General features: G+C 71.7%; 50 protein-coding genes, 1 tRNA gene and 1 pseudogene (2 of these 52 running past the window's edge). 24 read left to right on the forward strand and 28 right to left on the reverse strand.

Going from position 1 to position 55,912, the window contains the following annotated elements:
• The 6 genes from ACFVQ0_RS02995 to ACFVQ0_RS03020 all read left to right on the forward strand — a co-directional run.
• A protein-coding gene (locus tag ACFVQ0_RS02995; protein ID WP_390083957.1) for a substrate-binding domain-containing protein crosses the window boundary here: on the forward strand, positions 1-762 show its 3' portion. The gene continues 396 nt to the left of window position 1, outside the view; 762 of the gene's 1,158 nt are visible here — the last part of the coding sequence; the start codon falls outside the window, past its left edge; it ends in the stop codon at positions 760-762.
• A gap of 102 nt (positions 763-864) precedes the next feature.
• The gene (locus tag ACFVQ0_RS03000; protein WP_390083958.1) at positions 865-2,223 is read left to right on the forward strand and encodes an ABC transporter substrate-binding protein; all 1,359 of its coding nucleotides are present in this window, start codon (positions 865-867) and stop codon (positions 2,221-2,223) included.
• A 117-nt stretch (positions 2,224-2,340) separates the two neighbouring features.
• On the forward strand, positions 2,341-3,342 hold the full coding sequence (locus tag ACFVQ0_RS03005; protein WP_390083959.1) for a carbohydrate ABC transporter permease: 1,002 nt from the start codon (positions 2,341-2,343) through the stop codon (positions 3,340-3,342).
• Positions 3,339-4,214 carry a carbohydrate ABC transporter permease gene (locus ACFVQ0_RS03010; protein WP_390083961.1) on the forward strand — a complete coding sequence of 292 codons (876 nt, stop codon included), beginning with the start codon at positions 3,339-3,341 and terminating at the stop codon, positions 4,212-4,214. Before ACFVQ0_RS03005 ends, ACFVQ0_RS03010 begins: the two co-directional genes overlap by 4 nt.
• 39 nt (positions 4,215-4,253) lie before the next feature.
• Positions 4,254-5,294: a hydroxyacid dehydrogenase gene (locus tag ACFVQ0_RS03015; RefSeq protein ID WP_390083963.1), complete on the forward strand. Its 1,041-nt coding sequence runs from the start codon at positions 4,254-4,256 to the stop codon at positions 5,292-5,294.
• Complete coding sequence (locus ACFVQ0_RS03020) at positions 5,291-7,192, forward strand: DUF2264 domain-containing protein (RefSeq protein ID WP_390083965.1); 1,902 nt, start codon at positions 5,291-5,293, stop codon at positions 7,190-7,192. The genes ACFVQ0_RS03015 and ACFVQ0_RS03020 overlap by 4 nt, the downstream gene beginning before the upstream one ends.
• A gap of 47 nt (positions 7,193-7,239) precedes the next feature.
• Here the strand turns inward: ACFVQ0_RS03020 and ACFVQ0_RS03025 are convergent, their stop codons facing one another.
• The 7 genes from ACFVQ0_RS03025 to ACFVQ0_RS03055 all read right to left on the reverse strand — a co-directional run bounded on the left by ACFVQ0_RS03025 (position 7,240) and on the right by ACFVQ0_RS03055 (position 13,424).
• Positions 7,240-7,872 carry a lactate utilization protein C gene (locus tag ACFVQ0_RS03025; RefSeq protein WP_390083967.1) on the reverse strand — a complete coding sequence of 211 codons (633 nt, stop codon included), beginning with the start codon at positions 7,870-7,872 and terminating at the stop codon, positions 7,240-7,242.
• On the reverse strand, positions 7,869-9,410 hold the full coding sequence (locus ACFVQ0_RS03030) for a lactate utilization protein B (protein ID WP_390083969.1): 1,542 nt from the start codon (positions 9,408-9,410) through the stop codon (positions 7,869-7,871). Before ACFVQ0_RS03030 ends, ACFVQ0_RS03025 begins: the two co-directional genes overlap by 4 nt.
• The gene (locus ACFVQ0_RS03035; protein WP_390083971.1) at positions 9,407-10,174 is read right to left on the reverse strand and encodes a (Fe-S)-binding protein; all 768 of its coding nucleotides are present in this window, start codon (positions 10,172-10,174) and stop codon (positions 9,407-9,409) included. The genes ACFVQ0_RS03030 and ACFVQ0_RS03035 overlap by 4 nt, the downstream gene beginning before the upstream one ends.
• A 160-nt stretch (positions 10,175-10,334) precedes the next feature.
• Entirely contained in the window at positions 10,335-11,066 is a 732-nt protein-coding gene (locus ACFVQ0_RS03040) for an FCD domain-containing protein (RefSeq protein ID WP_311301924.1), read from the reverse strand.
• A gap of 109 nt (positions 11,067-11,175) precedes the next feature.
• Positions 11,176-12,219, reverse strand: a complete 1,044-nt coding sequence (locus tag ACFVQ0_RS03045; RefSeq protein ID WP_390083972.1) for a S66 peptidase family protein — start codon at positions 12,217-12,219, stop codon at positions 11,176-11,178.
• A 33-nt stretch (positions 12,220-12,252) separates the two neighbouring features.
• Positions 12,253-12,645 carry a DUF4440 domain-containing protein gene (locus tag ACFVQ0_RS03050; RefSeq protein WP_390083974.1) on the reverse strand — a complete coding sequence of 131 codons (393 nt, stop codon included), beginning with the start codon at positions 12,643-12,645 and terminating at the stop codon, positions 12,253-12,255.
• A 38-nt stretch (positions 12,646-12,683) separates the two neighbouring features.
• Positions 12,684-13,424 carry a class I SAM-dependent methyltransferase gene (locus tag ACFVQ0_RS03055; protein WP_390083976.1) on the reverse strand — a complete coding sequence of 247 codons (741 nt, stop codon included), beginning with the start codon at positions 13,422-13,424 and terminating at the stop codon, positions 12,684-12,686.
• A gap of 211 nt (positions 13,425-13,635) precedes the next feature.
• Here ACFVQ0_RS03055 and ACFVQ0_RS03060 point away from each other — a divergent pair, with 211 nt between their 5' ends.
• The 3 genes from ACFVQ0_RS03060 (at position 13,636) to fusA (ending at position 17,397) form a co-directional block, all read left to right on the forward strand.
• On the forward strand, positions 13,636-14,571 hold the full coding sequence (locus ACFVQ0_RS03060) for a DUF2510 domain-containing protein (protein ID WP_390083978.1): 936 nt from the start codon (positions 13,636-13,638) through the stop codon (positions 14,569-14,571).
• 104 nt (positions 14,572-14,675) lie between these two features.
• Positions 14,676-14,945: a hypothetical protein gene (locus tag ACFVQ0_RS03065; protein ID WP_390083980.1), complete on the forward strand. Its 270-nt coding sequence runs from the start codon at positions 14,676-14,678 to the stop codon at positions 14,943-14,945.
• A 364-nt stretch (positions 14,946-15,309) separates the two neighbouring features.
• Positions 15,310-17,397, forward strand: a complete 2,088-nt coding sequence (gene fusA / locus ACFVQ0_RS03070; protein ID WP_390083982.1) for an elongation factor G — start codon at positions 15,310-15,312, stop codon at positions 17,395-17,397.
• A 56-nt stretch (positions 17,398-17,453) separates the two neighbouring features.
• On the opposite strand, the gene ACFVQ0_RS03075 is transcribed toward fusA, so the two are convergent.
• The gene (locus ACFVQ0_RS03075) at positions 17,454-18,905 is read right to left on the reverse strand and encodes a glyceraldehyde-3-phosphate dehydrogenase (protein WP_390083984.1); all 1,452 of its coding nucleotides are present in this window, start codon (positions 18,903-18,905) and stop codon (positions 17,454-17,456) included.
• Between the two features lie 171 nt (positions 18,906-19,076).
• Here ACFVQ0_RS03075 and ACFVQ0_RS03080 point away from each other — a divergent pair, with 171 nt between their 5' ends.
• Positions 19,077-20,000, forward strand: coding sequence for an LLM class F420-dependent oxidoreductase (locus tag ACFVQ0_RS03080; RefSeq protein ID WP_390083986.1), 924 nt, complete (start codon positions 19,077-19,079; stop codon positions 19,998-20,000).
• Between the two features lie 139 nt (positions 20,001-20,139).
• Positions 20,140-20,883: a GntR family transcriptional regulator gene (locus ACFVQ0_RS03085; RefSeq protein WP_390085353.1), complete on the forward strand. Its 744-nt coding sequence runs from the start codon at positions 20,140-20,142 to the stop codon at positions 20,881-20,883.
• A 42-nt stretch (positions 20,884-20,925) separates the two neighbouring features.
• Here the strand turns inward: ACFVQ0_RS03085 and ACFVQ0_RS03090 are convergent, their stop codons facing one another.
• Entirely contained in the window at positions 20,926-22,071 is a 1,146-nt protein-coding gene (locus tag ACFVQ0_RS03090) for an RNA polymerase sigma factor (RefSeq protein WP_390085354.1), read from the reverse strand.
• A gap of 8 nt (positions 22,072-22,079) precedes the next feature.
• Positions 22,080-22,487 (reverse strand): YciI family protein, encoded by a 408-nt coding sequence (locus tag ACFVQ0_RS03095; RefSeq protein ID WP_390083988.1) that lies wholly within the window; start codon positions 22,485-22,487, stop codon positions 22,080-22,082.
• 333 nt (positions 22,488-22,820) lie between these two features.
• Between ACFVQ0_RS03095 and ACFVQ0_RS03100 the strand changes: the two genes are divergently transcribed.
• A complete protein-coding gene (locus ACFVQ0_RS03100; RefSeq protein ID WP_390083990.1) occupies positions 22,821-24,134 on the forward strand; it encodes a DEAD/DEAH box helicase in 1,314 nt (437 codons plus the stop codon).
• A gap of 129 nt (positions 24,135-24,263) precedes the next feature.
• Here ACFVQ0_RS03100 and ACFVQ0_RS03105 read toward each other — a convergent pair.
• A tRNA-Pro gene (locus ACFVQ0_RS03105) sits at positions 24,264-24,337 on the reverse strand.
• A 128-nt stretch (positions 24,338-24,465) separates the two neighbouring features.
• Here ACFVQ0_RS03105 and ACFVQ0_RS03110 point away from each other — a divergent pair.
• The gene (locus ACFVQ0_RS03110) at positions 24,466-25,167 is read left to right on the forward strand and encodes a transketolase (RefSeq protein ID WP_390083992.1); all 702 of its coding nucleotides are present in this window, start codon (positions 24,466-24,468) and stop codon (positions 25,165-25,167) included.
• A gap of 56 nt (positions 25,168-25,223) precedes the next feature.
• Positions 25,224-26,126: a transketolase family protein gene (locus tag ACFVQ0_RS03115; protein ID WP_390083994.1), complete on the forward strand. Its 903-nt coding sequence runs from the start codon at positions 25,224-25,226 to the stop codon at positions 26,124-26,126.
• A 24-nt stretch (positions 26,127-26,150) separates the two neighbouring features.
• Here ACFVQ0_RS03115 and ACFVQ0_RS03120 read toward each other — a convergent pair whose 3' ends face one another.
• Positions 26,151-27,098, reverse strand: a complete 948-nt coding sequence (locus ACFVQ0_RS03120; protein WP_390083995.1) for an NAD-dependent epimerase/dehydratase family protein — start codon at positions 27,096-27,098, stop codon at positions 26,151-26,153.
• 141 nt (positions 27,099-27,239) lie between these two features.
• Between ACFVQ0_RS03120 and ACFVQ0_RS03125 the strand changes: the two genes are divergently transcribed.
• Entirely contained in the window at positions 27,240-27,962 is a 723-nt protein-coding gene (locus ACFVQ0_RS03125; protein ID WP_390083997.1) for a TetR/AcrR family transcriptional regulator, read from the forward strand.
• A 96-nt stretch (positions 27,963-28,058) separates the two neighbouring features.
• On the opposite strand, the gene ACFVQ0_RS03130 is transcribed toward ACFVQ0_RS03125, so the two are convergent.
• The 5 genes from ACFVQ0_RS03130 to ACFVQ0_RS03150 form a co-directional block, all read right to left on the reverse strand.
• Entirely contained in the window at positions 28,059-30,257 is a 2,199-nt protein-coding gene (locus tag ACFVQ0_RS03130) for a right-handed parallel beta-helix repeat-containing protein (protein ID WP_390083999.1), read from the reverse strand.
• A complete protein-coding gene (locus tag ACFVQ0_RS03135) occupies positions 30,254-31,729 on the reverse strand; it encodes a M1 family metallopeptidase (protein ID WP_390084001.1) in 1,476 nt (491 codons plus the stop codon). Before ACFVQ0_RS03135 ends, ACFVQ0_RS03130 begins: the two co-directional genes overlap by 4 nt.
• On the reverse strand, positions 31,729-33,402 hold the full coding sequence (locus tag ACFVQ0_RS03140; RefSeq protein ID WP_390084003.1) for an extracellular solute-binding protein: 1,674 nt from the start codon (positions 33,400-33,402) through the stop codon (positions 31,729-31,731). The genes ACFVQ0_RS03135 and ACFVQ0_RS03140 overlap by 1 nt, the downstream gene beginning before the upstream one ends.
• Before the next feature lie 51 nt (positions 33,403-33,453).
• Positions 33,454-34,314, reverse strand: a complete 861-nt coding sequence (locus ACFVQ0_RS03145) for a carbohydrate ABC transporter permease (RefSeq protein WP_390085356.1) — start codon at positions 34,312-34,314, stop codon at positions 33,454-33,456.
• Positions 34,315-34,396: 82 nt separating this feature from the next.
• Positions 34,397-35,410, reverse strand: coding sequence for an ABC transporter permease subunit (locus ACFVQ0_RS03150; RefSeq protein ID WP_328864577.1), 1,014 nt, complete (start codon positions 35,408-35,410; stop codon positions 34,397-34,399).
• A gap of 339 nt (positions 35,411-35,749) precedes the next feature.
• Here ACFVQ0_RS03150 and ACFVQ0_RS03155 point away from each other — a divergent pair, with 339 nt between their 5' ends.
• The 5 genes from ACFVQ0_RS03155 (at position 35,750) to ACFVQ0_RS03175 (ending at position 43,858) form a co-directional block, all read left to right on the forward strand.
• The gene (locus ACFVQ0_RS03155) at positions 35,750-36,736 is read left to right on the forward strand and encodes a hydroxyacid dehydrogenase (protein WP_390084005.1); all 987 of its coding nucleotides are present in this window, start codon (positions 35,750-35,752) and stop codon (positions 36,734-36,736) included.
• 62 nt (positions 36,737-36,798) lie between these two features.
• Positions 36,799-37,893, forward strand: a complete 1,095-nt coding sequence (locus ACFVQ0_RS03160) for a LacI family DNA-binding transcriptional regulator (RefSeq protein WP_390084007.1) — start codon at positions 36,799-36,801, stop codon at positions 37,891-37,893.
• 158 nt (positions 37,894-38,051) lie between these two features.
• Positions 38,052-39,416 carry a M60 family metallopeptidase gene (locus tag ACFVQ0_RS03165; RefSeq protein WP_390084009.1) on the forward strand — a complete coding sequence of 455 codons (1,365 nt, stop codon included), beginning with the start codon at positions 38,052-38,054 and terminating at the stop codon, positions 39,414-39,416.
• 47 nt (positions 39,417-39,463) lie between these two features.
• Entirely contained in the window at positions 39,464-41,887 is a 2,424-nt protein-coding gene (locus ACFVQ0_RS03170) for a polysaccharide lyase 8 family protein (protein ID WP_390084011.1), read from the forward strand.
• Between the two features lie 39 nt (positions 41,888-41,926).
• On the forward strand, positions 41,927-43,858 hold the full coding sequence (locus ACFVQ0_RS03175) for a DUF2264 domain-containing protein (RefSeq protein WP_390084013.1): 1,932 nt from the start codon (positions 41,927-41,929) through the stop codon (positions 43,856-43,858).
• Between the two features lie 31 nt (positions 43,859-43,889).
• On the opposite strand, the gene ACFVQ0_RS03180 is transcribed toward ACFVQ0_RS03175, so the two are convergent.
• The 9 genes from ACFVQ0_RS03180 to ACFVQ0_RS03220 all read right to left on the reverse strand — a co-directional run bounded on the left by ACFVQ0_RS03180 (position 43,890) and on the right by ACFVQ0_RS03220 (position 52,064).
• Complete coding sequence (locus ACFVQ0_RS03180) at positions 43,890-44,477, reverse strand: GAF domain-containing protein (RefSeq protein WP_390084015.1); 588 nt, start codon at positions 44,475-44,477, stop codon at positions 43,890-43,892.
• The gene (locus ACFVQ0_RS03185; RefSeq protein WP_390084017.1) at positions 44,474-45,169 is read right to left on the reverse strand and encodes an ATP/GTP-binding protein; all 696 of its coding nucleotides are present in this window, start codon (positions 45,167-45,169) and stop codon (positions 44,474-44,476) included. The genes ACFVQ0_RS03180 and ACFVQ0_RS03185 overlap by 4 nt, the downstream gene beginning before the upstream one ends.
• On the reverse strand, positions 45,147-45,518 hold the full coding sequence (locus ACFVQ0_RS03190; protein WP_185092623.1) for a DUF742 domain-containing protein: 372 nt from the start codon (positions 45,516-45,518) through the stop codon (positions 45,147-45,149). The genes ACFVQ0_RS03185 and ACFVQ0_RS03190 overlap by 23 nt, the downstream gene beginning before the upstream one ends.
• Before the next feature lie 2 nt (positions 45,519-45,520).
• Positions 45,521-45,955, reverse strand: a complete 435-nt coding sequence (locus ACFVQ0_RS03195; RefSeq protein WP_389216903.1) for a roadblock/LC7 domain-containing protein — start codon at positions 45,953-45,955, stop codon at positions 45,521-45,523.
• 7 nt (positions 45,956-45,962) lie between these two features.
• Positions 45,963-47,870: an ATP-binding protein gene (locus ACFVQ0_RS03200; protein ID WP_390084019.1), complete on the reverse strand. Its 1,908-nt coding sequence runs from the start codon at positions 47,868-47,870 to the stop codon at positions 45,963-45,965.
• Between the two features lie 326 nt (positions 47,871-48,196).
• Entirely contained in the window at positions 48,197-49,186 is a 990-nt protein-coding gene (locus ACFVQ0_RS03205; protein WP_390084021.1) for an alpha/beta hydrolase, read from the reverse strand.
• Positions 49,187-49,214: 28 nt separating this feature from the next.
• Positions 49,215-49,928 carry a C39 family peptidase gene (locus ACFVQ0_RS03210; RefSeq protein ID WP_390084023.1) on the reverse strand — a complete coding sequence of 238 codons (714 nt, stop codon included), beginning with the start codon at positions 49,926-49,928 and terminating at the stop codon, positions 49,215-49,217.
• 186 nt (positions 49,929-50,114) lie between these two features.
• On the reverse strand, positions 50,115-51,107 hold the full coding sequence (locus tag ACFVQ0_RS03215) for an ArsR/SmtB family transcription factor (RefSeq protein ID WP_390084025.1): 993 nt from the start codon (positions 51,105-51,107) through the stop codon (positions 50,115-50,117).
• 111 nt (positions 51,108-51,218) lie between these two features.
• On the reverse strand, positions 51,219-52,064 hold the full coding sequence (locus tag ACFVQ0_RS03220) for a class I SAM-dependent methyltransferase (RefSeq protein ID WP_390084027.1): 846 nt from the start codon (positions 52,062-52,064) through the stop codon (positions 51,219-51,221).
• A 47-nt stretch (positions 52,065-52,111) separates the two neighbouring features.
• On the opposite strand from ACFVQ0_RS03220, the gene ACFVQ0_RS03225 reads away from it, so the two are divergent.
• Together ACFVQ0_RS03225 and ACFVQ0_RS03230 are read left to right on the forward strand one after the other, a co-directional pair.
• Positions 52,112-52,687 (forward strand): helix-turn-helix domain-containing protein, encoded by a 576-nt coding sequence (locus ACFVQ0_RS03225; protein ID WP_390084029.1) that lies wholly within the window; start codon positions 52,112-52,114, stop codon positions 52,685-52,687.
• Positions 52,688-52,974: 287 nt separating this feature from the next.
• Positions 52,975-53,352, forward strand: a pseudogene (locus tag ACFVQ0_RS03230) (Tn3 family transposase); the annotation flags it as partial.
• Between the two features lie 141 nt (positions 53,353-53,493).
• Here the strand turns inward: ACFVQ0_RS03230 and ACFVQ0_RS03235 are convergent.
• Entirely contained in the window at positions 53,494-54,252 is a 759-nt protein-coding gene (locus ACFVQ0_RS03235) for an SDR family NAD(P)-dependent oxidoreductase (protein ID WP_390084031.1), read from the reverse strand.
• Between the two features lie 147 nt (positions 54,253-54,399).
• Here ACFVQ0_RS03235 and ACFVQ0_RS03240 point away from each other — a divergent pair, with 147 nt between their 5' ends.
• Together ACFVQ0_RS03240 and ACFVQ0_RS03245 are read left to right on the forward strand one after the other, a co-directional pair.
• On the forward strand, positions 54,400-55,035 hold the full coding sequence (locus ACFVQ0_RS03240; RefSeq protein WP_390084032.1) for a TetR/AcrR family transcriptional regulator: 636 nt from the start codon (positions 54,400-54,402) through the stop codon (positions 55,033-55,035).
• A 127-nt stretch (positions 55,036-55,162) separates the two neighbouring features.
• On the forward strand, positions 55,163-55,285 hold the full coding sequence (locus tag ACFVQ0_RS03245; RefSeq protein WP_390084034.1) for a hypothetical protein: 123 nt from the start codon (positions 55,163-55,165) through the stop codon (positions 55,283-55,285).
• A 92-nt stretch (positions 55,286-55,377) separates the two neighbouring features.
• Here the strand turns inward: ACFVQ0_RS03245 and ACFVQ0_RS03250 are convergent, their stop codons facing one another.
• Positions 55,378-55,912: the 3' portion of an MBL fold metallo-hydrolase gene (locus tag ACFVQ0_RS03250; protein WP_390084036.1), read on the reverse strand. It continues 728 nt past the right edge of the window; only the last 535 of its 1,263 coding nucleotides appear in the window; its start codon lies off the right edge, out of view; its stop codon occupies positions 55,378-55,380.

A 55,912-nucleotide genomic window follows, 5' to 3' on the forward strand; every position in this document is an offset into this window, starting at 1 on the left:
GCGCTGGCGGACGGCGCGCGCGGGCTGCTGATCGCCCCGCGGTGGCGCCACACGCTCTCGGAGGAGCTGGACTACGGCTGGCTGGCGGATGTGGGGGTGCCGACCGTGCTGATGGAGCGGCGGCCCCGGCCGGGCAGCGCGCTGCACGCCCTGGACTCCGTCTGTTCCGACCACTGGTACGGGGTGCACCTGGCCGTGGAGCACCTGGTGGCGCTGGGCCACCGCCGGATCGTGCTGGCCGCCCGCGACGACAGCCCGACGGCCCGCACGGTGCGTGCCGCGTTCGCCGGGATCGCGGCGGAGCGCCCGGAGGTGGAGGACTGGACGGTCGTGCTGAGCTCACCGAACGCGGTGCCGGGGCCGGGTCCGGCCGAGGCGGGGCAGGCGCCGCCCGTCTCCCCCGGCAGCGCGGGGCACGCGCCCGACCTGGCCGCCCTGTTGCGCGAGCGCGGGGCCACGGCGGCGGTGCTGCACGGCGACGTGGACGCGCTGATGCTGGTGCAGCGCCTGGCCGAGAACGGTGTGCGGGTGCCCGGGGACTGCTCGGTGGTGGCGTACGACGACGTGGTCGCGGCCCTCGGCAGCACGCCGCTGACCGCGGTGTCGCCGCCCAAGGCGGAGATCGGCAGGGCGGCCGCCGAGCTGCTGCTCCACCGGCTCTCCGGCACGGCCGGGGCCGCCGGACCGGTGCGCCGGACGGAGCTGCTGCCGGAGTTGAAGGTCCGCGGATCGGCCCAGGCGGTCACTCTCACCACGGACTGATCGTTTGACCGCTTTAATTTTCTTCTGAGCGATCTATTGACCGTTACCGATCAGCCGAACAGGATTCCCCGTGTCCTCAATCAGGAGCCGCGGGAGGCGCCCATGCCCGGTCGACAGAGCCGTCGATCCATGCTCGCCACGATGGCCGCAGTACCGCTGGCGGGCGCCCTGAGCGCCTGCAGCGGTGGCACATCGGGGCCGAAGAGCACGAGCAGGACCAGCAAGGCCGGCGGGACCGGCCGCAACGCCACACGCATCACCTTCTGGTCCGCGCTGCGCGGCAGCAAGGAGGTGGTGGACGCGTTCAACCGGACGCACCGCACGATCCAGGTCGACTTCCAGCAGATCCCCTCGGGGCCCCAGGGCGGTTACGCGAAGCTCAGCAACGCCTCCCGGGCCGGCAACGCCCCGGACGTCGCGACGATCGAGTACCCCCAGGTCCCCGGCTTCGCCATCGACGGGGTCGCCGTGGACATCACTGACATGCTGAGCGAGGGCCTGCGCGCCAAGCTGCTGCCGCAGGCGCTGGGGCTCACCACGTTCGAGAAGCGGGTCTTCAGCCTGCCGCTCGACGTCGAACCGATGGTGATGCACTACCGCAGCGACCTGTTCGCGAAGTACGGCATCGAAGTCCCGCGCACCTGGGAGGCGTTCGAGGAGGCGTCCCGCACCGTGCGGGACAAGGCGCCCGGCCGCAGGCTGTCGGCGTTCGCCACCGACGGCGCCTTCCAGTTCGCCTCCTTCGCGTGGCAGGCCGGTGGGCAGTGGTTCGACACCCGCGGCGGCGCCTGGAACGTGTCGCTGGCCGACGCGCCGACCCGCCGTGTGGCGGCGTACTGGCAGCGGCTGATCGACGAGGACCTGGTCGTCATGAGTCCCGTGGACAGCAGGGCCTACGACGCCCAGGTCGGCTCCGGCGAGGTTCTGGTCCGGTTCACCGGCGCCTGGGACGCCGGGGCGCAGATGAACGCCAGGCCCGGCCAGAAGGGACAGTGGGCCATCGCCCCGCTCCCCCAGTGGGACGGGGCGGAGCCGGCGCTCGGCACCCACGGCGGATCGACCTTCGCGGTCACCAGCAGCAGTGACCACCCGGAAGCCGCGCTGGAGTTCATCGAGTGGCAGGTCGCGCACCCCGACGCGCTGCTGGCCCGGCTCTCCAGCGGAGCCAGCAGCCAGTACCCGGCCGCCCCCGGCCTCGTCGCCGTCGGCCGCAAGGCCTTCGACCGCGCCTACTACAGCGGCCAGGACATCTACACGCTCTTCGACCAGGAGGCCCACAAGATCCGGGACGGCTGGACGTGGGGACCCCGGATGACCGCCACCCAGAAGGTCATGCAGGACGGCTTCGCCCGGGTCGGCGGCGGCCAGGGCTCGGTGATCGAGTCCGTGCGCGCCGCTCAGCGGGGCACGATGCCCGACCTCAGGGCGCTGGGCCTGTCCACCACAGAACACAGCAGCTGAGCAGCGGATCCGCAGCCCGCGCCCGTACCCGGCAGCCGACCCGCAGCCCGTACCGGCACCCGGCAGCAGACCCGCAGCCCGTCCCCGATCCCAGCAGCAGAGAGGCAGGTGACACCGATGACCAGCCCGCTCACCACGCAGGCTTCCGCCCCCGTGGCCGCGACCGGTTCCGCCGCGTCGCCGGACCCCGCCACACCCCCGGGCAGCCCCCGCAAGTCCGCCCGGCGCCGTGAACTCGGCGCGGCCGGCGCCCTGATGACCCCCTTCTTCATCCTCCTGGTGACGGTCTTCCTGATCCCGGTCGCCACCGCCGTCTGGCTCAGTTTCTTCGCCGACGACCAGCCCGGACTCGGCTTCGGCCCCGAGCGCAGGGTCTTCGTCGGGCTGCGCAGCTACACCGCCGTGCTGACCGACCCGACGTTCCTCAGCGGCCTGGGCACCGTCGTCCTGTACTGCCTCATCTACATCCCGGTCATGGTGATCGGCGCGCTCGCGCTGGCACTTCTGCTGGACTCCGGAGTGGTGCGGCTGCGCTCCTGGGCGCAGCTCGGGCTCTTCCTCCCGCACGCCGTGCCCGGCATCATCGCCGCCGTCATCTGGCTCTACCTGTACACGCCCGGGCTGAGCCCGGTGGTCGATCTGCTCGGCAAGGCCGACATCACGATCGACTTCCTCGGCGTGCACACGGTCGTCCCGTCGATCGTGAACATCGCGCTGTGGAGCAACCTCGGCTACAACATGGTGGTCTTCTACGCCGCGTTGCAGGCCGTGCCGCGCGAGGTCATCGAGGCGTCCGTCGTCGACGGTGCCGGACCGGTGCGCACCGCGCTCCAGGTCAAGACGCCGCTGGTGCGCTCCTCGATCGTGATGGTCGCGATGTTCACCCTGATCTTCGCGCTCCAGCTCTTCACCGAGCCGATGCTGCTGAGCCAGTCGACGCCGATGATCAGCTCCCGGTTCTCGCCCAGCATGTACATCTACGACGCCGCGTTCACCCGTAACAACTACGGCCTGGCCGCCGCGGCTTCGGTCGTCCTGCTGGTCCTCACGATCGCGCTCTCCTACGGCGTGACCCGCTGGACCAACCGCTCCAACGCCCCAGAGGAGGACGTCCGATGAGCGCGACGAGTCCCGCCCGTACCTCCGCCGCCCTGCGCCCCCGGCTGCTCGGCCGCTCCGTCGTCAATCTGGTCGTCGGCATCTCCGTGCTGTACACGCTGCTGCCGGTGCTGTGGCTGGTGCTCGCTTCTTCGAAGGACCGCGACGCCCTGTTCGGCAGCGATGTGCTCTCGCTCGACCACTTCTCCTTCGCGCAGAACCTCAAGGACCTGTTCGCGATGGACGGCGGTGTGTACGGGCGCTGGTACGGCAACAGCCTGCTGTACGCGGTCCTGGGCGCGGCGCTCGGCGCGCTGATCAGCATCGCCTGCGGGTACGCCTTCGACAAGTACCGCTTCCGGCACAAGGAGAAGCTGTTCGGCCTGGTCCTCGCGGCGGTGATGGTGCCGCAGACCGTGCTGGCGCTGCCGCTGTACCTGATGGCGTCCGGCACCGGCCTGGTCAACACCTTCTGGTCGGTGTTCATCCCGGTGCTCTTCAACCCCTTCGGCGTGTACCTGGGACGGATATTCAGCCAGGGCTACGTGCCCAACGAGGTGCTCGAAGCGGCCCGGGTGGACGGGGCCGGGGAACTCACCACGTACTTCCGGGTCGCGCTGCGGATGCTCGGTCCCGGGCTGGTCACGGTGTTCCTCTTCCAGCTCACCGCGATCTGGAACAACTTCTTCCTGCCCATGGTGATGCTGTCCGACCAGGACCTGTATCCGGTCAGCCTCGGCCTCTACACCTGGAACAGCTCCGCCACCGTCTCACCCGAGTACTACCCCGTGGTCATCATGGGTTCGCTGCTCGCGGTCCTGCCGTTGATCCTCGCCTTCGCGCTGCTCCAGCGCTTCTGGAAGTCGGGGCTCACCGCGGGCGCCGTCAAGTAGCCGTTCCGGTCCGCACCTCATCCCCGTACCAGGAGAAAGATGCCAAGCACCACCGCACCCACCCCCGCCGCACGGCGCAGGCCGCGTGCCGCCGTCGCGATGAAGCCGGATGCCGCGGCCGCCCTGCTGGACGCCGCGTCGCTGGACGCGCTCTCACAGGTGTGCGATCTCGCGCCGCTGCCCGTGCTCGACGACTTCACCACGGAGCGGGCCCGCGCCGTACTCGCGGACACGGAGCTGCTGGTCACCGGCTGGGGCTGTCCGCCGCTCGACGAGGCGGCGCTGGCCGCCGCGCCCCGGCTGCGCGCCGTCGCGCACACGGCCGGAAGCGTGCGCGGGCACATCACGGAGGCCTGCTGGGACCGGGGCATCGAGGTGTCGTCGGCCGCCGCGGCGAACGCCCTGCCGGTCGCGGAGTACACCGTCGCGATGATCCTGCTCTCCGGGAAACAGGCGCTGGAACGGGCCCGCGACTACCGCGCCGAGCGGCACCGCGGCAACTGGCTGGCCACCTCCCCGCAGGTGGGCAACTACGGCCGGACCGTGGGCATCCTGTCCGCCTCGCTCATCGGCCGGCGGGTCATCGAACTGCTGCGCCCCTACGACCTGCGGGTGCTGCTGCACGATCCGTACGTCTCCGAGGAGGAGGCGGCCGAACTCGGGGTCCGGGCGGTGGATCTCGGTGAACTGTTCGCGCGCAGCGACGTGGTGAGCGTCCACACCCCGCTGCTGCCCGCCACCCGCAAGCTCGTCAGCCGTGAACTGCTCATGTCCATGCGGCCGGACGGAGTGCTGATCAACACCGCGCGCGGCGCCGTCGTCGATCAGGACGCGCTGACCGACGTACTCCTGCGGAACCGTATCCGGGCGGTCCTCGACGTCACGGACCCCGACACGCTGCCGGCCGAACACCCCCTGTGGGACTGCGAGAACGCCCTGATCACCCCGCACCTCGCGGGTTCCCAGGGCAACGAGTGGCGGCGGCTCGTCGATCTGGCCGTGAGCGAGAGCGAACGCTGGGCCGCGGGCGACGGATTCGCCCATCCCGTACGACGCGAAAGGCTGGCATTCCTCGCATGAACCGACCGCACCCCGACTCCCCGCTGGAGCTCCCCGCCGACGACCGGGCGAAGAGCCCGGTCACCGGATACACCCGCGCGCACTGGGAGGCCGCCGCGGACGGACTGCTCAAGGCCGCCTGGCGGTGGGCCACCCCCGGCAGCGCGCTGCTCGACCTGCCGGGACGCCCGTCCGCCTCCGGGGTCCGCTCGGACGGCCTGGAGGGATACGCGCGCACGTTCCTGGCCGCCGCCTTCCGGGTCGCGGGCGCGGGCGGCAAGGACCCGCACGGCTGGCTGGAGCGGTACGCGGACGGGCTCGCGGCCGGTACCCGTACGCCGGGCCGGGACGACGCCGAGTCCTGGCCGCTGATCCGCGACCACACCGTCTTCGGCCAGCCCATGGTGGAGTCCGCCTCTGTCGCCATCGGGCTGCGGCTCACCCGGCCCTGGCTCTGGGACCGGCTGGAACCGGCCGTCCAGGACCGCGCGGAGGAGTGGCTGCGCGGCGCACTGCGGCACACCCCCGCGGCGAACAACTGGTACCTGTTCCCGTACTCGGTGGCCGGGTTCCTGGAGTCGGTGGGCCGGGGCGACGCCGAGACCGCGCGGGCCCGGGAGCGGGCCCGCGACCTGATGGAGGTCTGGTACCGGGGCCAGGGCTGGTACGCGGACGGCGACGGCCGCGCCTTCGACCACTACAACGGCTGGGCGCTGCACCTCTACCCGGTGCTCGACGCCCACCTCTCCGGTGACGCGGAGTTCGCCGCGCACTACGGGGCGCGGCTGAGCGAACACCTGGAGAGCTTCGGGCTGCTGTTCGGCGGGGACGGGGCACCGATCCACTTCGGCCGCTCGCTGACCTACCGTTTCGCGGCCGGTGCGGCGGTCGGGCTCGGTGCGCTGACCGGGCACACCCCGCTCACGCCGGGTACGTCGCGGCGGGTGATCAGCGGGGCGCTGCGCTACTTCCTGGACCGGGGCGCGACCGGCACCGACGGGCTGCTGAGCCTGGGCTGGCACGGGCCGCACGAGGCGACGCTCCAGCCCTACTCCGGTCCTTCCTCCCCCTACTGGGCGTCCAAGGCCTTCGTGTCCCTGCTGGCCCCGGAGGACCATCCGCTGTGGACGGCGACCGAGGAGCCGGCGCCGAGCGAGGGGCCGGACCGGGTATTGGCGCTGCCCGCGCCCGGCCTGCTCGTCCAGTCGACCCGGGCGGACGGGATCGTCCGGCTGCACAACCACGGCAGCGACCATGTCAGGCCGCACGAGGGCGAGTCGGCGGCGCAGGACGATCCGCTGTACAGCCGTCAGGCGTACTCGACGGTCACCGGGCCCACGGCGCGGGCCAACGCCGCGGACAACCACCTGGCCGTGGTCGTCGGCGGAATCCGCAGCCGCCGCCGCGCCATCCGCCCGCTCGGCGCGGGCGGCGGCGACGGCTGGGGCTGGGCCGCCTCCTGGCACCGCCCGGTCTTCGCGAGCGGCGCCGCCACGGAGCCGGGGCTGCGAGTGGAGAGCGTGACGGTGGTCCGCGGCCGTTACGAGCTCCGGGTGCACCGGGTGCTCGGCGCGCCTCCCGGCGCCCGGGTCGAGGAGACGGGCTGGGCGACCGGTCCCGGGTCCCCGGTCACGTCCGCGCTGCGCGGTCTGCACGGCTGGGAGTCACGGGACGAGGTACGCGCCCCGCAGGGCACCGCGTACACGCCCTGGGCGGTGCTGCCCCGGCTGGGCGCCGACGCGGAGGGCACGGTGGTGCTGGTCGCGCTCGCCTCGCTCACCGCGGAGCCCGGCGCGGCCGCGCTCGACGCGGTGGTGAGCGGGGTGAACGTCGACGGGGACACGGTCGAGGTGTGCTGGGCCGAGGACGCGGCGACGACCCGGGTCACCTTCGGGCCGGTGACGGTCGAGCACGGCTGAGGTGGACGGAAGGGGGTGCGCGGCCGGTGGCCGCGCACCCCCTTCTCTCACGCGTCCGTACGGATGATGACGGCAAGGGTGCGCGGGCCGTGCACTCCCTCCACCCGTTCGAGTTCGATGTCGGAGGTGGCCGAGGGGCCGCTGATCAGGGTCGTCGGGCGTTCGGGCACCAGCCGGGCGACCGCCTCCGGTACGCCCACCTCCACGGCCGACAGGTCGACGACGCAGACGTGGAGGTCGGGCACCAGGGACAGCGCCCGCCGGCCCTGGTCGGGTGAACCGTCCAGGAAGATCGTGCCGGTCTCGGCGCAGCCGGCGGCCGATGCGGTGACGACGCCGTCGAGGGCGTCGAGCCGGGGCGCCGGGATGTCGGCGGAGTCCTGTTGGACCTCCCCCTCGTAGGCGGCCAGCCAGCCGGGATCGAGACCGGCGGGCACCCCGATCCGCGCGGCTCCCCGCTCCCGCAGCACCTCGGCGACGACCTCGGCCGTGCGCTCGGCGGTGCAGGGGTGGACCTGGGCCTTGTAGTCGACGAGCCGGTCGGTGAACAGGGCCAGGCGCTCCGCGTCGGGGAGGGTGCGCCCGGTGCGGTAGTCGCGTGGGATCGGGGTCTCCTGCGCGGGCGCCAGGGCCAGGGCGTCCCGGACGCGGCCGAGCACCGTTTCGCGAGCGGTCGTCACTTCTCCTCCTCCTGCTGCTGGTTGCGCGTGTGTTCGTCGGCGGCCGCCCGCATCGTCGCCGCGCCCTCGGCGGAGGCCAGCCAGGAGCGGAAGGTCTGACTGGGCGGGGCCGGGGTGTCGCGGCTGTCGCTCCAGCCGTTGAACGGCGGCGGCAGGTGGGAGATCTTCTTGTCCCGTCCGGCGATGACGCGGCCGAGCCCGGACGCCGTCTGCGCGGCGGTGAACAGTTTCGGCCTGCCCATCACCGCGGCCGCCGCCTTCATGGCGAGCTGTTCGGGGGTGGTGCCGGCCTGTTCGGTGTGCTGGTGGCGCAGCTCGACCAGCAGCGAGGGGATGTCGATCTTGACCGGGCAGGCGTCGAAGCAGGCCCCGCAGAGGCTGGAGGCGTACGGCAGCGAGCTGTTGGGGTCGTCCTTCGCGGCGTGCATGCCGGCGAGCTGCGGGGTGAGCACGGCCCCGATCGGTCCGGGGTAGGTCGATCCGTAGGCGTGTCCGCCGGCCCGTTCGTACACCGGGCAGACGTTGAGACAGGCCGAGCAGCGGATGCAGTTGAGCGCCTCGCGGCCGATGCTGTCCGCGAGCGCCGCGGTGCGTCCGTTGTCGAGGAGCACCAGGTGGAAGGTCTGCGGCCCGTCGCCGGGGGTGACTCCGGTCCACATCGAGGTGTACGGGTTCATCCGCTCGCCGGTGGAGGAGCGCGGCAGCAACTGGAGGAAGACTTCCAGGTCCTGGTAGCGCGGCAGCACCTTCTCGATGCCCATGACGGTGATCAGGGTGTCGGGCAGGGTCAGGCACATGCGGCCGTTGCCCTCCGACTCGACGACGGACAGGGTGCCGGTCTCGGCGATGCCGAAGTTGGCCCCGGAGACGGCGACCTTGGTCGTCATGAACTTCTCGCGCAGGTACGCGCGTGCCGCGGCGGCCAGGTGGGCCGGGACGTTGTCCAGCGAGGGGTCGACGCCCGGGATCTCCTTGAGGAAGATCTCCCGGATCTCGTCGCGGTTGCGGTGGATCGCGGGCACCAGGATGTGCGAGGGCTTGTCGTCGGCGAGCTGCACGATGAGCTCGGCGAGGTCGGTCTCGTACGGGGTGATGCCGATGGATTCGAGGTGCTCGTTGAGGCCGATCTCCTGGGTGGCCATCGACTTGACCTTGATGACCTCCTTGCTCCCGGTCTCCTTGACCAGTCGCGCGACGATCTCGTTGGCCTCGCCGCCGTCCCTGGCCCAGTGGACGGTGCCGCCGCGCTCCGTGACCTTGCGCTCCAGCTCCTCCAGCAGCTCGGGGAGGCGGTTCATGGTGTCGGTCTTGATGGCCGCGCCCGCGTCGCGCAGCGCCTCCCAGTCGGGCAGTTCGCCGGTGACGTTGAGGCGTTTGGCGCGGATGGTGTGGGTGGCCCTGCCGAGGTTGCGGCGCAGCTGTCCGTTGCCCAGGTCGTCGTGGGCCGCCGCGGGGAACTTCCGGTCGCCGCGCAGATTGCCCGTCCCGTACGGGGAGCGGGGCGGCGTCGCGGGCATGCCGAGAAAGGTGCTGCTCATCGGGCGGCCTCCGTCGGGACGTACGGCGAGGTGCGGGTGGCGGAGAGGATCTGGGCCAGGTGCAGGGTGCGGGTGCCGGAGCTGATCCGGGAGAGCCCGCCGCCGATGTGCATCAGACAGGACGAGTCGCCGGCGGTGCACACCTCGGCCCCGGTGGTGGCGATGTTGCGCATCTTGTCCTGGAGCATCGCGGTGGACGTGTCGGCGTTCTTCAGCGCGAAGGTGCCGCCGAACCCGCAGCAGGCGTCGGCCTCCGGCAGCTCGACGAGATCGATCGAGTCGACGGCCCGCAGCAGCCGCAGCGGCTTCTCACCGACCCGCAACATGCGCAGCGAGTGACAGGTGGGGTGGTACGTGACCCGGTGCGGGAAGTACGCGCCGACATCGGTGGCGTCCAGCACGTCGACGAGGAACTCCGAGAGCTCGTACGTCTTCGCCCTGACCGTGGCCACGCCCGCGCGCAGTGCCGCGTCGCCGTACCGTTCGGCGACGATCTCGTGCTGGTGGCGGACGGAGCCCGCGCATGATCCCGAGGGCATGACTACGGCCTCGATGGAGGCGTCACCGAACTGCTCGGCGAAATTGCGCACCAGCGGGACGGGCTCGCGCTGGTAGCCGGTGTTGACGTGCATCTGGCCGCAGCAGGTCTGCCCCGGCGGGAACACCACGTCGTGACCCAGGCGGGCCAGCAGCACCGCGGTGGATTTCACCGCCTCCGGGAAGAGCGTGTCTCCCAGACAGGTGGCGAAGAGTCCGATGCGCATGGGTCTCCCCGATCGTTTCTCTGCACGTGATCGTCATGATCCTTTTCATGATCCCCAACGGAATCATGAACCATTGTATGGTCGGACCATAGTACGCGCGCTCGGCCGAAGGAAGGGCGCGGGGCACGCCCGGATCAGTCCCCGGTGAGGGCATCCCCGGTCAGGACACCGGCTTCTCGTCGACGAGCGTTCCGTGCAGCCCCCGGATGTGCGCCTCCACCAGATCGGCGGCGCGCGCCCCCTCGCCCGCGCGCACCAGGCGCAGCAGTTCCGTGTGGTCGGCGTTGAGCGCGGCGGCGGTGGCCCGCCAGTCCGCCGCGGCCTCCAGGGCGCGCAGGATGAGCGGCCGGACGGACTCCCGGACGGCGGAGGTGAGCGTGGAGGTCAGTTCGTTGCCGGAACTGCGCGCGATCTGTACGTGGAACCTGGTGTCCAGGTCGTTGAACTCGGGCACCCCGACGTCCGGCGCCCCCATCCGTACGAGCAGTGCGCCGGCCTCGTCCAGATCCTCCGCGGAGGCATGGTGCGCGGCGGCCTCGAAGCTGGACCGCTCCAGCACGACCCGCGCCTCCAGCACGTCCTCCAGGCTGTAGCTGCCGAGGGCGAAGTGGAGCCGGAGCAGGCGCCCGAGCGCGTCGTCGGGGTGGCGCACGATCCGCGCCCCGGCGTCCGGTCCCCGGCCTGGCTGGGCGACCAGGACGCCGATGGTCTCCAGCACCCGCAGGGCCTCGCGCAGGGCGGACCGGCTGACGCCGAGGACCGGCGCGAGCTCACGTTCGGGCGGCAGCCGGTCCCCGGCCTTGAGCTCACCGGCGAACACCCGCTGCTCGATGCTCTGGAGCACCAGCTCGTGGGTGCGCGACTGCCGCACAGGCTGCCATTCGACGGGCATCCGCCACTCCCTGCCCCGGCCGGAGCCGTTCCGCTGCCGACCGGTCCGGTCCGGATCTCCCACTATGTCACACACCACATGTGGTCGGACCATAACGCAGCGGCCCGGCTCAGTACGTCACCACGATGCGCCGGGCGACTCCGTCCACCCGCACCCGGCCGCCGTACGGGATGATCACCTGCGGGTCCGTGTGGCCGAGGTCGACGTCGAAGACGGCCATGGTGTCCGGGGCGTACTCGCTCAGGGCCCGCAGCACCGCCTCGCGCTGCCGGTCGCGGTACCGCTGTCCGGCCTCGGGGTCGAGGGGCTGTTCGAAGGACCAGTGCTTGGCGCGTCCCATCAGCAGCGCGGGGAACCTGCGCAGCAGTCCGCGCTCCCCCATGTTCCGCAGGATCCGGTACACGTGGTCGGCGCCGGGCATCTCCTCTGACGTTTCGAGGAACAGGACCCGGCCCGCGTACTCGGCCACCGGCCGTATCTCCCGGTCCGCCATCAGCAGCCAGGACAGGATCTCCAGCTCGCCGCCCCAGCTCGGGCCCTCGACCACCCGGCCCGCGTTGTGCCAGGTCCAGCCGTCGACGGGCAGCATGTCGGGTTCGTCGTCGAAGGTTCGCGGGTCCTCCCAGCGGCCGTTCACGCGGCCGCTCTCCTTCGCCGGGACGAGCTCATGGGCGCCGTGGGTGAAGAGCGCCGCCCGCAACGATCCGGCGGTCAGCGGGTGCATCGCCCCCGGGCGTCCCAGCTCGACCATCACCGATCCGCCGTGGTATCCGACGATGCCCAGGTGTTCCAGGAAGACCAGGAGGTTGGTGTTGTCGCTGTAGCCGAAGAACGGCTTGGGGTTGGCCCGCAGCAGCTCCCGGTCCAGATGCGGCAGCACGGTGATCTGGTCGTCCCCGCCGATGCTGGCTATGACGGCCTTGACCGTGGGGTCGGAAAAGGCCGCGTGGAGGTCGGCGGCCCGCTCCTGGGGCGTGGAGCCCATCCTCCGGGTGCTCGGGTACTCGACGGGTTCCAGCCCGAACTCCTCACGGAGCCTGCGCAGCCCCAGTTCGTACGGGAGCGGGAGGATGCCGGGAAGCCCGGAGGAGGGGGACACCACGGCGACTCGGTCACCGGGACCGGGCTTGGCGGGACAGCTGGCGTTCGTCATTCCAGGACCCTAGGGCGTGTTTTGAAAGTCCCGTCAATTCTTTTCGGTCCAGGCGGCGTTGACCGGTGTGCCCTGGTGGAAGTACAGCCGCCAGCGCGACTCCGTGCGCCGCCAGACCGAATTGCGCCGCACCCTGCGCCCGTCCCGCTCCGTCATGAACGTCAGGTGGACGAGGCCCGGGGCCAGCAGTCTGCCGGACATGCCGGTGACGGTGGCCGCGACGGGCGTCCCCTCGGCGTCGGCGGAGGTGATGGCGAGGATCGACATCCTGTCGTACCGCCGCCCGGACGCGCCGAACTCGGTGAACTCCGGGTCCAGGAGTGCGGTCACCGCGTCGGGCAGCGCCCGGACGGCCGGATCCAGCAGCCGCAGCTCGCCCTCGACAGCGGCCCGCACGGACCGCTCCTCCTCACCGTTTCCGCTCATGCGTGCACCCTAAGGGCTGTCCCGTAGCCCCTGGTGGATCAGGCCAGGACCAGCAGATCCATCCAGCTGACGGCCGGCCGGTCCGGTTCCTGCGCCGCGGCCCGCCGCAACCGGCGCATTCCGCACGCGAACTCCTCGTCCGTGAGGGACCGGAGCTTCGCGTCGGTGTCCCGCCGGATCCGGTCCGCGAAGCCGGCCAGGCTCGGCGCGCTCTCCTGCGGTACGGCGTGCAGCGCGACCCGGGCGAAGCCGGCGGCGGCGAAGGCCGCGCAGGTCCGCTCGACGGTCGGGTACGTGTCGACGATGCGCGCGGTCCCGGGGAAGAACCGCACCCTCAGGTCCCGCGTGCAGCGGCCGGGAAAGGAGTTGCGGATCAGCACCGGCGCCCCCGGCTTCAGCGCCCTGCGGATCTCCCGTGCCGCGGCGGGCAGATCCTCGATGTGGTGGACGACCGAGCCGAGCCAGGCCGCGTCCGCGCATCCGTCCGGCACCGGCAGCGCCTCGGCCCGGCCGTCCAGCACCTCGATGTCCGCGGTCCGGGGGATCAGCTCGCGCATGGCGGCGGCCGGCTCCACCGCCAGCACCCGCGCCCCGAACCAGTCCGCGAACGCGGCCGCGAAGGCCCCGGTACCGGCGCCGACGTCCAGCACGACCGCACCCGGCGCCAACGGCACCTCGGCGGCGACGGCCGCGCGCCAGGCGGTGAGCCCGTCGCGCGGAATCTCCCGGGCGATCCGGTAGTCCTCCGCGAACCGGCGGTCCGGAGCGGTCGCTTCCATGTGCCTCTCCCCCTGCCGTGGCTGACGGACCGCACGAACCGCTGCCCGCCCGGCCGCCGCGCTCCGTCGCGGATGCTAGCGAGCGGGCTCATCAATTGTCTAGACCACAATCGGCTTCCGGACGGGCCGCGCGGGACCGGGACCGATCACCCAATTCATCCGGTTCAGCTGATTCATAGGATTCTCACGCAACCCGGCTACGGTGGCTGCCGTGACGCAGACGAGCCCGCCCGGCTGGCATCCAGACCCCGGGTACACAGGATTTGGCCCCATCCAGGAACGCTGGTGGGACGGCAGCCAGTGGACCGATCACCTCCGCGTGCCACCGGCGGCCGTCCGCAGCCGCCGGATACGCATCGGCGCCGGCATAACCGCCGGTGTGGTGGTGCTCGCCGCCATCGGCGGCGGCGTGTACCTGCTGACCGATGACTCCGGCAAGAAGTCGGAGAACACGGCCACCGCACCGTCCAGCCCGCCCTCCCACGCGCCCAGCCGCCAGCCCGGCGCGCCGGGCGGCAGCGGTGGCAGCGACGGCGGTGGCGGGAACAGCGAAGGCGGCAACGGCGGCGGGGACCAGAGCCCGGAGCAGCGGCTGCCGCAGACCGAGGACGGCTACGCGACGGACCTGGCGAGCGGAATCAGCATCCCGGTCCCGGACGGCTGGAAGGGCGAGTCGGGCATGGGCGCCGGGGTGACCACGGGCTCGTACGCCTGCCCCGGTGACACCAAGGAGAAGTGCGTGCGCGGCGGAGTGTTCTCCGTACCGGCGGAGGCGCTGAAGCTGAACACCAAGACCGCGAAGGCCACCGCCGAGAAGGACATCGCCGCCAACGCGAAGCAGTCGTACGGCGAGAAGATCTACGGCGGCATCACCTCGCACGAAGAACTGAAGTCCGAGGCGGTCACGGTGGCCGGCCAGCAGGGCTACCGGGTGCGCTGGAAGGTCGTGACGAAGAACGGCGACGACGGGTACGTCGAGTCGCTGGCCTTCCCCTCCCCCCGGGCCGAGGACATGCTGATCGTCGTCCGTTCGGGCTTCGACATCAACAGCAAGGCACCCGCCCTGTCCGTCCTTGAGGACATCACCAAGGGCATCAAGGCCGCCTCGGGCACCGGCTCGGGTTCCGGCCCCGGCACCACGGCGTAGCCACTGCCCCGAGTGGCGCCGGGCGGCCCGGGTGAGTACCCGGGCCGCCCGGACTGAGTACGCCACCCGATCCCGGACCGGTTTCGCGCTGCTCGAATGGGAGCATGGCTCCCGACGCACCGCGCCCCCGCATCAAGCACGTCACCAGTGCCGGCACCACGCTGGCCGTCACCCTGGCCCCGCTGGTGATCGGCGTACTGCTGGCCCGGACGATGCCCCTGGACCCGCACGGCCCGGTGAACGCGCTGATGACCCGGGGCGGCCGGGGAGCGGGCGTCTCCCCCGCCGAATGGCGCGGCTGCGGCCGCACGGCGCTGCGTCGGTGCCGCAGGGTGTGCCGGTCCCGCGCCCGGTTCGCGGTTCCCTTCCGGTGAAAACCGGTTTCCCCGCCGCGCCCAACTGCCTAGACTCACAACGAAATCGCGCGCCGCGCTCATCTCGGGGCGCGCACCGTGACCAGTGAGGGGAGAGCTGCCGTGCGCTACCGCACCGCTGTCGTCGTTCCCCTGTCGCGGTACGAGGTGATCCTGGTGTCTACCTCCGCCCGGCGCCGGCTGCGCGGCCGGCCCCGGACACCCGAGACGAACGCCTGAACACCGCACCCTCATTGACGGTCCGTCATAGCGGTCACGCCCTGCGCGACGCGCCGGGGCCAGGGGTTCCGCGGGCCTGATCACAGGTTTCTTCGTCCGGGCATCGCGCCGTCTTCTTCCGGATCACTCCGAAGGGCCACGGACCGTGCGTACCGAACTGAACCACCGACTCACCAGCACACTCGACGGCGTTCGCAATCTGGGCATCCTCGCCCACGTAGACGCCGGCAAGACCACCGTCACCGAACGGATCCTCTACGCCACCGGCACCACGCACAAACGCGGCGAGGTCCATGACGGGACGACCATCACCGACTTCGACCCGCAGGAACGCGACCGGGGCATCACCATCTTCGCCGCCGCGGTGAGCTGTACGTGGGCCGGCCACCGGATCAACCTGATCGACACGCCGGGGCACGTCGACTTCGCCGACGAGGTCGAGCGTTCGCTGCGGGTGCTCGACGGCGCGATCGCGGTGTTCGACGCGGTCGCGGGTGTGGAGCCGCAGAGCGAGTCGGTGTGGCGGCAGGCCGACCGGCACGGTGTGCCGCGCATCGCCTTCGTCAACAAGCTCGACCGGGTGGGCGCCCGCCTCGACGCCGCGGTCGCGTCGATCAGGGAGCGGCTGCACACGGTCCCCCTGGTGGTCCAGCTGCCGATCGGGGACGAGGAGCGGTTCACCGGAGTGGTGGATCTGCTGCGCATGCGCGCGCTGGTCTGGGCCGACGGCGCCGACACGTACCAGGAAGGGGAGGTCCCCGATGAGCTGCGGGAGGAGGCGTCACGGCGCCGACGGCTGCTGGAGGAGGCGGTGGCGGAGCTCCACCCGGTCGCACTGGAGGAGTTCTGCGCGCGGTCCACGCTCTCCGCGCGGACACTGGCCGAGGCGTTGCGCGATCTGACCCGTACCGGTGAGGGCGTCGTGGTGCTGTGCGGTTCGGCCTACCGCAACCGAGGTGTCGAGCCGCTCCTGGAGGCCGTGGTGGCCTATCTGCCCTCTCCGCTGGACGTGCCGCCCGTGCGCGGCACGCTCGGCGGCGAGGTGGCGGAACGGGCCGCGGACCCGGCGGCTCCGCTCGCCGCGCTGGCGTTCAAGGTGACCGCGACGCCGACGGGCCGGCTGACGTATCTGCGGCTGTACTCGGGCACGCTCAGGAAGGGGGACACGGTGCTGGACGCGGGTGCGCGGCGCAGCGAGCGGGTCGGCAGGATCCTGCGGGTCCGGGCGGACCGCCATGTCGATGTGGACGAGGCAGTGGCCGGGGACATCGTCGCGGTGATCGGCCTCAAGGCCGCCCGTGCCGGTGCCACCCTGTGCGCGCCGGGTGCGCCGCTGGTCCTCGAACCGCCCACCGTGGCCGATCCGGTCGTCTCCGTGGCGGTCGAGGCGGGCCGGAACACCGACACGGAGCGGCTGATGGCGGCGCTGGCGCGGCTGGCGGAGGAGGATCCGTCGCTGACGGTGCGGACGGACCCCGAGACGGGGCAGACGGTGCTCTCGGGCATGGGCGAACTCCATCTGGAGGTGGCGGCCGAGAAGATCCGCCGGGCCCATGGGCTTGAGGTCCGGGTCGGCCGGCCGCAGGTCGCCCTACGGGAGACGGTCGTGCGCGGTGTGGCGGGTCTGGTGTACCGGCACGTCAAGCAGGACGGCGGGGCCGGGCAGTTCGCCCATGTCGTGCTCACCGTCGAGCCGTTGGGGGACGCCGGCGGCCGGGACGGCGAGGGCGGGGCGGAGTTCGAGTTCCGCTCGTCCGTCGTCGGCGGCCGGGTGCCGCAGGAGTACGTCCGCGCGGTGGCGGCCGGCTGCCGGGACGCCCTGGCCGAGGGGCCGCTCGGCGGGCATCCGGTGACCGGGCTGCGGGTGACGCTGACCGACGGCGCCACGCATCCCAAGGACTCCTCGGAGATGGCGTTCCGCACGGCCGGGCGGTTCGCGCTCCGGGAGGCGCTGCGCGCCTGCGCGATGGTGCTGCTGGAGCCGGTGGCCGAGGTGACGGTCACCGTGCCCGACGACGCCGTCGGCGGGGTGCTCGGTGACCTGGCGGCACGGCGTGGCCAGGTGTCCGGCTCGACCGCGCGGCCCGGTACGGCGGTGATCACGGCGACCGTGCCGCTGGCCGAGCTGTTCGGCTACGCGACGCGGCTGCGCGGCCGGACCCAGGGCCGGGGGACGTTCACCACCCGGGCCACGGGCTACGCCCCGGCGCCGAGCGCGGTGCCGGGCCGGTAGGTGACCGGTCCCTCCCCGTGTGCGGGCTGTCCCGCACACGGGGAGGGAGCCTTGGGTCAGGGCACGGGGACGGGGACGGGGAAGGTCGGGTACTCCACCCCTGAGACGTGCTGGACGACCCGGACGACCTGGCAGGAGTAGCCGAACTCGTTGTCGTACCAGAGGTAGAGGATCGCGTTGTCGCCGTCGACCTGGGTGGGCCCCGCGTCCACGATGGAGGCGTGGCGCGAGCCGATGAAGTCGCTGGAGACCGCGTCCGGGGCGGTGGTGAAGTCGATCTGGCGCTTGAGCGGCGAGGTCAGCGACACCTCGCGGAGGTGGTCGAGGACCTCCGCGCGGGTGGTCTCACGGCCGAGCTTCAGGCTGAGGATCGCGATCGAGACGTCCGGCACCGGGACCCGGATCGAGCTTCCGGTGATCGTCGCGTCGAGGTCCGGCAGCGCCTTGGCCACGGCGGACGCCGCACCGGTCTCGGTGATGACCATGTTGAGCGGCGCCGAGCGGCCGCGCCGGTCGGAGCTGTGGTAGTTGTCCAGCAGGTTCTGGTCGTTGGTGAACGAGTGGATCGTCTCCACGTGGCCGCGCAGGACGCCGTACTCGTCCGCCATCGCCTTCAGCGGCGGGACGATCGCGTTGGTGGTGCAGGAGGCGCAGGAGATGATCTGCTCGTCCGGCTTGATCATGTCGTGGTTGACGCCGTGGACGACGTTGGGGACGTCGCCCTTGCCCGGTGCGGTGAGGACGACCTTGGCGATACCGGGGCGCAGGTGCTGGGACAGCCCCTCGCGGTCGCGCCACCTGCCGGTGTTGTCGATGAGGACGGCGTCCTTGATCCCGTACGCCGTGTAGTCCACCGTCGTCGGGTCGTCGGAGTAGATGACCCGGATCTCGTTGCCGTTGGCGATGATCTTGTTGTTCGCCTCGTCGACGGTGATCGTGCCCTGGAACTGGCCGTGGATCGAGTCGCGGCGCAGCAGCGAGGCGCGCTTGACGATGTCCTGGCCCGCGGCCTTGCGGACGACGATGGCACGCAGCCGGAGGCCGTTGCCGGAGCCCGCCTTCTCGATGAGCAGCCGGGCGAGGAGGCGGCCGATGCGGCCGAATCCGTAGAGGACGACATCGCGCGGCTCGCGGCGCTCGATCTTGTCGATCCCGGTGGCGCCGGCGACGGCCCCGGCGGTGAACTCCGCCTCCGAGAGGCCGCGGTCGTCGGTCCGGTACGTCGCGGCGAGCATGCCGATGTCGATCTGGGAGGGGCCGAGATCGAGGGTGGTCAGCGCCTTCAGGAACGGCAGCGTCTCGGTGACCGAGAGCTCCTCACCGGCGATCTGCCGGGCGAACCGGTGGGTCTTGAGGATGCTGACCACCGACTTGTTCACCAGGGAGCGGCTGTGCAGCAGGACGGTGACGTCCCGCTCCCGGTGCAGCTTCCCGATGATCGGGATCATCGACTCCGCGATCTCCTCGCGGTTCTTCCAGTTGGTGAACGAGTCGTCATTGACAGTCACAGGTTTATCTTTCGAGCTAGGAGGCGCTCATATGGTAACCCGCTGTTGTTCTGATCATCCAGACGGTTCCCCCACAGGCGCCTCCTGGCCTCGTCCGCGTACACACGGCGGACACGAAGTCGTCATGAAGGAAGCGGAATGAGGGTCCAACTCGGCTGGTTCTGAACTGACATGACTGTTGGAGTGACCATCGGTGCGACCGGCACCGAGAACCAGATCGACGCCGGCGTGCGCCTCGCGACAGAGGCCGCGGCAGCCGGGCTGCGGTCCGCCTGGTTCGGGCAGACCTTCGGGGCCGACTCGCCCCAGCTCGCGGCGATCGTCGGACGGGAGGTGCCCGGCATCGACGTGGGCACCTCCGCGATCCCCGTCTTCGGCCGCCACCCGCTGACCGTGTCCAGCCAGGCCCTGACCGCACAGGCGGCCACGCACGGCCGCTACCACCTGGGGCTGGCGCTCGGCACCAGACTGCTGACCGAGGGAGGCTTCGGCATCCCGTACGAGCGGCCCATCGCCCGTCTGCGGGAGTTCCTGACCGCGCTGCGGCAGCTCACAGAGACGGGCACGGCCGACTTCCACGGCGAACTGCTCACCGCGAGAACACCGGTCCCCGCACACGTGCCCGGGGCGGAGGCGGGCGTGCCGCTGCTCGTCGCCGCGATGGGGCCGCAGGCACTGCGCGTCAGCGGCGAGCTGGCGGACGGAATCCTGCCCTATCTCGCCGGACCCCGGGCCCTGGCCGAGCACATCGTGCCGGCCGTCACCAGGGCGGCGCGGAACGCAGGCCGTCCCGCGCCCCGGATCGTGGCGCTCGTGCACGGCGTGGTCACGAGCGACCCCGACGCCGCGCGTGCGACGGCCACAGAGCAGCTCGCCTTCTACGAGCAGATCCCGTCCTACGCACGGGTCGTCGAACTGTCCGGCGGGAAACGGGCCGCCGACGTGGCCGTGATCGGCGACGAGCGGACGGTCGCCGCCGAGATCCGGCGCTACCGGGACGCCGGGGCCACCGAGGTGGTGTTCTCGGGTACGGACCTCGCCGGGGAGGCCGACCGGCGCCGGACGTGGGCACTGCTGGGAGAGCTGGCCGGCTGAGCCACCCGCACCGCAGGGGAACCCGTGCCACGGCGGGCGCACACTCGGGACCTTATTTGTTCTGACATATATACGTACAGAGCTAGAGTCGAACGTGCGGCATACTGAGTTCGTGGCAGAACGTTCTGAGGAGCCCGACGTGGAGTCGATCACCAGGCTGATCACCATCGACCGAAGCAGCCCGGTGCCGCTGTACTTCCAGGTCGCGCAGCAGCTTCAACAGCTCATCGAGTCGGGCACGTTGGCACCGGGGACGCGGCTGGAGAACGAGATCGCGCTGGCCGACCAGTTCGGGCTCTCCCGGCCGACCATGCGGCAGGCCATGCAGCATCTGGTGGACAAGGGACTGCTCGCCCGCAAGCGGGGGGTCGGTACCCAGGTCGTCAACAACCGGGTACGCAGGCAGATCGAGCTCACCAGTCTGTTCGAGGACCTCAAACGCGACGGCCGACGGCCGCGCACCGAGCTGCTGTCCATGCTGACCGTGCCCGCCTCCGACCGGATCGCCGCCGCCCTCAAGGTCGAACCCGGCGCCGCCACCGTGGCCCTGCGCCGGCTGCGCTACGCGGACGACGAGCCCATAGCGGTCATGGAGAACCATCTGCCGGCGGACCTCCTGGGCCTCACGGAGGAGGAGCTCACCGGACACGGCCTCTACGAGCTGCTCAGGCGGGCGGGCATCGCGCTGCGCACCGCGGAGCAGACCATCGGGGCGCGCCGGGCCAGCGCGTCGGAGGCCCGGCTGCTGGGCGAGCCGCGCGGCGGCACCCTGCTCACCATGGAGCGCACGGTCCTCGGGGACGCGGGGCGCCCGGTGGAGTTCGGCTCCCACCTGTACCGGGCGTCCCGGTACTCGTTCGAGATGACCCTGACCGCGCAGTGAACCGCGCACGCCCGGTGCCGGGGGTGCGCGGTTCACCGGACGTCACCCGGAGCGCAGGGCGTTGAGCCGGGCGGCCTGACGCGTCAGATGGTCGCGCTCCGCCAGATCGGGCGCCTTCAGGGCCGCCTCCGCGTACAGCCGCGCCGCCTTCGCGAGGTCGCCGTCGCGCTCGTGGAGGTACGCGGCCGCCGCGGTGTACCGGGGCAGCGATTCGTCCAGTCGCGCGAGCGCCGCCAGTCCGGCCCTCGGCCCGTCGGCCTGGCCCACCGCCACCGCGCGGTTGAGCCGGACGACCGGGCTGTCGGTCAGGCGCGCGAGCTCGTCGTACCACTCGACGATCTGCACCCAGTCGGTCTCCTGTGCGGTGGGCGCGTCGGCGTGCAGCGCCGCCACTGCGGCCTGGGCCTGGAACTCGCCCAGCCGGTCACGGGCCAGGGCCGCCTGAAGGATCCCCACCCCCTCGGCGATCAACGCGGTGTCCCACCGGCCGCGGTCCTGCTCGGCCAGCGGCACCAGGCTGCCGTCGGACGCCGTCCGGGCGGCGCGCCGGGCATGGTGGAGCAGCATCAGGGCGAGCAGCCCCGCCACCTCCGGGTGGTCGATCGCGGCCGCGAGCTGCCGGGTGAGCCGGATGGCCTCCGCGGCCAGGTCTATGTCACCGGAGTACCCCTCGTTGAACACCAGGTAGAGGACGCGCAGCACGGTGGCGACATCGCCCGGCCGGTCGAACCTCCCACCGGAGACGGTGCGTTTGGCCCGGCTGATGCGCTGGGCCATGGTCGCCTCCGGCACCAGGTAGGCCTGGGCGATCTGCCGGGTGGTCAGTCCGCCGACGGCGCGCAGGGTGAGCGCGACGGCGGACGACGGTGTCAGGGACGGGTGGGCGCACAGGAAGTAGAGCTGGAGCGTGTCGTCCACCTCGGTGGCGGGTCCGGGTGCCGGCTGCTCCTCGACGAGGTCCTCGCGCCGCCGGCGGGCGGCGTCCGCCCGGGTGGCGTCGAGGAACCGCCGCCAGGCGACGGTGACCAGCCAGCCCTTCGGGTCCCTCGGCAGATCGGCCGGCCAGACCCGGACCGCCTCCGCCAGCGCGTCCTGGACGGCGTCCTCGGCCGCCGCGAAGTCGGCTCCGCGGCGGACGAGGATCCCGAGCACGCCCGGCGTGAGGCTCCGGAGCATGACGTCATCCATCGACGAGGTCACTCCGTGATGGTGGGCGGCTCGGTCAGGAACGGGCGCAGCTCCAGCCACTCGTGGATCGGGTTGCCGCCCGCCCCGGGCGCGGCCGACAGTTCCCCGGCCAGCTCGACCGCGCGCTCGTAACTGTCGACGTCGATCACCATCCAGCCGGCGATGAGGTCCTTGGTCTCCGCGAACGGGCCGTCGGTGACCGGCGGGCGGCCCTCGCCGTCGTACCGGACGAACGTTCCCTCCGGGGCGAGGGCCTGGCCGTCGACGAACTCGCCGGTCCCCTCCAGCCGGGCCGCGAAGTCGTGCATGTACTTCATGTGGGCCGAGATCTCCTCCGGGGTCCACTGGTCCATGCAGACGTCGTTGACGGCGGCCGGGGCGCCTCGGTAGTGCTTGAGAAGCAGGTACTTCGCCATGGTGTTCTCCTCGACGCTGGTGCGAGCCTTCGTGGTCGCTTTCACTACGGGGACGGAGCCGGTTCCGGGTTCTCGACATCATCGGCATCATCGGGCCGAAAAAGTTTCCCACTCCTCGGCCCCGCGATCATCCTGGACCTCGTCGTGGGCTCCGCAGGGGATTCACCGGGGGTCCGCGAGACCGCTCCGTCGCGCTGTCCGGCGCCCGGCTCCGGCGCCCGGCTCCGGCGCCCGCTGGTAAAATGGGGTGACGCTTGCGACATCGCCGGGGCCCGTGCCGAGGAGCACGGGCCCCGGCGCGTTACGGACACCCCAGCTGAGGAAGGTTCCCCCATGAACGCGAAGCCGCCCGCCGGATCCTTCGCCGAGCTGGGGCTGCCCGAGGCGCTGCTGACGGTGATGACCGGCCTCAAGGTCACCGAGCCCTTCCCCATCCAGGCGGCGACCCTGCCCGACGCGCTGGCCGGCCGGGACGTGCTGGGGCGGGCCCGGACCGGTTCGGGCAAGACGCTGGCCTTCGGGCTGGCCCTGCTGGTCAGGACCGCCGGGCGGCGCGCGGAGGCGAAGCGCCCCCTGGCCCTGGTGCTCGTCCCGACGCGGGAGCTCGCCCAGCAGGTGGGTGACGCGCTGGAGCCGTACGCGCGCGTGCTCGGGCTGGGGATGACGACGGTGGTCGGCGGGCTGTCGATGAACCGGCAGGCGGCCGCGCTGAAGGCCGGTACCGAGGTGGTCATCGCGACCCCGGGACGCCTCTGCGACCTGGTCTCCCGGCGCCACCTCCAGCTGGACCGGGTGGGGATCGCCGTGCTCGACGAGGCGGACCAGATGTGCGACATGGGCTTCCTGCCGCAGGTCTCGGAGATCCTGGACCAGGTCCGCCCCGACGGTCAGCGACTGCTCTTCTCGGCCACCCTCGACCGGAACGTCGACCAGCTGGTCGAGCGCTACCTCCATGAGCCGGTGCTCGTCTCGGTCGACCCGGCCCGCGCCTCTGTCACCACGATGGAGCACCACGTCCTCAACGTGCACGCCGCCGACAAGTACGCGGCCGCGACCGAGATCGCCGCCCGCGAGGGGCGGGTGCTGATGTTCCTGGACACCAAGGCGGGCGTGGACACCTTCACCCGCCATCTGAAGAGCAGCGGGATCCCGGCGGCCGCCCTGCACAGCGGGAAGTCGCAGCCGCAGCGCACGCACACGCTGGACCAGTTCAGGAGCGGCGCCGTCACCGCCCTGGTGGCCACGAACGTGGCGGCCCGCGGCATCCACATCGACGAGCTGGACCTGGTGGTGAACGTGGACGCGCCCACGGACGCCAAGGACTACCTGCACCGCAGCGGCCGCACCGCGCGGGCCGGCCAGTCGGGCAAGGCCGTCACCCTCGTCACACCGGGCCAGCGGCGCGATGTGAGCAAGCTGATGTCCGAGGCCGGGATCCGGCCGACGGTCACTCAGGTGCGGTCCGGCGAAGCCGAGTTGACGCGCATCACCGGCGCCAAGCGGCCGCCGACGAGCAAGCCCGTACAGACCGGCAGGCGGCCGTTCCGCGGGATGGGGGCCCAGGCCCCGAAGGAGAGCCGCCGCGCCGCCCGGTCCCGCCAGGAGGCGGAGGCCCGCAGGGCGTCCCAGGTACGCAAGGGCCGCTGACCGCCGCGAGCACGCCCGGCCCGTCGCCGATCATGCCGGGCCGGGCCGGGTCCCGAGAGTCTCCGGAAACGGATCAGGGCCGGGTTTCGGATTGCTCCGAAACCGGCCCTGATCTGCGACTGTCTCCAGTCGGGACGACAGGATTTGAACCTGCGACCCCTTGACCCCCAGTCAAGTGCGCTACCAAGCTGCGCCACGTCCCGATACCCGCCTGACCTGGGGTTTCCCCCTGGCCGAACGCGCATGAGAACAATACCGCACTTCAACGGGTGGTTACGAACACCTTTGGGCGCTTGACCTCAACCATGGTTGATGTTGAACGCTGTGGCACATGACGCACACGACCACTGCCCCCGCCCCCGCCTACCGCGATCTGCGCCGGCTGATGAGCCTGATGACCGGCGACGAGAAGCACGACCCCGCCGCCACCTCGACGCTCGACACCCTGTGGGTGCTCTACAACCGGGTGCTACGGGTGTCGCCGGGGACCGTGGACGCCCCGGAGCGCGACCGCTTCCTGCTGTCGAAGGGACACGGGCCGATGGCGTACTACGCCGTCCTCGCCGCGCACGGGTTCTTCGGTGAGGAGCTGCTGGCGGGGTTCGGCTCGTACGACTCGCCGCTCGGCCACCATCCGGACCGACTGCTGGTGCCCGGTGCCGAGATCGGCAGCGGTTCACTGGGACACGGGCTGCCGCTGGCCGTGGGCACCGCGCTGGGGCTGCGGGCCCAGGGGCTGAACGGGCCCCGTGTGTGGGTGCTGACCGGGGACGCCGAACTGGACGAGGGCAGCAACCACGAGGCGATCGCCTACGCGGCCCCGGCGGGCCTCGACCGGCTGCACACCGTGGTGATCGACAACGCCTCGGCGACGTACGGCCGACCCGGCGGCATCGCCGACCGGTTCGCGACCGCGGGCTGGTCGGTGGCCTCCGTGGACGGGCGGGACCACGAGGAGCTGTACACCGCCCTCACCGCACCGCACCCCGGACAGCCGCGGGCCGTGGTCGCCCGGGTCGCCCCCAAGCGCTGAGCTCCCGCGTCAGCCACCCACCGGACCGACGGACAGAAAGAACAGGAAGACCTCCCATGGACACGATGCGGGACCGTTTCATCTCGACCACCTCGCGCCTGCTCGACGAGGACCCGCGGCTGGCACTCGTGCTGGCCGAGATCAGCCGGGACGGCTTCGGCCCGGCCGAGCGCGCCCATCCCCACCGCGTCGTCAACGTCGGCATCCGGGAACAGCTGCTCATCGGCGCCGGGGCCGGAATGGCGCTCACCGGAATGCGGCCGATCGTGCACACCTTCGCCAGCTTCCTGGTGGAGCGCCCCTTCGAGCAGGTGAAGCTGGACTTCGGCCACCAGGGCGTCGGCGGGGTACTGGTCAGCGCAGGGGCCTCCTACGACTGGCCGGCCGGCGGTTTCACCCATATGGCGCCCGGCGACGTCGCCCTCCTGGACACCCTCGACGGCTGGACGGTGCACGTTCCGGGCCACCCCGACGAGGCCGAGGCGCTGCTGCGGGAAGCCGTCACCGGGGACGACCGCGTCTATGTGCGGCTGTCGATGCAGTCCAACGAGCGGGCGCGCCCGGTCGGCGGAACGGGCGGGTTCGCCACGGTGCGCGAGGGGACGGGCGGTGTGGTGATCGCCGTCGGCCCGATGCTCGACAACGTCCTCGCCGCCACCGAGGGGCTCGACGTGACCGTGCTGTACGCGACGACGGTGCGGCCGTTCGACGGGGACGGCCTGCGCGGGGCGGTGGGCGACCGGCCGGCCGCCGACGTGGTCGTCGTCGAGCCGTACCTCGCGGGCACGTCCACGGCGGCGGCCAACGACGCGCTCGCCGCCCGCCCGCACCGGGTCCTGGGGCTCGGCGTCGGCCGCGAGGAGCTGCGCCGGTACGGAGGGATGGACGAGCACCTCGCCGCTCACGGCCTGGACCCGCGAGGCCTGCGGCAGCGGATCGGCGGGTTTCTCGGCCGGTGAGCAGCGCGGCGGGGGCAGCGGCGGTCAGTGCGCCGCCAGCAGTTCCCCGTACCAGGCGAGCGTGGCGTCGATGGTCGCGGAGAGCGGGTTCGGTGCCAGGCCGAACGCCTTCTCGATGGCGGAGGAGTCGACGATCTGCGCCTCCGTGTGCTGGTAGAACATCTCGGCGTAGGCCGTCATGAACTGCTCGTCGAACGGTCCGAAGGGCCGGGGTTCCGAGACGACGGTCAGGGTCAGCGGACGGCCGACGCGCTCCTCGATCATCTCCAGGATGCGGCGCGTGGTGAGCGCGGGGGCGGTGGGCAGGTGCCAGACCCGGCCGTCACCGTCCGGGTTCTCACCCAGCGTCGCGAGGCCCGCGGCCACGTCACCGATGTACGTGTAGCTGTGCGGCAGGTCGATGTCGCCGAACGCCGGTACCTCTTCCCCCGTCAGCGCGGCGGGGAACACCGCGCCGCCCAGCGTGGAGTTGAGGACACCGGGCCCCACGAAGTCGGCGGACCGGCCCAGCACGACCCGCAGCCGGCCCTCGGCGTGCGCGGCGAGGTAGCGGGCGTCGAGCTCGGCGCGCATCACGCCCTTGTCGGTCGTGGCGTTCCACGGGGTGTCCTCCGTCATGACCGCACCGTGCGTCTCGCCGTACGGGTAGAGCGTGTCGAGCACCACGAGGCGGGCGCCCTCGGCCTCGACCGCCGCGAGTACGGCCTGCTGGATGCGCGGCATGGTCTCGACCTGGAGGTGGTACGCCACGTTGACGCAGTGGTAGACGACGGCCGCGCCCTCGACGGCTGCCCGAGCGCCGTCCGGGGTGGCGACATCGGCGGCGAACCGCTCGACGCCTTCGAGCTCCGGGCCGGTGGCCGCCCGGTCGACGAGCCGGACCGGGTGGCCCCGGCGGACGAGTTCCCCGGCGAGCGCGGTGCCGGCGGGGCCCGAGCCGAGGACGACGTGAAGGTCATGTGCTGCGGTCATGACGTACTCCCTGTGACGCGAACGACGATCGCTATGGCTTTTCGCTTCTGTTAGACACAGTAACTATCACGATGGAGTCTCGCAAGACTGACTGTTAGACTCCATAACTGAAGTGAGCTTGCCTAGCGGAAGGGGCCGGGGATGGCCGAGGCGCAACAGGGGCCGCGGGCCCGCTACCGGGAGCAGACCCGCGCGGAGATCAAGGAAGCGGCCCTGCGACAGCTGGCCGACGGGGGTGTGGCGGCGCTCGCGCTGACCCGGATCGCCAAGGACATGGGCCTGTCCGGGCCCGCCCTCTACCGCTACTTCGCCAGCCGCGACGATCTGCTGCACGCGCTGATCAGGGACGCGTACGACGATGCCGCCTCGGCCATCGGCGCTGCGGCCGCCCGTTCGGTGGATGCCGCACAGAGCCCGCGCGAGCGGCTGCGCGCGCTGGCGGTGGCGTACCGGGCCTGGGCGGTCGGGGAGCCGCACCGCTATCTCCTGATCCAGGGCGCGCCGGTGCCGGGGTATGTCGCGCCCGCCGACACGCTGGACCGGGCCCGCGCGGTGCTCGGGCCGTTCCTTCCGGTGTTCGCGGGTGGAACGCCCGGGGCGGGTGTGGCGCCGGTGGTGGCGCAGATGGCGGCCTGGCTGGACGGGGATCCGGCCGTGGGCGGCTGGGTGGCGGAGTACGTGGCGGACGCCGCCGGTCCGGCGGGCGCTGCCGGGGCTCTGGCCGGGGCGCTCCTCGCCTGGGCGCAGCTGCACGGATCCGTGGGCCTGGAGGCCGCGGGCCAGTTCGAGGGGATGGGACACAGCGGGGGCACCCTGCTGGACGCGCAGGTCGCAATGCTGGCGGACGCCTTCGGGCTGGAGTGAGCTCCCCGGACCCCTGGGCCTTCGGGCGCACGACGCCGATCGCCGGACGGGCCCAGGGGCCGGTCCGGCGATCGGTGTGTGCGGTGGTGGCGGGTGTCAGGGGTGGATGAGCACCTGGGCCAGGGCCACCCGGCCCGTACCGGACGTCACGATCTTCACCGTGCGGGTCCGGCTGTCCAGGTTCACCAGCGTGGGACGCAGCGCCTTCCCGCTGACGTGCACCGTGCCGTCGTCGGTGACGACGTCGAAGTCGGCCGTCGTGGTGGAGGCGTCGTTCCAGATCTCGACCTGCCGGATGTGCCGGACGGCGCCGAGGTCCGCCTGCCACCAGGCGCCGGGCTCCGAGAGGGTGCGGGTGTCGGTGTTGGTGTCGGCGTCCAGGGCGAGCGCCGCCGTCGCCGCTCCGTCGGTCGAGGACTGGGTGGCCGTGCCGGTGCGGGCCAGGTCGGTGCGGAGCTGCTCGACCGGGCCGCCGTGGGCGCCCGCCCGTGCGGCGACGGCGAGCGCCTGGGCGGGCAGCCGGTCGAGGCCGGTCAGATTGTCCGTCATGACGGAGCCGGTTCCGCCGAGGGCGGGGGCGGCGGTGTCGGTCCAGTTGCCGCGCGCGGTGTTCTGGATTCCGTAGTCCGCCCAGTTGGAGACCCACTTGTAGCCGATGCGGGTGATGACGTTGCGCTCGACGGTGATGTGCGAGGACTGCTCGTCGAGGTAGATGCCGTTCCCGTCGCGTTCGGTGTTGCCGTACGCGGAGCGGTTGATGTAGTTGCCGCTGAGAACGGTGCCGGGCTGCGCGCCCTGGGTGTAGATCGCGCCGCCGTCGTGCTGCTGCTGTGCGACCTCCATGACATCGGTGATGCGGTTGCCCGTCACCTTGTTGTCACGCAGTACGGACTTCTGGGCCTCGGGCTGGTTCCAGCCCCAGCCGACCGAGATCGCGGAGTACGGGAGGTGGTCCAGGCTGTTGTGGTCGATGCTCAGCCCGGCCTCGTAACCGGCCCAGATGCCCACCGAGTCGGTGTACTCGACACCGGAGCGGCTGATGGTGTTGTACGCGACGGTGTTCCGCTCCCCCGCCAGTGACGCCTCCGGCATCGGTTCGGTGTCTCCGACGTAGACGGCGCCGGAGGACAGGTCGGTGAAGGAGGAGCGGGTCAGCGAGCTGTCCTTGGTGCCAGCCTCCAGGATCGCCCCGGCCCCGCCGAGGTGGCTGAACCGGCTGCTCTCGATGCGCACCCGCCGGCCGCCGCGGACGGTGACCGCGGCGGCCGGCTTGGTGTAGTAGCGGCCCGCGTGGTCGACGGGGCCGGTGGCGCCGGTCAGGGTGAGACCGGCCTGCATCCCCGCGTAGCCCTCATCGGTGCCGGGCTGCCGGTACGCCGCGTACGCGAAGCCGATCCCGCTGACGGTGACGTCATGGGCACCGTCGATGACGAGGAGCTGTTCGGTGTGCGGAGTGACGGTCCGCGCGCGGCGCATGTCCTCGCCCTTGCGCGGCAGGTAGGTGACGGTGCGGCCCTTCGAGTCCCAGACGAACTCGCCCGGCCGGTCCAGGAGTTCGGGGGCGTTCTCGAAGAAGGCGACACCGCTGTAGCGGGTGGAGTCGACGGCGGTGGAGTCCCAGGCGGGGCCGGTGCGGTCCGTGCCGCTCGCCGAGTTGGTCCAGCAGGGCTGGACGAACGTCATGGTGTCGCCGCTGACGCCCGCGATCCGGCAGTGGTAGTTCCGCCAGCGGACCCGGATGACGGCTTCGGCGTCGGTGGGGCGCTGCCAGTGGTCGATCCCGGTCGCGGTGGCGCCGGTCATGCCGGTGGCGGAGGCGTCGCAGGTGGTCGCCGCGCATGCCTCGCCACGGGCGCGGGTGGCGCGCTCGCCGTCGACGAAGAGCTGGCGCGGGGTGACCCCGGCGGGGATGGCGGCGCTCCAGGTGCCGTCGGTGTTGCGGTGCCAGCCGGTGATGTCCTGTCCGCCGGAGAGGACGGGGCGGGCGCCGGGGGCGGCGGCCCAGGTGGTGCCCGAGTCGTCCGGGCCGAGCTTCAGGGGCGCGTCGAGCCGGTACGTACCGTCCTTGAGGAGGACGCGGACGTCGCGCCCCTGCTCGGTGCGGGCCCGGTCGCGGGCGTCCTGTGGGGTACAGGGGCGGCTGACGGTGCAGGAGGTGCCGCGGCCGTCCGGGGCCGCGTACAGGGTGCGGGCGCCGGGTGCGGCCTGGGCGGCCGGGGCGGTGAGCAGCGCGGCCAGGAACGCGGCGGTCGCGGCGGCGGCGGTTCCTCTTGCGGCGTTCAGGGGGCGGTTCACGCGGTGGCCTTCCAGTCGGGGTGGCCGGGCATGGGCGGGTTGACGGCCCCGAAGAGCCAGTCGCGCAGGAACGGGTCCAGGCTCCGGTCACCGGTGACGTCCACGGTGTGCCGGATGAACTGTTCGGTGGTGTAGGTGGAGTCCTTGAAACGCTTGACCCACTCGCGCATCACCGTGTCGAACTTCCGCCGGCCGGCCCGCAGGCTCAGGGCGTACAGCACGAGTGCGCCGCCGTCGTAGATGTTGGTGCCGCCGAGCGCCTTCGGCAGTCCGGGCGGGCCGTCGGCCGCGCGGACCGCGTCGAGCTTCTCGTACGTCGTCCGCATCTTGTCCTCGAAGACGGACCAGCCGCGCTCCTCGCCGTACAGACCGGCGTAGTACACGGCGGGGCCCTCGTTGAGCCAGGCCTGCTGCCAGTTGTCCGGGGTGACGGAGTCGCCGAACCACTGGTGGACGAGCTCGTGGACCATGGTGGTCTCGTAGCCGGGCTGTCCGTCGGCGTTGAGCTTGAACCAGTTGGTGGAGAACAGCGACAGGGTCTGGTTCTCCAGGGCGTCGGTGTAGCCGTCGTAGACGTGGACGCCGTAGACGGAGAACGGGTAGCGGCCGAACTTCGCCTCCAGCCAGGCGAGATGGTCCGGGGTGCGGGCCACGATCGGGCCGTACTTCTCCTCCTGCCCCTGGGGCACGATGTGCCGCAGCGGGAGGCCGCGGTGGCTGGTGCCGTAGAGGTAGGTGCCCTTGACGACGGCGATGCCGATGAGTTCGGTCGCCATCCGCTCGCGCAGGGCGAAGTGCCAGACGCTGGAGCCGTCGGCGCGCCGGGTCCGGTGGGTGAGTTCGCCGTTGGCGGTGGCGACGAAGCCCTTGGGCGCGCTGATGTGGAAGGTCCACGTCGCCTTGTCGGACGGGGTGTCGTTGCACGGCAGGAAGGTGTCGGCGCGCGAGGACTGGGCGGCTGAGGCGAATCCGCCGTCGGTGCCGAAGTTCCAGCCGGTGAGGCCGAGCCTGGGCGCCTTGCCGTTGCCCCGGTAGACGATCTCGACGGTGAACGCCTGCCCGTCGTGGAGCGGGCGCGCCGGGGTAACCGTGAGCTCCTGGCCGCTCTGCCCGGGCGTGAGCTCCCAGCGGGCGGGGCGGCCGGAGACGGTCACCTTGTCGATGGTGTGGCCGTCGGTGTCGAGGTTGAACGCGGAGAGGTCCTGGGTGGCCCTGGCGTTGATCCTCACCGTGCCGGAGAAGTCGTACGTGACCGGGGTGAAGTCGAAGGTCAGGTCGTAGTGGAGGACCTGGTAGCCGCCGTTGCCGAGGGTCGGGAAGAGCGGGTCCCCGACGCCGTTCGAGCCGGGCTTCGGGTCGAAGCGGTGCGGTCTCGCCGCGGCGGGCGAGCCGAGGGCGGGGATCGCGGCGGCTGCGGCGACCGCGGCGCCGCCGAGTCTCAGGGCCGTACGCCTGCTGGTGGGAGCGGTCATCACTTCTTGCCCTTCTGGAAGGCGTCCTCGAACTCTCCGCGGGCCTTCTCGCCGCCCTTGGCCAGGTAGTCCTTGACCAGCTGGTCGTAGGCGGACATCGGCTTGCGGCCGGAGATGATGTCCTTGAGGGCGTCGCCCTTCAACGTGTTGAGACTGCCGGAGCCCTTGGAGTCCCAGGTGGGCGAGGAGTACTGGAGCGTCGGATCCTGTTCCATGACCGGGATCATCTTGGTGAACGTGTCGTGGACGTGGCGTACGCCCTGCTCCGAGTCGGCGCTGAAGATCGCGGGGACGGCCGAGGCCACGAACTTCCAGGGCACGGTGACGTCCTGGGTGCCCTGCTTGGTCAGCGCCGGGTTCCCCTGCGCGTCGCGAGTGAAGTCCTTTCCCTCGACCCCGTAGTTGATGAGGGTGTACTCCAGGCTGCCGAACGGCGAGGCCGCGAAGTCCGCGAGCGCCAGGATCTCCTTGACGCGGTCACCGGACGCCTTCTTGATGTGGGTGTTCTGGAGCTCCACGTTGTCCATCCACGCGATGGCGTCCTTGCCGACCGGTACGAACGGGCGAGGGTCGTACTTCTTGTCGACCGCCTTCATCGCGGCGACGTAACCGACACCGGGTGCCAGGTAGGTGGGCATGCCGTCGTAGACGTACGCGCCCTTGCCGTTCTTGAACATGTCCGTGTACTGGGCCTTCTGCGCCCCGGACATCTGGAGCGTGCCCGGGTAGAAGCAGCCCGCCTTGTACAGCAGCCGGGCGGTCTCCACCGCCTTGCGGAACTCCGGAGTCTCCAGATCTGTGGTGAACTTGCCGGTCTTCTCGTCCAGCCGCCAGTAATAGGGCGCACCCGCGGACATGGCGAGCATGCTGGTGGCACCCGCGATGATCGCGTACTGGTCCTTCTTGGGGCGGGTGAGCTCCTTGCAGATCTCGACGAAGCGGTCGAGGTCGGTGATCTGGTCGAGACTCGTGACGCCGGCCTCTTCGAAGAGGTCGTGCCGGTAGACACCGGCACCGCCCGTACCGGTGCGCGCGATCGGGATGCCGTAGAGCTTCCCGCCGAAGATGGCCGACTGCCAGGCGCCCTTCGGGATCGCGGCCAGGTTGGGGTAGTCCTTGACCTTGTCCCCCGCGAGGAACGGAGTCAGGTCGGCGCACTTGGCCTGGAGGAAAGCGGACTTGTTGTCGACGCCTCCGGTCTCCGGGTACATGAACAGATCCGGCAGGCTGTCGCTGGCGACCATGGTGGAGAACTTGGTGCCGTAGTCGTCGGCGGGGACGGCGGTGACGTTCACCTGGCCGCCGAGGAGCTTCTCGATCTCCTGCCAGGCGGCGTTCCGGCCGCGCGAGGGCGGCGGCGGTGAGAACGTCTCCATCGTCGCGCTGATCGGCTTCGCCCCCTTGAGCGGGGTGCCCTTGGTGGCCCGCAGCGGCTTGGCCGGGTAGCCGAAGAAGCCCTGCGGGACGCCGGCGGCGGTGCCGTCCAGATCGGGCTTGACACCGATGTTGCGGATCGCGGTGTCGGGGAGCAGCGAGGCGCTCTTGGCCTCGGCCTTGGCGGTCGTGCCGCCGTCGCCGCAAGCGGCGAGCAGCGGGGCGGCGGCCAGTCCCAGACCGATGCCCGCACCCATGCGGAACAGCGCTCTGCGGTTGACGGGAGTGGAGCTCGACACCTGAATCTCCTTGTGAGAGGGGAAGGAAGGAGTGGGGGGCGGTGGCTGCGCTCAGCCCTTGACGGCGCCGGTGAGCACGCCCTTGGTGAAGTAGCGCTGGAGGAACGGATAGACGCAGAGGATCGGTACGACGGCGATCACCAGGACCGCCATCTGGACGGCCTGCTGCGGGGCGAGCACCTCGCCGGCCGAGGCCGAGTTCAGGCTCTGGCCCTGGAGGACGTAGGTCCGCAGCACCATGGGCAGCGGCCATTTGTCGGAGTCGTTGAGGTACAGGAGCGAGTTGAAGAAGGCGTTCCAGTACGTCACCGCGTAGAAGAGGCTGATCACGGCGAGGACCGCTTTGGAGAGCGGGAGGACGATCCGCACCAGGATGCGGATGTCGCCGGCGCCGTCGACCTTCGCCGCGTCGTACAGCTCGTCCGGCAGGCCCATGAAGAAGGACCGCAGGACGACCAGGTTGAAGGCGCTGACCAGGGTGGGCATGACGAGCGCCGCGTAGGTGTCGTACAGCCCGAGCCCCTTGACCAGCAGGAAGTTCGGGATGATGCCCGCGTTGAACAGCATGGTGAACAGGGCGATCATCAGGATGGGGCGGGAGCCGGTGACCTCGCGGCGGGAGAGTCCGTACGCCATGCCGATCGTGACGAGCAGACTGGCCAGGGTGCCGAACACGGTGATGCCCACGGAGACGAGCAGCGCCCGGGTGACGACGCCGCCCGTGAAGATCGTCCGGTAGGCGTCGAGGTTGGGGTGGTCGGGCCACAGGACGAGGCCGGAGGCCTTGATGATGTCGGTCTGCGAGGCGAAGCTCGTTCCGATGACGCCGACCAGCGGATAGGCGACGGCGAGGACGACCACGACGACGGCCACCGCCTTGGCGGTCTGTCCCATCCGGGTCGGGCGTTCCATCCACGGCGGTCTGCCGTCGGTCCTGGGCTTCCGGGCCGGACGGGGCGCGGGCGCCGTCGTCGCGGACGTGGCGCGGGTCTTCTCAGCGGTCAGCACCGCGGTACACCCCTTCGTGGCCGAGTCGGTGGGCGAGCTTGTTCGCGCCCAGCACGAGTACGGTGCCGATGACGGCCTTGACGAGTCCGACGGCGGCGGCGACGCCCCAGTCGTTGTCCTTGATGCCGTGGTAGTAGACGTACGTGTCGAGGACCTCACCGGCGTCCGGGCCGACCGCGTCGCGCTGGAGCAGGATCTGCTCGAAGCCGACGGAGAGGATCTGCCCGAGGTTGAGGATCAGCAGCAGGATCAGTACGGGGGCGATGCCCGGCAGGGTCACGTGCCAGAGCCGGCGCCGGGGGCCCGCGCCGTCGATCGCGGCGGCCTCGTAGCTCTGCCGGTCGATGTTCAGGAGCGCGGCCAGGATGATGATCGTGCCCCAGCCGGCGTCCTTCCAGGCCACCTGGAGGGTCAGCAGCCAGGGGAAGGCGTCGGGGTCGCTCATCATGTCGTAGCGGGGCAGCCCCAGACCGCCCAGCACATCGGGCAGCAGCCCGGCGCCGCCCAGGATCTGCTGGAAGATCGAGACGATGATGACCCAGCCGATGAAGTGCGGCAGGTAGACGACGCTCTGCACGAATCGCCGGATCCGGTCGCTCGCGATGCTGTTGAGCAGCAGGGCCAGGGCGACCGGGATCGGGAAGAAGAACACCAGCTGGATGAGGGCGATCTCCAGGGTGTTGAACGTCGCGCTCCAGAAGGCGGGTTCACCGAACGCCGAGGAGAAGTTGGCGAAGCCGACCCAGACGCTGTGCATGTAGCCGAGGTACGGCTGGTAGTCCTGGAACGCCACCACGTACCCGAGCAGCGGCACGTAGTGGAAGACGACGAAGTAGAGCAGTCCGGGCAGGGTGAGCAGCAGCATCACCCGGTCGCGCTTGATCCGCTGTCCGAGCGTCAGCCGGTGTGGCGCGGCAGCGGTCCGGGCTTCGGGCGGGGCGGGTTCATCGGCCCGCTGCCGCCGTTTTTCCCGCGGCAGCGGGGGTGCTGTGTCAGCCATGGTGCGTCCTGTTCGGCCGGGTGGCGCGTGGTGAGCCTTCTGCGGCCGCAAGTTAGTAAGCGGTTAACCCAAGCGTCAAGAGATCCGAGCGAACGTCTTTGTTTCGCAGTGCTCTCCGAAGGAAATCCGGCCTCGAAAATCCCCGCATACTGTCTGAATCAGGTCAGTTGCAGGCGGAGGGAGCTTGACGGTCGGGCGTCACGCTCCCTAGCGTGCCGGTCATTCCATAGAACGCGATTACTGTCCGGAGGCAGGGTGCGAACCACCGAAGAGGCACCGGCTCAATCCGGTACCGATACCGCGACCCCGCCCGGAAGGCGGCCGCGCACGGTTCTGGTCATGAGCCCCGGACTGCTGGACGAGGTTTTCCCGCCTCCCGTCCGGGCCCGGCTGGAGGAGACGGCGGAGCTCCTCGACCCGTCCGTGATCAGCGAGTTCGACTCCCCCGCCGCCACCGCGGCGCTGTCCGCCGCCGAGGTGCTGCTGACCGGCTGGGGCTGTCCGCCCGTGGACGCGGCGCTGCTGGAGAGGGCGCCCGCGCTGCGGGCCGTGATCCACGCGGCCGGCACGGTGAAGACGTTTCTGTCCCCGGAGGCCTTCGACCGGGGGATCGTCGTCTCCTCCGCCGCCTCCGCCAACGCCGTGCCGGTGGCGGAGTTCACCCTGGCCGCGATCATCATGGGCGCGAAACGGGTGTTCCCGCTGTCGGGGCTCTACCGGGAGCGCCGCACCCACCGCACCGGCGCCGACCTCGACCGGCAGCACTGGCTCGGCACGCACGGGCTGCGGATCGGTGTGGTCGGGGCCTCCAGGATCGGCCGCCGGGTCATCGAGCTGCTGCGGGTCCTGGAGGCGGAGGTGCTGCTCTACGACCCGTACGTGGGCGCCGCGGAGGCCGCACTCCTCGGCGTCACCCCGGCGGACCTGGACACCCTGGTCGCGACCAGCGACGTGGTGACCGTGCACGCCCCTGACACGCCCGAGACCCGGGGCATCATCGACGCCCGCCGGATCGGCCTGATGCGCCCCGGCACCCTGCTCGTCAACACCGCCCGGGGCCCGCTGGTGGACACCGAGGCGCTGACCGGGCACCTGGTCAGCGGGCGGCTCGACGCGGTCCTGGACGTGACCTCGCCGGAGCCGCTGCCGCCCGGTCACCCGCTGTGGGATCTGCCCAACGTCTTCCTGACCCCGCACCTCGCGGGCGCCCAGGGCAACGAGGTGGGCCGCCTCGGCGCACTCGCCGTCGACGAGCTGGCCCGGTACGCGCGGGACGAGCCCTTCGGGCACCCGGTGCACCGGGCGGACCTGGGGAGGATCGCATGAACCCCGTCCCGCCGCAGGCTCTAGGCTCGGCGTCACACAACAGCCACCAGGGGGTGAGCCGGATGCGCCGGCAGAGCACGGCCGCGGACGGACAGCGGCGGGCGACGGTCACCGACGTCGCGCGGCGCGCAGGGGTCTCGACGGCCACCGTCTCACGCGTCCTGAACCGCAACTACCCCGTCGCGGAGGCGACCCGGGAGCGCGTCGAGTCGGCCATGCGCGAGCTCGGTTACGTCGTCAACGCGCACGCCCGCGCGCTGGCCGGGGTCTCCAACCGCACCGTCGGCATCATCGTCAACGAGGTCATCGACCCCTTCTACGCGTACATCGCGCGGGGCGTGGAGCGCGAGGCCGCGCTCGGCGGCCGGCTCTGCCTGGTGTGCTGCACCCAGGGCGACCCGCAGCGCGAGCTGGCCTTCATCGACCTGATGCACGAGCGCAGGGCCGACGCGGTGGTGGTGGTCGGCGGCTCCATCGCCGATCGCGGCTACACCTCCGAGCTGGCCCGCCGGGCGCGCGAGCTGGACGCGGGCGGCTCCAAGCTGGTGCTGTGCGGCAGGCCGCCGCTGGACGAGGCGGCGCCGACCGCCTCCGTCGAGTACGACAACGAGGGCGGCGCCTTCGCGATCACCGACCACCTGCTGATGCAGGGCCACGAGCGCATCCTCTACCTCGGCGGCCCGCCCAAACTCTCCACCACCCGCGAGCGCCTCGCCGGCCACCGCCGCGCCCTGGAACTGCGCGGGCTGCCCGCCGATCCCGGCCTGGTGCAGTCGGGCGCCTTCAGCCGCAACTTCGGCTACCGGCGGATGGCCGAACTGATCCGTGAAGGGCTGGACTTCACCGCCGTGTTCGCGGCCAACGACATGGTCGCCGCAGGCGCCGCACAGGCCCTGGAAGAGGCCGGTCTGCACGTGCCGAAGGACATCTCGCTGGTGGGCTACGACGACATCCCCGTCGCCCAGGAGCTGCGCCCCCGGCTGACCACCGTCCACATTCCGCTGGAGGAGATGGGCCGCCAGGCCGTGCGGCTGGCCGTCTCCGGCGGCGACGAGGACGACTGGCGGGAGCCGACCACGGGCGCGCTGCGGCTCGGCACCCACATCGTGGTACGCGATTCCGTCGGTCCCCGGGCCGGCAGGCCCGCGCGCGGTTGACCGGTTACTTCCTGCCTGTCCGCAGTTGGCCATAGAAAATGACAGTAACTTCCCGACTCCCCTTGCGGCTCGACAGCAACCGCTTACATGCTGACGGCACGTCCTACCCCGTTCCGCACGCTTCCGCCCCTCGTTCGTTTCTGCAGGGAGAGTTCCGCATGCGTCAGCACACCCCCTCCCCCCGGTCCGCCTCCACGATCGGTCGCCGCTCCGTACTCGCCGCCGCGGCCGGCGCCGGGGCGGTGGCCGCACTCGGCGCCGCCGTCCCCGCCGCTCAGGCCGCCCCCCGCCGGCCGGCCACCCGCCCCGTCGCCCTGACCGTCACCGCCCGCCCCGCCGCGGAGGCCGAACGGCTGCGGCTCGCACAGGCGCTGCGCGGCTCCGAGTTCCAGCCGACCGGCCTGTACGTTCCCGCCGGCACCCCGCTCTCGCTGACGGTCCGGCCGCACGACGGCCTGGTGCCCACGCTCTGGATCGGCGCCTGGGACTACTACGGCGAGATCACAGAGCCACGCTCCTATCCGCTGACCGCGGGCGCCAACACCGTCACGGACCCGCACGGCGGCCCGGTCTACCTGACGCTCACCGGGAACGGCGAACGGGCCTCCGTGCTCATCCGTTCCGGAGCCATCCCCATGCCGGTCTTCACGCTGGGGCGCACCACGGAGGCGGACTACCAGCGACAGCTGGACACCCTCACAGAGTCGCCCTGGGTCGAACTCCACGGGCCGGACACGATCATGACGCTGACCCGGGACGGCGCGCTGCTGTACCGGGACGAGGACCACGCCGCACTGATCCGCCTGGTCGGGACGATCATCGACTCGCACGCCCGGATCAGCGGCCTCGACGGTTCGCGCCCGGTGCACCGGCGCAAGGCGGGCCCGTACCACTTCACCGAGGTCAGCAAGGTGCCGACCGGTGTCGGCGCGTACGCCACGCACGGCTACAACGGCTTCCCGCGCGCCTATCTCGACCGGGCCACCACCGTCGAGGGGCTGCGGACGCGCGGCTGGGGGCTCTACCACGAGCTGGGCCACCTGCATCAGCAGATGGCCTACAAGCCGGGCGGCCTCACCGAGGTGACGGTGAACATCTACTCGCTGGCGGCGCAGCGCACCCTGGACCAGCCGTCCAACCTGCTCACGGTCGACCCGGCGACCGGGCTGACCGCCTTCCAGACCGCGCGGGCCAAGTTCGGCACCGACGGGCTGAGTTACGAGAAGTCGTTCGGCGCCTACGAGAAGCTCGTGCCGCTGCGTCAGCTGGAGCTGGCCTTCGGGGACGACTTCTGGCCCCGGCTGCACAAGCTGGTGCGCGAGGAGAACCCGCAGTCCGACTCCACGGAGAACGACAAGCGCTACCGGGCACTGGCCACCTACTCCAGCCGCGTCGCGGGCCGCGACCTCACCGACTTCTTCGTCAACACCTGGGCCTTCCCCATCGACGCCGTCGGCAGGGCGGAACTCGCCGCCCTGAACCTGCCCCGGCCTGACGTCGACCCGAGCACGCTCTCCGACTGAGCGGCACAGGACATGGACGACGCAGCCGAACAGGACAGGGAGTCATCGTGCAACTGAGCAGAAGGACCCTTCTCGCCGCGAGCGGCGCCGCGGCCGTCGGCGCGACGCTCGCCCCGGCAGCGGGCACCGCGCAGGCCGCGGACAGCGCGCCGGACACCGCGACCGGCGCGGACCAGGACTTCGACGGACTCCTCCTGCGGGCGGAGACCCTGATCACCGGAGGCGGGTCGGAGCCGTCCGACCCCGACGTCGCCGCCGCCCTCGCGGCACTGGACAGCACGGCGAAGGACCTGTGGGACACCCTGGACCGCGGCGCCGCACGGACCGCGCTGTGGGCCGACCTCTCCCCCGTCACGGATCCGGGCAACTTCGGGCAGAGCTACACCCGGCTGCGCACCCTCGCCACCGCGTGGGCCACGCCCGGAGCCGCCCTGCACGGCGACGCGGCGACCGCGCAGGCCCTGCTCGACGCCCTGCGCTTCACGTACGACACCGCCTACCATCCGCAGGCGAAGGAGAGCGGCAACTGGTGGTTCTGGGAGATCGGCGCTCCCCGCGCGCTGATGGACTGCTGTGTGCTGCTGCGCGGTCAGCTGCCCGAGGATGACCTGACGGACTATCTGGCCGTCGTCGACCGGTTCTGCCCCGACGCGGACCGCCGGACCAACTCCCCGACGCTGCCGGAGACCGGCGCCAACCGCACCGACAAGGCGGTGACCGTGGCGCTGCACGGGCTGCTCGGCAGGGACGCGGACAAGGTGTCGTCGGCCCGTGACGCCCTCTCCGACGTGCGCGACTCAGGTCGCAACAGCCTCTTCCGATACGCGAGTTCGGGTGACGGCTTCTACCAGGACGGCTCGTTCGTCCAGCACGACGTGGTCGCCTACACCGGCTCGTACGGCACGGTGCTGCTCGGCGGCGCGGCCTGGCTGATCGCCCTTCTCGCGGACTCGCCGTGGGCGGTCGCGGACCCGGAGGTCTCCGTCATGTACGAGGCCGTGGAGCGGAGCTTCGCCCCGGTGGTGTTCGACGGGCTGATGATGGACTCGGTACGCGGGCGGGCCGTCTCGCGGGAGCGCGCGGGCGACCACCGGGACGGCGCCTCGGCCGTCGCGGCGATCCTCCTCCTCGCGTCCGGCGCACCAGCCTCCTACGCGGACAGCTGGCGGTCACTGGCCAAGGGCTGGCTGACCCGCAATCGCACCACCCCGTTCGCTTCCCTCGCCACCCTCCCCCAACTGGCCCTGGCCAAGGCCGTGCTCGACGACCGCTCCATCCACGCCGGGGCGCGCACGACGGGCAGCTTCGTCCTCGCGGACATGGACCGGGTGGTGCACCGCCGCCCCGGCTGGGCCTGCGCCCTGTCGCTGTCCTCGAAGCGGATCTCCGCGTACGAGGCGGGCAACGGCGAGAACCTGCACGGCTGGTACACCGGCGACGGCATGACGTATCTGTACGACGGCGAAGACCTGGGGCAGTACAACGACGGCTTCTGGCCGACCGTCGACCCGTACCGGCTCCCCGGAACCACGGTCGACACCCGCCGCCGCGACGACCTCGGCACCGGCGCGGGCACCTCCACCTACCTGCCGTCGAACAGCGTCGCGGGCGGGGCCGTACTGGACGACCGGTACACGGTGGCCGCGATGGAGGTGACCGGCGCCCCCGGCAGCACGCTGCGGACCAGGAAGGCGTGGTTCCTGCTGGACAACGCGGTCGTCGCGCTCGGCGCGGGGATCACCGCGAGCGACGGCCGGACGGTCGAGACGATCGTGGAGAACCGCAACCTCGGCGCGCGGGGCCGCAACCGGCTCCTGGTCGACGGGATCCCGCTCCCCGTGGAGCAGGGCCGGGCCGATGAGTTCCGCCGGGCCCGGTGGGCGCATCTCGACGGGACCGGCGGCTACGTCTTCCCCGAGGGGGCCCCGCTGCGCACCCTGCGCGAGGAGCGCACCGGGACGTGGCGGGCCATCAACACGGGCGCCGACACAGGTGGCAGCGCCGATCCCGTCACCCGCCGCTACCTCACGCTCTGGGTCGACCACGGCGTCTCTCCCGACGACGCCGGCTACGCCTACGTAACTCTGCCCGGTGCGTCGGCCGCCGCCACCGCCATCTGGTCGCACTCCCGGCCGGTCCGGATCGTCGCCAACGACGCCGCCGCCCAGGCCGTGGAGGACCGCCGGGCCGGACTGACCGCCGCGCACTTCTGGGACGCCGGGTCCGCGGCCGGGATCGCCTCGTCGGGACCGGCCTCCGTGCTCGTGCGGCGGAGGGGTTCGCGGGTGTCGGTCGCGGTGGCGGATCCGGGCCGGACCCAGACCTCGCTCACGCTCGAACTGCCCTTCCGGGTGCGGTCGGTGGCGGAATCCGATGCCACCGTGAGCGTCGCCCCCGGCCGCAGGATCGTCCTCACCATCAAGGCCGGCGGTTCACGCGGTCACGGCCACCACGCCGAACTCGTCCTGTAACCAACTTTTTTGAGCTCGAACCCGAGGAGCAGCGCCACCATGTCCGTCGCCCCGCATCTGCAACTGCCGCCGACCGACCGGGTCCTGTCGTCACGTACCGGCTGGACCCGGGCGCACTGGGAGGCGACCGCCGACCGGATGCTGGACGCGCTGACGCCGTACGCCACCCCCGGCTTCGCGCAGTACCGGCTGCCCGGCCGGGGCAGTTGGTCGGGGGTCGTCTCTGACGGTCTTGAGGGCTTCGCCCGGTCGTTCCTGCTCGCCGCCTGCCGGATCGCGGGCGCGGGCGGGGCGGTCGACCCCTCGCTGACCGAGCGCTACGCGGCCGGTCTCGCCGCCGGTACGGATCCCGGCAGCGACGAGGCCTGGCCGCGGCTGACGGACTGTTCGCAGCAGATGGTGGAGGCGGCGTCCATCGCGGTCGCGCTGCACGAGACACGGCCGTGGATCTGGGACCGGCTCGACGCCGGGGTCCAGGAGCGGGTCGTCGACTGGCTCTCCGGGTTCGTCGGCGGCCGCACCTGGGACAACAACTGGCGGCTGTTCCAGGTGGTTTCGGAGCAGTTCCTCGCCTCTGTGGGCGCCCCGTACAGCCGGTCGGACATCGAGGGCGGACTCGACAGGATCGAGGACTGGTACGTCGGTGACGGCTGGTACACCGACGGGGACGGCCGCAACTTCGACTACTACATCGGCTGGGCGATGCACCTGTACCCGCTGCTGTGGGCACGGATCGCCGGGCCGGACGGCGACGGCGGCCGGGCCTCGGTGTACCGGGAGCGGCTCAGCCGGTTCCTGGAGGACTACCCGCACTTCTTCGGGGCCGACGGCGCCCCGGTCCACCAGGGCCGTTCGCTCGCGTACCGCTTCGCCTCACTGGCCCCGGTATGGATGGGCGCGCTCGCGGACTGCACGCCGCTGGCGCCCGGACTCACCCGCAGGCTCGCCTCCGGCACACTGCGGCACTTCGCGGAGCGCGGGGTACCGGACGAGCGGGGGCTGCTGACGCTCGGCTGGTACGACACCTTCCTGCCGTCCACCCAGCCGTACTCGGGTCCGGCCTCGCCCTACTGGGCGAGCAAGGGTTTCCTCGGGCTGCTGCTCCCGGCGGACCACGCGGTGTGGACCGCGCGGGAACTCCCGCTGCCCGTCGAGGAGTCCGACACGTACACCGCACTGCCCGCACCGGGCTGGCTGCTGCACGGCACCCGGCACGACGGGATCGTCCGGCTGGTCAACCACGGCAGCGACCACAACCCTCCCGCGCCCGAGGGAGATTCGCCCGGAGCCGATCCGGACCTGGGCGCGGGAGAGGACGACCCGCACTACGCGAAGCTCGGGTACTCGACGGCGACCGCACCGGAATCCGCGCCGCACGCCATGGCCCGCAACATCGACAACCAGCTGTCCCTGATCGCCCCGGACGGCACCCCGTCCCGCCGCCGCCGGATCCATCCCGTGAGCTGCGAGGGCCGCGTCGCCGCCTCCTGGTCGGCGGCGCGGCTGCCGGGCGACGAGCGCGCGTACCGGATCGGGACGACGAGCGTGCTGCACGGACCGTGGGAGATCCGGGTGCACCGGGTCGATGCGCCCGAGGGCGCCTCGGTCCGGGAGGGCGGCCACGCGGTCGCCGGCCCGATCAGCCCGTTCGCCTCCTCCGGTCCGGACTGGGCGCTCGCCCGCACGGCCGACGGGCTGACCAGTGCGGTGGTCGCGCTGTACGGGTGGGACGGCGGCGCCGACGGGGCGGCGGTGGCACGCGATGTCGAGTCCAACGCGTACGGACCGCACTCGGCGGTGCCGTATCTGCGCAGCGCGCCCGGTCCGGGCGGCCGGAGCGTGCGGGTGTCGCTCGTCGTGCTCTCGCGCGACAGTGTCCATCCGGAGGCGCTGCGGACGGCGGTGCGCGTGCGGGTGGACGGCGACGCGGTGGTCCTGACCTTCCTGGACGGGAGCCGGGTCGAGGTCTGACCGGCCGAGGGCCCCGGCCGGCGGGCCGGGCTCAGATCCCGATGCTGTTGTCCTCCCGGCTGTGGATGTGACCGATCAGCTCCTGCGCGAGGGACTTGATCGTGTCGAGCCCGGCCCGCCCCCACGGGCGGGGCACGGTGTCCACCGCGCAGACGGCGCCCAGGGCGATCCCCGTGCGGTCGATGAGCGGCGCCCCGAGGTAGGAGCGGATGCCTATGTCGTCGACGACCGGGTTCCCGGCGAACCTCGGATAGTCGCAGACGTCCTCCAGGACCAGCGCTCTTCGCCGGACCACGACGTGCGGGCAGTAGCCGTGGTCGAGGGCGACATAGCGCCCGCTGCGGCCGCTGCCCGCCGCCGTGGCGCCCAGGTCGGCACCCCTGCGGGTGCCCGCGGGGGTGTGCAGTCCGGCGTAGAACTGCCGGTTGCCATCGATGAAATTGACCATGGAGAAGGGCACTTCGGTCACTTCGGCCACCCGGTCGGCGAAGGCGTCGAAGTTGTCGAACGAGGCGTCGCTCCGCTCCCCCAGGTCAAGGCTGCGCAGCCGCTGGGTCCGGACGGGGGCGTCGCTGTCGACGGGGGTCAGCAGCATCCGTCCGATGGCGTGCGGGATCACGTATGGACTCCGAAACTGCCGTGGCCTGAGAGCGGGGCCGGCTCCGCGGTGGCGTTGATGAGGTGCTGGAGGAGGGTGACCAGCGCGCCGGTTCCCGAGCTGGCGATCCGGGCGTCGCAGAGGACGACCGGTACCGCGGGTGCCAGGTCGAGCGCGGCCCGCACCTCCTCGGGGCCGTAGCGGAAGGCGCCGTCGAACTCGTTGACCGCGACGATGAACCCGATGCCGCGCCGCTCGAAGAAGTCGACGGCCGCGAAGCACTCCTCCAGCCTGCGGGTGTCCGCGATGACCACGGCTCCGAGCGCGCCCTGCGAGAGCTCGTCCCACATGAACCAGAACCGTTCCTGGCCGGGGGTGCCGAACAGGTAGAGCACGTGGCTCTCGTCCAGCGTGATCCGGCCGAAGTCCATGGCCACCGTGGTCGAGGTCTTCGACTCGATGCCTTCGAGGCTGTCCGTCGCCGCGCTGACCTGGGTCAGCAACTCCTCCGTGCTCAGCGGCGCGATTTCGCTGACCGCGCCGACGAACGTCGTCTTGCCGACCCCGAAACCACCCGCGACCAGCACCTTGAGCGCGACGGGAAAGCCCTCCGGGCTGCTGGGCTCCTGCGCGTAGCCGACGTTTCCGGGGCTCCCGGACCCCGGGTACGGGGCGGAGCCGTCGAAACCGTCAGAGCTGTCGTCGTAAGCCATCGAGCACTGCCTCCAGCAGGGATCGGTCGGTGGGCATGTCATGGAAGGCGGGCGGGTGCGCGGTGACCGCTCCGCAGTCGACCAGGTCGGAGAGGAGCACCTTGGTGACGACCGCGGGCAGCCGCAGGTGGGCGGCGATCTCGGCCACCGAGGTGGGCCCGCCGCACAGACCCAGCGCCACCGAGTGCTCGGGGCCGAGGTGGACCTGCGGGACGGTGCCGGTGGCCATCACCAGGGAGAGCAGGTCGAGCACGGTGGTGGGTCGGGTGCGGCCGCCGCTCACCGTGTAGGGGCGGATGAGGCGGCCCGCCGCATCGTCGAGCAACGGCGCGTCCTGGGTGGCCGACACGCTCACAGCCCCGTGGCGCCCGGCACCCCGGCCGCTTGTCTGGTCGGGGTCATCAGATAGGGCCGGACGCTCTTGACCAGCATGGCCATCTCGTAGCCGAGCACGGCGGCGTCGGCGCTGCGCCCGGCGAGCACGGCAAGACAGGTGCCGGAACCGGCGGTGGCGACGAAGAGCAGGGTCGAGTCGAGCTCCACCACCACTTGGCGCACCTCCCCGTTGTCCCCGAACCGCGCCCCGGCACTGCGGCCGAGGGAGTACAGCCCGGCCGCCAGCGCCGCCATGTGGTCGGCGCTGTCGGCGTCCATGCCGTGGAGGGATTTCACCAGCCCGTCGGCGGAGAGCAGGACCGCGCTGCGGGTGTACGGCACGCGCTGTACCAGCCCGCTCAGCAGCCAGTCGAGGTCCGAGACCTGACCGGACGGCATATCGGTCGCCATGGTGCATCTACTCCTTGGAGGTGTTCACGTCGAGTGGGTCTTGATCGCTGTGGTACGAGCCGGTCCGCAGGAGCTGGCCCGGCGCCGGGGCGCCCCGGACCGGAAGCGGATCCAGCGGTGTCCCGGCGGCCGGCACCGCCGCCGGCTCCGTCCCGAGGACGGACTCCGGTACGGGCTCCGCCCCCGGCTCCGCGTCCGCTCGGGCCTCCCCGAGGTCGATGCCGCGCCGGAAGGCCGCCACCAGGCCCGGATCGTGCAGGGTCGGCTCCTCGTCGGTGCGCGGGGCCGGTGCTTCCCTGAGCTGGGGCACCAGGTGCTCCTGGTTCGCGCGGCGGGGAAGCTGCGGGCGGTCCATCGTGCCGCGTACGACCCCGGTCTCCGGGGGGAGCGCCGGGACCGCGTCGTCGGCCGGAGGGATGCCGGGGCGGGCCTCGGCGGGGGTGGGCCGGTCGAGGCGTTCGGCGCGCAGCGGGAGCGGGGGGGCCTCGCCCTGGCGCCGGGTCTGCTGCGGCTGGTGCATCCGCAGTTGCTGCTGTTGCGGCACGTAGGGCCGACGCTCCGGCTCGGGGGCGGGCGTCGGGGCCGGGCCGAGATCGCGGGGGGCGGCGGCCTCGTCCAGCGGGGGCGGGCGGTGCACGGGGCCGGGGGGCGGGGTGGGTGTCTCGCCGGCCGCGGTGTCGTCCGCCGCTCCGAGCAGGGACTGCGGAAGCACCAGTACGGCCTGCGTGCCGCCGTAGATGTTGCTCTGCAGCCGTACGGCGATGCCGTGCCTGCGGGCCAGCGAGGCCACCACGAACAGCCCGATCCGGCCGTCCTGGAGCAGTCGGGCGACATTGACCTGGTCGGGGTCGGCGAGCAGGGCGTTCATCCGCTTCTGCTCGTTGCCCGGCATGCCGAGCCCCCGGTCCTCCACCTCAAGGGCGAGGCCCGCCGTGACGTGCTGGGCGCGCAGCAGCACCTGGGTCTGGGGGGCGGAGAACACCGTGGCGTTCTCGACCAGTTCGGCCAGGAGGTGGATCACGTCGGCCACGGCGTGCCCGCGCAGGGTGCCGTCGATCGGGGGCACGAGCTTGACCCGCGGGTACTGCTCGACCTCGGCGATCGCGGAGCGCAGCACCTCGGTCATGGTGACCGGGTTGCTCCACTGCCGCCTGGAGACGGCGCCGCCCAGGACCGCGAGGTTCTCGGCGTGCCGACGGATCCGGGTGGCCAGGTGGTCGACCTGGAAGAGGCCCTTCAGGAGATCCGGGTCCTCGACCTCGTGCTCCAGCTCGTCGAGCAGCTGGATCTCCCGGTGCACGAGTGACTGGAGCCGACGGGCGAGGTTGACGAAGACCTCGACCTTCTGGTCCTCGCCGGTGTGCTCGGAGAGCCGGGAGGCCTGTACGACGGCGGCGACGGCCGCTTCCTGCTGGCGGCCGAGCTCCTGCGCCAGCAGCTCGAAGGCGTCGCTGCCGGGGGCGGTGGGCTGCGGGACCCGGCGGGTGGGTACGGGTTCGCCGTTGCGGAGCTGTTCCACCACCTGCTGCAGTTCGGCCTGGCCCTGCGCGCTGGCCCGGCGCAGGGCGAAGCACCGCCCGAGGACGGTGGTGGCGACGCGGTTGGCGGCGAGGAAGGCCGCCGCGACGGCGGCGACCGCCAGTGCCGCGGCCGCGCCGAGCGCGGTCCACAGCTCGGTGGACGGCGCGGCGCCGGTGGAGCGGACCGTGAGGATGACGGCCGCTGCGCCGGTCAGCATGACGGCGGTGGCCGGCAGCACGGCGGTGCGCAGGAGTTGGGGGCGTATACGCGCCTCGGGGGACGGCTGGGCAGCGCGCGGTCTGGCCGCGGCCGAGTGGGAACGGGCGCCCGGTCGGCCGTGCCGCCCGCCCTCTCGGCGTTCCGGTCGCGCGTCGGGTGCGCGAAGTTGAGACATCAGCGTCCTCGGTACGTGGGGCCCCAGGAATCGGTATCCATGTGGTGGCACCTACGGTGGTCGGTCATTCTTGGATCATCGGCCGGACGGGCTCCGGGATATGAGCCCACCGTTGATCACCGGACACACACGGTAGTCGCCCTTGACGAGGCCGCGGCGGGCAGTTGCGGAACTTGCCCGCCATCCGTCCCGCTCTGGTATGAGCTCTCGCACGAGCGACCGATTAAATACCTACGCCCATGCGGCTGTTACCGGCCATGTCCCCGGCCGCACGCGAGAAGCCCCCTCGACGACTCGGGGTCGAGGGGGCTTTCTGACGTAACCACTCAGGCCTTGCGGAGCCGGGCCACGATGCCGTCGAGGTCGCGGCGGACCATGTCGGCGCGAATCATGTGTCCGCCCGGTTCCTCGTACCATTCGTGCGGGATGCCGACGGCGCCGAGAAGGGCCCTGAACTCCCGCTGACCGGCCAGCACCTGGGTCTCGTTGGCCGTGTCGAACCAGTTGACCGGGTCAGGGCTGGTGCCGGCCACCAGGAAGACCCGTTTGTTCCGGTAACTCTCGATCCGCTCGACCGGGTTGTCGGCGCTGACCCTGGCCTCGTCCCACAGCGGTATGCCGTAGACCGTGCCGCCACCCAGGTCCAGGGCGGCCGAGGACGCGTTCGCCCAGTGGGCGACCAGCCCGGCGTCGCGGCGCAGGCTGGCCGGGCCCGAGTGGGCGCTCACCGAGGCGAAGTGGCCGTAGTACTTGGCCGCGTACTTCAGGGCGCCGAAGCCGCCCATCGAGAATCCGGCGACGGCACGGCCGTTGTACTCGGCGTAGGTACGGAAGTTCGCGTCGATCCAGGGAAGCAGCTGGCCGATGTGGAAGGTCTCCCAGTTCCGGGGTCCGGTGTTGGAGCTGACCGGGTTGGAGTACCAGCCCGCGTGCCCGCCGTCGGGCATCACGACGATGAGGGGCTTCCCGGCCGTCCAGTCCCGGATGCCCGCACGGTCGAAGGTGATGAAGTCCTGGTCCGTACCGCCCCCGTGGAAGAGGTAGAGGACCGGGTAGGTGCGTGCGCCGGTGTGGTAGTCGTCGGGGAGCAGGACGTTGACGCCCGGGTTCCAGCCGATCGCGTCGGTCGCGAACCGGTAGTACCACATGCGCGGATCGGCCTCGTCTCGCTCCACGACGCGCAGTCCGAAGCCGTCGCCCGCCGCACCGGCCGGGGACGCGGCCGCGAGGATGCCCCCGGTGCCCAGTGCCATCGCTGCGGAGATCCCGCCGGCGGCCCTGATGACGCTTCTGCGGGTGGGACGGTAGCTGCTCAACACGGCCTCCTGGTGGGAAGGGAACAGGTCACGCCGAGTAGCCCTTCGGCGGGATCAGCGTGGCGAGCTGATCGAAGGAGATCCAGTAGATCTGGTTGCCGCCGAAGGAGGCGGGGTCGGCTATGAGGACGGTGCGGTCCACGTCGTCGTAGCCGAACACGGTGAAGTAGTGGTAGATCGTCTGGTCCGAGGGGTAGCCGGGCGGCTGGTTGCCCGGCGGGGCCACGATGTTGGCCACCAGCGGGTAGTTGCGGTCGATGTCGAAGACGATGTCGTTCCACAGCAGGTCCCGCTGGGCCTGGGTGGGCGGGTCGTTCGGCATCTCCTTGGTCTCGTACCAGCCGCCACCGAGGTTGGCGTTGAGTACGCCGGTGACCTGGCCGATGTGGTCGGTGCCGGCCTCGGTCGTGCCGAGCTGCCCGGCCAGGACGCCCTGGCTGGGCGGGGCCGTCCGGGCCGAGAGGGCGATGCGGGTGGCCGCCGGACCGCACCAGTAGCCGGTCTCCTGGACCTGGTAGTCGATCTCCAGCCAGTGCCCGCTGCTGGTACGCCCGGCGTCGACCTCCAGCCGGGTGCCGGGCTCGTTCTGCCCGCTGACGACGGCCGTACCGGCCTTCGTCCCGTGGGCGAGCACGGATACCGGCCGGGTGTTCGGTACGGGCGATGCCTGGGCCATGCCGGATTGGAGAAGAGCACCGACGGCGGCGACGGCGATCGCGGAGGATACAAGTCTCCTGCGCATAAAGGCTCCTGAGGGTGGGGGGACAGGCCTTGCGGGCGGAACGCCTGCCGGGAAGGCACTCGGCCGGTGAACGCCACGGCTCCGCGCGGCACGGCCGGGTCCGGCAGCAGGGGCCAGCGTCGTGCCCGGCCGCCGGACGGCGCAAGGAACGAAAGTTCAGGCTTACGGGCCCCGGCCCGCCTCCGGCTACCGCTTCGCCCGCCCGGCGGCGGCCAGCAGCGCCCGCCCTTCCGCCGTCGCGACGTGGATGGACCGGCCGGCCTCGCGCACGGTGGCGACCAGACCCGCCGCGCGCAGCACGTTGAGGTGCTGGCTGACGGCGGGGTGGGTCACGTCCAGGAGCCGGGCCGCCTCGACGGTGGAGCATCCGGTACAGGTCGCGCGCAGCAGGCGCGCCCTGGTGCGGCCGAGCAGCGGGCCCAGCGGCCCGGCGTCCCCGGTCGGCCGGGCGGGGGCGGGACCGGCCCAGTCCTCGGCGTGGTGGATGGGGTAGACCAGAACGGGCGGCAGGTCCCCGTCGGCCAGGGTGATCGGCGTGGGCCAGCAGAAGAACGACGGTTGCAGCACGATTCCCCGCCCCTGTAAGCGGAGTTGCTGGTCGACGGGGTATGCCGCCTCCAGTACGGGCGGGCGCCAGCGGAACTGCGGCCCGAGCCCGGCCAGCAGCCCCTCGGTGCCGCCGTCGAGGAGGCTGCGCAGGCGCAGGGCGCGGTCGGCGTCGATGTGCGCGTGGACGCGTTGCCAGTACGGGGCGAGCGCCTCCTGCTGGTAGGTGCGCAGCGCCTCACCGAGCTGCCGGAGGGCGTCGGCGTCCCCGCCGGCCAGGGAGTTCACCCAGCCGGGGAGTCGGAGCGTGGCCGCCAGGTGCGCCAGGTCGGTGCGCAGCCGTGGGCGCGGAGTGCTCATCAGGGTGTCGACGGCCGCCTGCAGGGTCGCGCGGTCGCCGGCGGTGGGGGTGAGGAAGTCCGGCGAGTACCCGCGCGGCGGAAGCAGCGGGGAGAGCAGCCGGGGGCTCGGGGACAGCCGGGGGCGGACCCAGCGCCGCCATGTGCCGAACACCCTTTCGCCGTCGCGGCGTTGCAGGGTCTGTACGCTGTTGCTGATCTCCCAGAGGAAGTCCGGCCCGGGTGCCACCCGGATCCGCCCCAGGTCCTCCGGGGTGAAGTGCACCCGCAGCATGGCCGCTCCCTCGAAGGCGCAGGCGCACCGACGCCGTGCCCGCTTCCCGACGGCAGCGTACCGCCGTTCGACCCGCGTCCGGCCGCGCGGGCGCCGACGCCCGACGGACGGTCAGGGGCGGCGGCCCACCCAGGTGGTCCGAGTGGTCCGGACCGTGAGGTCGTCGCGGCGCAGGACGCCGTGCGGGCTCTCGTCGTCGGTGACGGTGTCGAGTGCGTCGAGGTCTTCCGCGGGGAGCTGCCCGTCGAGGTGGGAGCGCAGCTTCCGCAGGCACGCCCGGGCGTAGCGGGCGGTGGCGACCGGCAGCGGGGTGGGCAGGTCGATCACGAAGGCGCGTTCGGCTTCCGGGGTGAAGCCCGCGCGGACCAGGTGGTCCGTCCAGCCGGCGGCGGGCGCTCCCTTGAGGGCGGCGTGGAGTCGGGCCTCCAGGCCCGGCCGGCCCACCCCGATGTCCTCGGGCAGGAAGCGCGGGAAGAAGTCCATCTCGGTGACGGCCAGGAGGCCGCCCGGCCGCAGGGCGTCGAACACGTGGGACAGCACTCTTTCCGGGTCGGCCAGGTGGTGGAGCGCGGCGGCCGCCCAGACGAGGTCGCTGGGGCCGAGGGCCGGCCATTCCTGGTCCAGGTCGGCCTGTACGCCGTGGACCCGGTCCGCGAGCCCCAGCCCGGACGCCTTGACCGACAGGCGGTGCAGCATCTGCGGGGAGACGTCCACCGCCGAGACCCCGGCCCGCGGAAAGCGCCGCGCCAGGGCGATCGCACCGGTCCCGGTTCCGCTGCCCAGGTCGACGATGCGGACCGGTTCCCGGTCGGAGAGTTCACCCAGCCAGGTGGTCAGCTCCGACAGGTACGTCCCCAGGACCTCCGCGTCGAGCTCCAGGATCTCGGCCATGGCGGCGGTGGCTGTGTTCGTGGCGGCTGCATGTGTGGCGGGAGTATGGGTGGCGGGAGTGTCCATATCGCGACCTTATCCCTGGCTTGCGCATGGCGCTTAAGCTCTTGCGCATGACGCAAGAAAGCGATCTGGACAGCACGGTCCGCATGCGGATCAGGAGCCTGCGGCGGGCCCGCGGCTGGTCACTCGACAACCTCGCGGAGCGCGCGCTGCTGAGCCCCTCCACCCTGAGCCGCATCGAGACCGGTCACCGACGCATCGGCCTCGACCAGCTCACGGCGCTGGCCCGCGCCCTGGGAATCTCGCTCGACCAGCTGGTGGAGAGCGCCGACGACGAGGATGTCGTGATCAGGCCGCGCCGCGACGAGGAGCGCGGGCTGACCACCTGGGTGCTGAACCGGGGCTCGGGCCGGGCCGGTGCCACCGTCGCGAAGATGCGCATCACCGAAGAGGCCAGGGGTCCCGGGGCCGATCAGCTGGGAGTCCATCCGGGCAAGGACTGGTTCACGGTCCTGTCGGGGACCGTCACGCTGATCCTCGGCGAACGCGCCATCCGGGTCGAGACGGGTCAGGCCGCCGAGTTCTCCACCATGATCCCGCACGCCTTGAAGGCACACGGCGGGCCGGCCGAGATCCTGTGCATCCTCGACCACGACGGGCAGCGCACCCACCTTCCCCCGGCATGAGCCCGGATGCGCCGGTCACCCGGCACGTCGAGGTGTCCGGCCTCGGGGAACATCGGTACAGCGGTGGCACTGATATTGATCATGGTCGTCCAGCACACCGGCCGGTCGCTCCGCCGGGGTTCGCGGAAAGATCGCCGGGCGGGTGCTGGGGCTGGGGCTGGGGCTGGGGCTGGCTACGGTCCGGTCGTGCCGGTGGAGTTTCTGACTGATGAGCAGGCCGAGGCGTACCGGAAGTTCGCCGAGGAGCCGACCCGCCCTGAGCTGGAGCGGTTCTTCTGGCCTGGGCCCGGCTCGTGCACGTCGACCAGTACTACCTGCGCGTCGACACCATCGCCGCGGCGAACGCGCGGCTGATCGCCGCCCAGGCCGGCATCCCGATCGTGCACACTGGGGCAACTGGCTGCTGGCCTCCGTGAACGGGCTGCGCTTCCAGGTGCCGGTGCGCACCATCAACGCCGCCCCCTCGCCGAAATACTTCGGGTTCAAGCGGGGCGTCACCTGGCTCAACGCCGTCAACGACCAGGTCGCGGGCATCGGGCAGATGGTCGTGCCCCGGCACCCCGCGCGACTCCCTGCACATCCTGGACGCCCTGCTGAACCCGGACGGCGGGGTGAGGCCGGAGATGGTGGCGACCGATATCGCCTCGTACTCCGACATGGTGTTCCGACGCCGTCGGCGTCCCGGCCACCGGCGCTCTACGCCCGGTGCGCGCCCCGGACGCGTCGGAGCTGGATGAAGACGAGACTGGCGCGGAATGAATCCGGCGCGCCGTTGCCCGTGACCCGAAACAGACCCGCCCGGTCGGTCACAGGAGGGCGCCGCCGGAGACCTCGATGCGCTGGGCGGTCATCCAGCGCAGGCCGTCGGACGCCAGCGTGGCGATGGCGTCGCCGATCTCCTCGGGTTCGCCGACGCGGCCAAGCGCGGTCTGCCCGGCCAGACCCTGGCGCATACCGGCGTCATCCCGCATGGCACCGCCGTTGAAGTCGGTGGCGGTCGGCCCCGGGGCAATGCTGTTGACCCGGATACCTCGGGGGCCGAGTTCTGCGGCCAGGGTGCGGCTCAGGGCCTCGACGGCGGCCTTTGATGCGGAGTAGACCGAGGTCGCGGGGCTGGTGTGGCGAGTCAACGACGACGAGACGTTGATGACGCGGGCACCTTCCGCCAGCAGCGGCACAAGCGACTGGATGAGGAAGAACGTGCCCCGCACGTTCGTGCCGAACACCGTGTCGAAGTCGTCGGTCGTGACAGCTTCCAGTGGGCCGAAGACACCCACCCCCGCGTTGTTGACCACGATATCGAGCCGCGAAGCCCCCCAGCGCTCAAGCAGTCCGCTCAGCTCGGAAGTGAAGGCTCCGAAAGAGGAGACGTCGCTGATGTCGAGACGCACGACAGCGGCGGTCCCACCCGCAGCGTGCACGTGCCGCTCCGTCTCCTCGGCCCCGGCCACATCACCGCGATGAGTGATCACGACCCGCACCCCACGCGCCGCCAGCGCAAGAGCCGTACTCCGGCCCAGACCACGGTTCGCACCGGTCACCAAAGCGATCCTGTCGGCTGTCATCCGCTACTCCCTCATCACACGGCACCGGAGAGACATCGGGCACCGCCATCCGAGGCGAGTCACTCGACTCGCCTTCCCGTTGCAGCGTAGGCAGCCCCAAAGAGGCGAGTCAAGTGACTCGCCTCGGATCTGGGGCATACTGCACGCATGGCAGCAGAGCTCTCCGCACACCACCGCCGTCTCGCCCAGCAAAAGCGTGAGGCGATCATCTCCGCGGCCACGGACCTCTTCCTGAACCACGGTTACGACGGCACGTCCCTCGCGCGCATTGCCGAAGGGGCGGCAGTCTCGAAGTCCACCTTGTTCAAGCAGTTCCCCACCAAGGCAGCCCTCTTCGAGGCCATCGTCACCGAGTCATGGCAGCGTGACGCCACCGACGCCGTCGCGCGACCTCGGGCCGGAGATCTGCGTTCCGGCCTGACCTCCATGGGCCACCGCTACGCCGACCTGATCGGCCGGCCCGGCATGACAGCCCTGTTCCGCATCGTCATCGCCGAGCTGCCTCGCTTCCCCGAACTGGGACGGATGCAGTTCCAGCTCGGCAAGCTGCCCTACTTCACCTCTGTCCAGCGCTACCTGGAGTCGGAGCGCGAAGCCGGTAACGCCGACGTCCCGGACGCCGAGAGCGCCGCCAACCAGTTCCTCGGGATGATCGCCAACTACGTCCTGTGGCCCCGCATGTTGCTGACCGACTGGAACCCCACCGCCTCCGACATCCGCTACGCCGTCGAGCAAGCGGTAGAGACCACGCTCGCCCGCTACGCCTCCGATCGACCAGCCTGATCCGAAGCTGGAATTCGTACGCCGCCGCCCCAGCACCGGAGGGGCCCGCGGAGACGCGACCGCGCGCGCCGTCGCTGTCGGTAAACGATCGTTCGGCGACAGACGGCCGACGTGCCCCGTCCCCGCTGTGCACCGCCGGCTCCTCCCCCGCGCCCAGCCACTCGACGGCGGCCAGGGCGTCCCCGCCGTCCCGCTCCAGCGCAAGGCCCGCCGCGAGTACGAGAACCGGGTCAGTGCGCTCGCACCCTGACCATGATCAATCTCAGCGCCAACTGCTTTACCGATGTTCCCCGAGGCCGGTGTCCGCGGCACACGCGCTCCGCGCCGCGGACACCTCACCGCTCAGGCCTGGGCCGCCGGGTCGCGATCACGGTCGGGGGCCGGTGTCACGGCTCCGCCGGGCAGCGGTACGTGGACCGGGGGCCAGTTGCCCCAGCCCGCCACGGGCTCCGCCGCCACACCGCGCCACCACGGTTCGACGGCCGGCGGATCGGCGGGCTCGAACGGGCGGCCCGGGTGCGGAGCCACCATCGTCACTCCCGCGACCTGGGTGGCACGCATCGACCATTCGGCGGGCTCGGCCCACGGATGCAGCGCGAGGTTGAACGTCCCCCAGTGGATCGGCAGCATCACGCCGGCCGCCGGATCGTTGCCCTGGAGGTCCAGATGGGCCTGGACGCCCTCGTCGGGGCTCATGTGGATGTCCGGCCAGGCACCGGGCTCCGGCCTGCCGTCCGTGTGGTCCTTGGGCCAGTACTGGCTGTACGCACCGATCTGGATCATGGTGGCGTCGAACGGCCCGTGTTCGGCGCCGATCTCCTTGAACCCGGGGAAATAGCCGGTGTCGCCGCTGTGGTAGATCCGGTGCTCGGGTCCC

This window comes from Streptomyces sp. NPDC057900 (assembly GCF_042887885.1).
Classification (GTDB): domain Bacteria; phylum Actinomycetota; class Actinomycetes; order Streptomycetales; family Streptomycetaceae; genus Streptomyces.

Excerpts from the sequence above, each read along its gene's own strand:
- ACFVQ0_RS03175 (WP_390084013.1), top strand. The coding sequence starts at position 41,927 with ATGTCCGTCGCCCCGCATCTGCAACTGCCGCCGACCGACCGGGTCCTG.
- ACFVQ0_RS03225 (WP_390084029.1), top strand. The coding sequence starts at position 52,112 with ATGACGCAAGAAAGCGATCTGGACAGCACGGTCCGCATGCGGATCAGG.
- ACFVQ0_RS03160 (WP_390084007.1), top strand. The coding sequence starts at position 36,799 with ATGCGCCGGCAGAGCACGGCCGCGGACGGACAGCGGCGGGCGACGGTC.
- ACFVQ0_RS03150 (WP_328864577.1), bottom strand. The coding sequence starts at position 35,410 with ATGGCTGACACAGCACCCCCGCTGCCGCGGGAAAAACGGCGGCAGCGG.
- ACFVQ0_RS03065 (WP_390083980.1), top strand. The coding sequence starts at position 14,676 with ATGGCTCCCGACGCACCGCGCCCCCGCATCAAGCACGTCACCAGTGCC.
- ACFVQ0_RS03000 (WP_390083958.1), top strand. The coding sequence starts at position 865 with ATGCCCGGTCGACAGAGCCGTCGATCCATGCTCGCCACGATGGCCGCA.
- ACFVQ0_RS03235 (WP_390084031.1), bottom strand. The coding sequence starts at position 54,252 with ATGACAGCCGACAGGATCGCTTTGGTGACCGGTGCGAACCGTGGTCTG.
- ACFVQ0_RS03030 (WP_390083969.1), bottom strand. The coding sequence starts at position 9,410 with ATGAGCAGCACCTTTCTCGGCATGCCCGCGACGCCGCCCCGCTCCCCG.
- ACFVQ0_RS03110 (WP_390083992.1), top strand. The coding sequence starts at position 24,466 with ATGACGCACACGACCACTGCCCCCGCCCCCGCCTACCGCGATCTGCGC.
- ACFVQ0_RS03240 (WP_390084032.1), top strand. The coding sequence starts at position 54,400 with ATGGCAGCAGAGCTCTCCGCACACCACCGCCGTCTCGCCCAGCAAAAG.
- ACFVQ0_RS03115 (WP_390083994.1), top strand. The coding sequence starts at position 25,224 with ATGGACACGATGCGGGACCGTTTCATCTCGACCACCTCGCGCCTGCTC.
- ACFVQ0_RS03005 (WP_390083959.1), top strand. The coding sequence starts at position 2,341 with ATGACCAGCCCGCTCACCACGCAGGCTTCCGCCCCCGTGGCCGCGACC.
- ACFVQ0_RS03145 (WP_390085356.1), bottom strand. The coding sequence starts at position 34,314 with ATGGAACGCCCGACCCGGATGGGACAGACCGCCAAGGCGGTGGCCGTC.
- ACFVQ0_RS03200 (WP_390084019.1), bottom strand. The coding sequence starts at position 47,870 with ATGTCTCAACTTCGCGCACCCGACGCGCGACCGGAACGCCGAGAGGGC.
- ACFVQ0_RS03215 (WP_390084025.1), bottom strand. The coding sequence starts at position 51,107 with ATGCTGCGGGTGCACTTCACCCCGGAGGACCTGGGGCGGATCCGGGTG.
- ACFVQ0_RS03165 (WP_390084009.1), top strand. The coding sequence starts at position 38,052 with ATGCGTCAGCACACCCCCTCCCCCCGGTCCGCCTCCACGATCGGTCGC.
- ACFVQ0_RS03050 (WP_390083974.1), bottom strand. The coding sequence starts at position 12,645 with ATGAGCGGAAACGGTGAGGAGGAGCGGTCCGTGCGGGCCGCTGTCGAG.
- ACFVQ0_RS03080 (WP_390083986.1), top strand. The coding sequence starts at position 19,077 with ATGACTGTTGGAGTGACCATCGGTGCGACCGGCACCGAGAACCAGATC.
- ACFVQ0_RS03210 (WP_390084023.1), bottom strand. The coding sequence starts at position 49,928 with ATGCGCAGGAGACTTGTATCCTCCGCGATCGCCGTCGCCGCCGTCGGT.
- ACFVQ0_RS03055 (WP_390083976.1), bottom strand. The coding sequence starts at position 13,424 with ATGGAAGCGACCGCTCCGGACCGCCGGTTCGCGGAGGACTACCGGATC.
- ACFVQ0_RS03135 (WP_390084001.1), bottom strand. The coding sequence starts at position 31,729 with ATGACCGCTCCCACCAGCAGGCGTACGGCCCTGAGACTCGGCGGCGCC.
- ACFVQ0_RS03040 (WP_311301924.1), bottom strand. The coding sequence starts at position 11,066 with ATGCCCGTCGAATGGCAGCCTGTGCGGCAGTCGCGCACCCACGAGCTG.
- ACFVQ0_RS03100 (WP_390083990.1), top strand. The coding sequence starts at position 22,821 with ATGAACGCGAAGCCGCCCGCCGGATCCTTCGCCGAGCTGGGGCTGCCC.
- ACFVQ0_RS03095 (WP_390083988.1), bottom strand. The coding sequence starts at position 22,487 with ATGGCGAAGTACCTGCTTCTCAAGCACTACCGAGGCGCCCCGGCCGCC.
- ACFVQ0_RS03120 (WP_390083995.1), bottom strand. The coding sequence starts at position 27,098 with ATGACCGCAGCACATGACCTTCACGTCGTCCTCGGCTCGGGCCCCGCC.
- ACFVQ0_RS03090 (WP_390085354.1), bottom strand. The coding sequence starts at position 22,071 with ATGGATGACGTCATGCTCCGGAGCCTCACGCCGGGCGTGCTCGGGATC.
- ACFVQ0_RS03155 (WP_390084005.1), top strand. The coding sequence starts at position 35,750 with ATGAGCCCCGGACTGCTGGACGAGGTTTTCCCGCCTCCCGTCCGGGCC.
- ACFVQ0_RS03035 (WP_390083971.1), bottom strand. The coding sequence starts at position 10,174 with ATGCGCATCGGACTCTTCGCCACCTGTCTGGGAGACACGCTCTTCCCG.
- ACFVQ0_RS03045 (WP_390083972.1), bottom strand. The coding sequence starts at position 12,219 with ATGACGAACGCCAGCTGTCCCGCCAAGCCCGGTCCCGGTGACCGAGTC.
- ACFVQ0_RS03220 (WP_390084027.1), bottom strand. The coding sequence starts at position 52,064 with ATGGACACTCCCGCCACCCATACTCCCGCCACACATGCAGCCGCCACG.
- ACFVQ0_RS03195 (WP_389216903.1), bottom strand. The coding sequence starts at position 45,955 with ATGGCGACCGATATGCCGTCCGGTCAGGTCTCGGACCTCGACTGGCTG.
- ACFVQ0_RS03020 (WP_390083965.1), top strand. The coding sequence starts at position 5,291 with ATGAACCGACCGCACCCCGACTCCCCGCTGGAGCTCCCCGCCGACGAC.
- ACFVQ0_RS03185 (WP_390084017.1), bottom strand. The coding sequence starts at position 45,169 with ATGGCTTACGACGACAGCTCTGACGGTTTCGACGGCTCCGCCCCGTAC.
- ACFVQ0_RS03125 (WP_390083997.1), top strand. The coding sequence starts at position 27,240 with ATGGCCGAGGCGCAACAGGGGCCGCGGGCCCGCTACCGGGAGCAGACC.
- ACFVQ0_RS03010 (WP_390083961.1), top strand. The coding sequence starts at position 3,339 with ATGAGCGCGACGAGTCCCGCCCGTACCTCCGCCGCCCTGCGCCCCCGG.
- ACFVQ0_RS03015 (WP_390083963.1), top strand. The coding sequence starts at position 4,254 with ATGCCAAGCACCACCGCACCCACCCCCGCCGCACGGCGCAGGCCGCGT.